At 44.4% G+C, this 56,856-nt stretch carries 62 protein-coding genes (2 of these 62 running past the window's edge); 21 read left to right on the plus strand and 41 right to left on the minus strand.

The features are described 5' to 3' along the window. Window positions 1–559, plus strand: the 3' portion of a protein-coding gene (locus tag R7M72_RS17185; RefSeq protein WP_005377266.1) for a sulfite exporter TauE/SafE family protein. It extends 212 nt beyond the left edge of the window; the window shows 559 of its 771 coding nt (coding positions 213–771); the start codon falls outside the window, past its left edge; the stop codon is at window positions 557–559. Window positions 560–852: 293 nt separating this feature from the next. On the opposite strand, the gene R7M72_RS17190 is transcribed toward R7M72_RS17185, so the two are convergent. The 13 genes from R7M72_RS17190 to sctW all read right to left on the minus strand — a co-directional run bounded on the left by R7M72_RS17190 (window position 853) and on the right by sctW (window position 11,692). Continuing rightward, entirely contained in the window at window positions 853–1,824 is a 972-nt protein-coding gene (locus R7M72_RS17190) for a TAXI family TRAP transporter solute-binding subunit (RefSeq protein ID WP_318056270.1), read from the minus strand. Between the two features lie 205 nt (window positions 1,825–2,029). Continuing rightward, the gene (gene vopD / locus R7M72_RS17195) at window positions 2,030–3,034 is read right to left on the minus strand and encodes a type III secretion system translocon subunit VopD (RefSeq protein WP_005377262.1); all 1,005 of its coding nucleotides are present in this window, start codon (window positions 3,032–3,034) and stop codon (window positions 2,030–2,032) included. 10 nt (window positions 3,035–3,044) lie between these two features. After that, window positions 3,045–4,244, minus strand: coding sequence for a type III secretion system translocon subunit VopB (gene vopB / locus R7M72_RS17200; RefSeq protein ID WP_005377260.1), 1,200 nt, complete (start codon window positions 4,242–4,244; stop codon window positions 3,045–3,047). Between the two features lie 7 nt (window positions 4,245–4,251). Next, window positions 4,252–4,737, minus strand: coding sequence for a SycD/LcrH family type III secretion system chaperone VcrH (vcrH, locus tag R7M72_RS17205; protein ID WP_005377258.1), 486 nt, complete (start codon window positions 4,735–4,737; stop codon window positions 4,252–4,254). 12 nt (window positions 4,738–4,749) lie between these two features. After that, window positions 4,750–6,573 (minus strand): virulence-associated V antigen, encoded by a 1,824-nt coding sequence (locus R7M72_RS17210; protein ID WP_318056271.1) that lies wholly within the window; start codon window positions 6,571–6,573, stop codon window positions 4,750–4,752. A 10-nt stretch (window positions 6,574–6,583) separates the two neighbouring features. Further along, the gene (locus tag R7M72_RS17215; protein ID WP_005395092.1) at window positions 6,584–6,868 is read right to left on the minus strand and encodes an LcrG family type III secretion system chaperone; all 285 of its coding nucleotides are present in this window, start codon (window positions 6,866–6,868) and stop codon (window positions 6,584–6,586) included. A 60-nt stretch (window positions 6,869–6,928) separates the two neighbouring features. Further along, window positions 6,929–7,342, minus strand: a complete 414-nt coding sequence (locus R7M72_RS17220; protein WP_053304394.1) for an LcrR family type III secretion system chaperone — start codon at window positions 7,340–7,342, stop codon at window positions 6,929–6,931. Further along, complete coding sequence (gene vcrD, locus R7M72_RS17225) at window positions 7,342–9,468, minus strand: SctV family type III secretion system export apparatus subunit VcrD (RefSeq protein ID WP_318056272.1); 2,127 nt, start codon at window positions 9,466–9,468, stop codon at window positions 7,342–7,344. Before vcrD ends, R7M72_RS17220 begins: the two co-directional genes overlap by 1 nt. Beyond that, window positions 9,452–9,793 (minus strand): type III secretion system chaperone VscY, encoded by a 342-nt coding sequence (gene vscY / locus R7M72_RS17230; protein ID WP_005377248.1) that lies wholly within the window; start codon window positions 9,791–9,793, stop codon window positions 9,452–9,454. Before vscY ends, vcrD begins: the two co-directional genes overlap by 17 nt. A 5-nt stretch (window positions 9,794–9,798) precedes the next feature. After that, window positions 9,799–10,176: a type III secretion system protein VscX gene (gene vscX / locus R7M72_RS17235; protein WP_171346039.1), complete on the minus strand. Its 378-nt coding sequence runs from the start codon at window positions 10,174–10,176 to the stop codon at window positions 9,799–9,801. Beyond that, on the minus strand, window positions 10,173–10,547 hold the full coding sequence (gene sycN, locus R7M72_RS17240; RefSeq protein WP_137282051.1) for a type III secretion chaperone SycN: 375 nt from the start codon (window positions 10,545–10,547) through the stop codon (window positions 10,173–10,175). The genes vscX and sycN overlap by 4 nt, the downstream gene beginning before the upstream one ends. Then, window positions 10,534–10,818, minus strand: a complete 285-nt coding sequence (locus tag R7M72_RS17245) for a TyeA family type III secretion system gatekeeper subunit (protein ID WP_017821330.1) — start codon at window positions 10,816–10,818, stop codon at window positions 10,534–10,536. The genes sycN and R7M72_RS17245 overlap by 14 nt, the downstream gene beginning before the upstream one ends. Then, window positions 10,799–11,692 carry a type III secretion system gatekeeper subunit SctW gene (gene sctW, locus R7M72_RS17250; protein WP_005388156.1) on the minus strand — a complete coding sequence of 298 codons (894 nt, stop codon included), beginning with the start codon at window positions 11,690–11,692 and terminating at the stop codon, window positions 10,799–10,801. Before sctW ends, R7M72_RS17245 begins: the two co-directional genes overlap by 20 nt. A gap of 185 nt (window positions 11,693–11,877) precedes the next feature. Here sctW and vscN point away from each other — a divergent pair, with 185 nt between their 5' ends. From vscN to R7M72_RS17300, 10 genes are all read left to right on the plus strand, one after another. Then, the gene (gene vscN, locus R7M72_RS17255; protein WP_054575030.1) at window positions 11,878–13,200 is read left to right on the plus strand and encodes a SctN family type III secretion system ATPase VscN; all 1,323 of its coding nucleotides are present in this window, start codon (window positions 11,878–11,880) and stop codon (window positions 13,198–13,200) included. After that, window positions 13,197–13,658: a type III secretion protein gene (locus R7M72_RS17260; RefSeq protein WP_042523778.1), complete on the plus strand. Its 462-nt coding sequence runs from the start codon at window positions 13,197–13,199 to the stop codon at window positions 13,656–13,658. Before vscN ends, R7M72_RS17260 begins: the two co-directional genes overlap by 4 nt. Window positions 13,659–13,667: 9 nt before the next feature. Then, window positions 13,668–14,873, plus strand: coding sequence for a type III secretion system needle length determinant (locus tag R7M72_RS17265; RefSeq protein WP_033906162.1), 1,206 nt, complete (start codon window positions 13,668–13,670; stop codon window positions 14,871–14,873). Further along, window positions 14,870–15,838, plus strand: a complete 969-nt coding sequence (gene vscQ, locus R7M72_RS17270) for a SctQ family type III secretion system cytoplasmic ring protein VscQ (protein ID WP_318056273.1) — start codon at window positions 14,870–14,872, stop codon at window positions 15,836–15,838. The genes R7M72_RS17265 and vscQ overlap by 4 nt, the downstream gene beginning before the upstream one ends. Continuing rightward, window positions 15,835–16,485 (plus strand): SctR family type III secretion system export apparatus subunit VscR, encoded by a 651-nt coding sequence (gene vscR, locus R7M72_RS17275; RefSeq protein WP_005377232.1) that lies wholly within the window; start codon window positions 15,835–15,837, stop codon window positions 16,483–16,485. Before vscQ ends, vscR begins: the two co-directional genes overlap by 4 nt. A gap of 13 nt (window positions 16,486–16,498) precedes the next feature. Continuing rightward, window positions 16,499–16,765, plus strand: coding sequence for a SctS family type III secretion system export apparatus subunit VscS (gene vscS / locus R7M72_RS17280; protein ID WP_005377227.1), 267 nt, complete (start codon window positions 16,499–16,501; stop codon window positions 16,763–16,765). Beyond that, a complete protein-coding gene (gene sctT, locus R7M72_RS17285) occupies window positions 16,762–17,547 on the plus strand; it encodes a type III secretion system export apparatus subunit SctT (RefSeq protein WP_033906165.1) in 786 nt (261 codons plus the stop codon). The genes vscS and sctT overlap by 4 nt, the downstream gene beginning before the upstream one ends. Window positions 17,548–17,562: 15 nt before the next feature. Continuing rightward, window positions 17,563–18,612, plus strand: a complete 1,050-nt coding sequence (vscU, locus tag R7M72_RS17290; protein WP_005387129.1) for a SctU family type III secretion system export apparatus subunit VscU — start codon at window positions 17,563–17,565, stop codon at window positions 18,610–18,612. Between the two features lie 102 nt (window positions 18,613–18,714). Beyond that, window positions 18,715–19,425: a helix-turn-helix domain-containing protein gene (locus R7M72_RS17295; RefSeq protein ID WP_213916115.1), complete on the plus strand. Its 711-nt coding sequence runs from the start codon at window positions 18,715–18,717 to the stop codon at window positions 19,423–19,425. Between the two features lie 106 nt (window positions 19,426–19,531). Further along, complete coding sequence (locus R7M72_RS17300; protein ID WP_411913720.1) at window positions 19,532–20,434, plus strand: DMT family transporter; 903 nt, start codon at window positions 19,532–19,534, stop codon at window positions 20,432–20,434. 89 nt (window positions 20,435–20,523) lie between these two features. On the opposite strand, the gene R7M72_RS17305 is transcribed toward R7M72_RS17300, so the two are convergent. The 20 genes from R7M72_RS17305 to R7M72_RS17400 form a co-directional block, all read right to left on the minus strand. Beyond that, complete coding sequence (locus R7M72_RS17305) at window positions 20,524–22,002, minus strand: CesT family type III secretion system chaperone (RefSeq protein WP_213894456.1); 1,479 nt, start codon at window positions 22,000–22,002, stop codon at window positions 20,524–20,526. Between the two features lie 9 nt (window positions 22,003–22,011). Then, the gene (locus tag R7M72_RS17310) at window positions 22,012–22,470 is read right to left on the minus strand and encodes a CesT family type III secretion system chaperone (protein WP_005387141.1); all 459 of its coding nucleotides are present in this window, start codon (window positions 22,468–22,470) and stop codon (window positions 22,012–22,014) included. A 230-nt stretch (window positions 22,471–22,700) separates the two neighbouring features. Next, complete coding sequence (gene vopR / locus R7M72_RS17315) at window positions 22,701–23,678, minus strand: type III secretion system effector VopR (protein WP_017821338.1); 978 nt, start codon at window positions 23,676–23,678, stop codon at window positions 22,701–22,703. 10 nt (window positions 23,679–23,688) lie between these two features. Next, entirely contained in the window at window positions 23,689–24,135 is a 447-nt protein-coding gene (locus R7M72_RS17320; protein ID WP_033906168.1) for a type III secretion system chaperone, read from the minus strand. 255 nt (window positions 24,136–24,390) lie between these two features. Further along, on the minus strand, window positions 24,391–25,554 hold the full coding sequence (locus R7M72_RS17325; protein WP_025768118.1) for a VopS family T3SS effector adenosine monophosphate-protein transferase: 1,164 nt from the start codon (window positions 25,552–25,554) through the stop codon (window positions 24,391–24,393). Window positions 25,555–25,557: 3 nt separating this feature from the next. Further along, window positions 25,558–25,989 (minus strand): type III secretion system chaperone, encoded by a 432-nt coding sequence (locus tag R7M72_RS17330; protein ID WP_315956369.1) that lies wholly within the window; start codon window positions 25,987–25,989, stop codon window positions 25,558–25,560. A 185-nt stretch (window positions 25,990–26,174) separates the two neighbouring features. After that, entirely contained in the window at window positions 26,175–26,813 is a 639-nt protein-coding gene (locus R7M72_RS17335; RefSeq protein WP_053307008.1) for an HrpE/YscL family type III secretion apparatus protein, read from the minus strand. Further along, the gene (vscK, locus tag R7M72_RS17340; RefSeq protein ID WP_258481098.1) at window positions 26,792–27,457 is read right to left on the minus strand and encodes a SctK family type III secretion system sorting platform protein VscK; all 666 of its coding nucleotides are present in this window, start codon (window positions 27,455–27,457) and stop codon (window positions 26,792–26,794) included. Before vscK ends, R7M72_RS17335 begins: the two co-directional genes overlap by 22 nt. After that, complete coding sequence (sctJ, locus tag R7M72_RS17345) at window positions 27,450–28,196, minus strand: type III secretion system inner membrane ring lipoprotein SctJ (protein WP_086012989.1); 747 nt, start codon at window positions 28,194–28,196, stop codon at window positions 27,450–27,452. Before sctJ ends, vscK begins: the two co-directional genes overlap by 8 nt. Beyond that, window positions 28,196–28,540: a type III secretion system inner rod subunit SctI gene (sctI, locus tag R7M72_RS17350; protein WP_005387149.1), complete on the minus strand. Its 345-nt coding sequence runs from the start codon at window positions 28,538–28,540 to the stop codon at window positions 28,196–28,198. Before sctI ends, sctJ begins: the two co-directional genes overlap by 1 nt. Window positions 28,541–28,548: 8 nt before the next feature. Next, complete coding sequence (locus R7M72_RS17355; RefSeq protein WP_258481100.1) at window positions 28,549–29,184, minus strand: YopR family T3SS polymerization control protein; 636 nt, start codon at window positions 29,182–29,184, stop codon at window positions 28,549–28,551. After that, on the minus strand, window positions 29,181–29,540 hold the full coding sequence (locus tag R7M72_RS17360) for a YscG family type III secretion system chaperone (RefSeq protein ID WP_005377200.1): 360 nt from the start codon (window positions 29,538–29,540) through the stop codon (window positions 29,181–29,183). The genes R7M72_RS17355 and R7M72_RS17360 overlap by 4 nt, the downstream gene beginning before the upstream one ends. A gap of 3 nt (window positions 29,541–29,543) precedes the next feature. Beyond that, the gene (sctF, locus tag R7M72_RS17365; protein ID WP_005377199.1) at window positions 29,544–29,792 is read right to left on the minus strand and encodes a type III secretion system needle filament subunit SctF; all 249 of its coding nucleotides are present in this window, start codon (window positions 29,790–29,792) and stop codon (window positions 29,544–29,546) included. Between the two features lie 18 nt (window positions 29,793–29,810). Then, on the minus strand, window positions 29,811–30,014 hold the full coding sequence (locus R7M72_RS17370; RefSeq protein WP_005377198.1) for an EscE/YscE/SsaE family type III secretion system needle protein co-chaperone: 204 nt from the start codon (window positions 30,012–30,014) through the stop codon (window positions 29,811–29,813). Next, on the minus strand, window positions 30,001–31,302 hold the full coding sequence (sctD, locus tag R7M72_RS17375; RefSeq protein ID WP_017821344.1) for a type III secretion system inner membrane ring subunit SctD: 1,302 nt from the start codon (window positions 31,300–31,302) through the stop codon (window positions 30,001–30,003). Before sctD ends, R7M72_RS17370 begins: the two co-directional genes overlap by 14 nt. A gap of 5 nt (window positions 31,303–31,307) precedes the next feature. Continuing rightward, entirely contained in the window at window positions 31,308–33,182 is a 1,875-nt protein-coding gene (sctC, locus tag R7M72_RS17380) for a type III secretion system outer membrane ring subunit SctC (protein ID WP_065274579.1), read from the minus strand. Beyond that, window positions 33,179–33,607 (minus strand): YscB family type III secretion system chaperone, encoded by a 429-nt coding sequence (locus R7M72_RS17385; RefSeq protein ID WP_017821346.1) that lies wholly within the window; start codon window positions 33,605–33,607, stop codon window positions 33,179–33,181. The genes sctC and R7M72_RS17385 overlap by 4 nt, the downstream gene beginning before the upstream one ends. 12 nt (window positions 33,608–33,619) lie before the next feature. After that, window positions 33,620–34,600: a T3SS regulon anti-activator ExsD domain-containing protein gene (locus tag R7M72_RS17390; RefSeq protein ID WP_025768113.1), complete on the minus strand. Its 981-nt coding sequence runs from the start codon at window positions 34,598–34,600 to the stop codon at window positions 33,620–33,622. A 148-nt stretch (window positions 34,601–34,748) separates the two neighbouring features. Continuing rightward, the gene (locus R7M72_RS17395; protein ID WP_005377191.1) at window positions 34,749–35,609 is read right to left on the minus strand and encodes an AraC family transcriptional regulator; all 861 of its coding nucleotides are present in this window, start codon (window positions 35,607–35,609) and stop codon (window positions 34,749–34,751) included. 609 nt (window positions 35,610–36,218) lie between these two features. Further along, a complete protein-coding gene (locus R7M72_RS17400) occupies window positions 36,219–36,632 on the minus strand; it encodes a YscW family type III secretion system pilotin (protein ID WP_054579559.1) in 414 nt (137 codons plus the stop codon). A gap of 388 nt (window positions 36,633–37,020) precedes the next feature. Here R7M72_RS17400 and exsC point away from each other — a divergent pair, with 388 nt between their 5' ends. Together exsC and exsE2 are read left to right on the plus strand one after the other, a co-directional pair. Further along, window positions 37,021–37,467, plus strand: a complete 447-nt coding sequence (exsC, locus tag R7M72_RS17405; protein ID WP_005377174.1) for a type III secretion system regulatory chaperone ExsC — start codon at window positions 37,021–37,023, stop codon at window positions 37,465–37,467. 8 nt (window positions 37,468–37,475) lie between these two features. Further along, window positions 37,476–37,781 carry a T3SS regulon translocated regulator ExsE2 gene (gene exsE2, locus R7M72_RS17410; RefSeq protein WP_213964374.1) on the plus strand — a complete coding sequence of 102 codons (306 nt, stop codon included), beginning with the start codon at window positions 37,476–37,478 and terminating at the stop codon, window positions 37,779–37,781. A 126-nt stretch (window positions 37,782–37,907) separates the two neighbouring features. Here the strand turns inward: exsE2 and R7M72_RS17415 are convergent, their stop codons facing one another. Further along, window positions 37,908–39,428, minus strand: a complete 1,521-nt coding sequence (locus R7M72_RS17415; protein WP_005377169.1) for an aldehyde dehydrogenase family protein — start codon at window positions 39,426–39,428, stop codon at window positions 37,908–37,910. Between the two features lie 239 nt (window positions 39,429–39,667). Here R7M72_RS17415 and R7M72_RS17420 point away from each other — a divergent pair, with 239 nt between their 5' ends. Further along, the gene (locus R7M72_RS17420; protein WP_193837339.1) at window positions 39,668–41,434 is read left to right on the plus strand and encodes a sigma-54-dependent Fis family transcriptional regulator; all 1,767 of its coding nucleotides are present in this window, start codon (window positions 39,668–39,670) and stop codon (window positions 41,432–41,434) included. Window positions 41,435–41,495: 61 nt separating this feature from the next. Here R7M72_RS17420 and R7M72_RS17425 read toward each other — a convergent pair whose 3' ends face one another. Further along, the gene (locus tag R7M72_RS17425; protein WP_193837338.1) at window positions 41,496–41,633 is read right to left on the minus strand and encodes a hypothetical protein; all 138 of its coding nucleotides are present in this window, start codon (window positions 41,631–41,633) and stop codon (window positions 41,496–41,498) included. A gap of 578 nt (window positions 41,634–42,211) precedes the next feature. Between R7M72_RS17425 and R7M72_RS17430 the strand changes: the two genes are divergently transcribed. Next, a complete protein-coding gene (locus tag R7M72_RS17430) occupies window positions 42,212–42,415 on the plus strand; it encodes a hypothetical protein (protein WP_064376720.1) in 204 nt (67 codons plus the stop codon). 10 nt (window positions 42,416–42,425) lie between these two features. On the opposite strand, the gene R7M72_RS17435 is transcribed toward R7M72_RS17430, so the two are convergent. The 4 genes from R7M72_RS17435 to zwf all read right to left on the minus strand — a co-directional run bounded on the left by R7M72_RS17435 (window position 42,426) and on the right by zwf (window position 46,882). After that, complete coding sequence (locus tag R7M72_RS17435) at window positions 42,426–42,953, minus strand: hypothetical protein (protein WP_033906174.1); 528 nt, start codon at window positions 42,951–42,953, stop codon at window positions 42,426–42,428. Between the two features lie 226 nt (window positions 42,954–43,179). Then, window positions 43,180–44,628, minus strand: a complete 1,449-nt coding sequence (gene gnd, locus R7M72_RS17440) for a decarboxylating NADP(+)-dependent phosphogluconate dehydrogenase (protein ID WP_005377160.1) — start codon at window positions 44,626–44,628, stop codon at window positions 43,180–43,182. A gap of 38 nt (window positions 44,629–44,666) precedes the next feature. Next, window positions 44,667–45,383, minus strand: a complete 717-nt coding sequence (pgl, locus tag R7M72_RS17445; protein ID WP_017634562.1) for a 6-phosphogluconolactonase — start codon at window positions 45,381–45,383, stop codon at window positions 44,667–44,669. Continuing rightward, the gene (gene zwf, locus R7M72_RS17450; RefSeq protein ID WP_017634563.1) at window positions 45,380–46,882 is read right to left on the minus strand and encodes a glucose-6-phosphate dehydrogenase; all 1,503 of its coding nucleotides are present in this window, start codon (window positions 46,880–46,882) and stop codon (window positions 45,380–45,382) included. Before zwf ends, pgl begins: the two co-directional genes overlap by 4 nt. Before the next feature lie 537 nt (window positions 46,883–47,419). Here zwf and R7M72_RS17455 point away from each other — a divergent pair. Together R7M72_RS17455 and R7M72_RS17460 are read left to right on the plus strand one after the other, a co-directional pair. After that, window positions 47,420–48,385 carry a helix-turn-helix domain-containing protein gene (locus R7M72_RS17455; protein WP_213891913.1) on the plus strand — a complete coding sequence of 322 codons (966 nt, stop codon included), beginning with the start codon at window positions 47,420–47,422 and terminating at the stop codon, window positions 48,383–48,385. 99 nt (window positions 48,386–48,484) lie between these two features. After that, window positions 48,485–50,620, plus strand: coding sequence for a TonB-dependent siderophore receptor (locus tag R7M72_RS17460; RefSeq protein WP_318056275.1), 2,136 nt, complete (start codon window positions 48,485–48,487; stop codon window positions 50,618–50,620). Between the two features lie 91 nt (window positions 50,621–50,711). Here the strand turns inward: R7M72_RS17460 and R7M72_RS17465 are convergent, their stop codons facing one another. After that, window positions 50,712–51,398 carry a response regulator gene (locus R7M72_RS17465; protein WP_017821355.1) on the minus strand — a complete coding sequence of 229 codons (687 nt, stop codon included), beginning with the start codon at window positions 51,396–51,398 and terminating at the stop codon, window positions 50,712–50,714. After that, window positions 51,395–53,014, minus strand: coding sequence for a sensor histidine kinase (locus R7M72_RS17470; RefSeq protein WP_318056276.1), 1,620 nt, complete (start codon window positions 53,012–53,014; stop codon window positions 51,395–51,397). Before R7M72_RS17470 ends, R7M72_RS17465 begins: the two co-directional genes overlap by 4 nt. Window positions 53,015–53,490: 476 nt before the next feature. On the opposite strand from R7M72_RS17470, the gene R7M72_RS17475 reads away from it, so the two are divergent. The 4 genes from R7M72_RS17475 to R7M72_RS17490 form a co-directional block, all read left to right on the plus strand. After that, the gene (locus R7M72_RS17475; RefSeq protein WP_005377125.1) at window positions 53,491–53,718 is read left to right on the plus strand and encodes a hypothetical protein; all 228 of its coding nucleotides are present in this window, start codon (window positions 53,491–53,493) and stop codon (window positions 53,716–53,718) included. Window positions 53,719–53,848: 130 nt separating this feature from the next. After that, complete coding sequence (locus tag R7M72_RS17480) at window positions 53,849–55,264, plus strand: TolC family protein (RefSeq protein WP_025768106.1); 1,416 nt, start codon at window positions 53,849–53,851, stop codon at window positions 55,262–55,264. Window positions 55,265–55,267: 3 nt separating this feature from the next. Next, complete coding sequence (locus R7M72_RS17485) at window positions 55,268–56,248, plus strand: HlyD family secretion protein (protein ID WP_005377122.1); 981 nt, start codon at window positions 55,268–55,270, stop codon at window positions 56,246–56,248. A gap of 22 nt (window positions 56,249–56,270) precedes the next feature. After that, window positions 56,271–56,856, plus strand: the 5' portion of a protein-coding gene (locus tag R7M72_RS17490; RefSeq protein WP_054579566.1) for an ABC transporter permease. 581 nt of this gene lie beyond the right edge of the window; 586 of the gene's 1,167 nt are visible here — the first part of the coding sequence; it begins with the start codon at window positions 56,271–56,273; its stop codon lies off the right edge, out of view.

Raw genomic sequence — 56,856 nt, forward strand, 5'->3', positions numbered from 1 at the left:
TGAACTGCTGTTCACAGTCTCATTCAGTTTAGTCGGCGGCGCTGTCGGAGCATATCTGTTGCTCAACACGCCAGAATCGCTATTTATGGAAGCTATCCCTTGGTTACTCTTATTTGCCACCGTGCTTTTTCTCACCGGTTCTCGTTTAACAATGCTAATCAAAACTGTCGCGAAAGAGCACAAACATGCTGGCATACTCGGAGCAATCGCGTTGGGTTCACTACTTGTTGGTGTCTCTGCTTACGGTGGTTTTTTCAACGCAGGTTTAGGGGTTATTGTTCTGAGCTATCTGGTAGTAGCTGGCCACCAAGACATTAATTTAATGAACGGTTTGAAATTGCTCGTATCTACGTGTGTTTCACTCATTGCTATCGTGATTTTTGTTGCCAATGGCTCCATTGACTGGCACACAGGTAGTGTTGTTTTGGTCGGTACGTTGGTAGGTGGGTATCTTGCAGCTCGTGTCTCTCGTCAACTGAATCCTAATCATGTTAAAGGGTTTGTTGCTCTTTCTTCTATTCTCATCACTATCTACTTTTTCATTGATGTTTATGTTTAAGCAAAACTTGTACAAGTGGATAACACTCCTACAAAAACGCCAGCGCGAAAGATTAATGCAGATGGCTTAACGATTTTTTGTGTCACTCCAGCGAGGTTAGGAATCTAATAGCACTACACTGAGCGGCTAATGAAACCATTTTGATCACAAAGTGCTCGGATGGAAGAGCCTGTATCACGCTCCTTCGTCGCTGTACAGGGTGACGAGAAATAGAAATATGCCACTCGCGGTTAAACGAGTGGCATTGATCGAGAAAGATGGCGTTTTACATCAATAATAAGAGAAAGTAACGCTTACTTAATCAGCCCTACTTCTTTGTAGTATTTGAGCGCACCTGGGTGAAGAGGCGCAGATAAACCGTCTTTTACCATTTCCTCTTTCTTCAAGTTTGCAAACGCTGGGTGGAGACGGCGGAAATCATCGAAGTTTTCAAATACCGCTTTAACCACGTTATAAACCACATCTTCTGGTACCGCAGTAGAAGAAACAAACGTCGCGCCCACACCAAAGGTTTGAACATCACTATCTGTGCCACGATACATACCACCTGGGACATTTGCGACACGATAGAAGCTGTTGTCTGCAACCAGTTTTTCTACATTAGGTCCAGCTACCGTTACGATATTACTATCACACGACGTAGTGGCTTCTTTAATCACTCCACTTGGGTGACCAACGGTATAAATCATCGCATCAATTTTGTTATCACAAAGTGCTTTTGATTGCTCTGCTGCTTTTAACTCAGAGACAAGCTTAAAGTCGTCGTTACTCCAACCATACTGGTTCATTAGCACTTCCATAGTACCTCGCTGACCAGAACCAGGATTACCAATGTTGACGCGCTTACCTTTCAAGTCATCAAAAGTTTTGATGTTCGCGTCTTTACGTGCAACGACAGTAAACGGTTCTGGATGAACGGAGAATACGGCGCGCAGCTCTTTAAAAGGCCCGCTTTCTTCAAACTTACTGGTTCCTTTGTAAGCATGATACTGCCAGTCTGATTGCGCGATACCGAGGTCCAATTCACCAGCACGAATAGTGTTGATGTTATAAATCGATCCCCCAGTACTTTCTACCGAACAACGGATACCGTGCTCTTCTCGCGATTTGTTAACCAAGCGACAAATAGCGCCACCAGTCGGATAATAAACCCCTGTTACGCCACCGGTACCAATCGTGACAAACGTTTCCTCCGCAGACGCAGAAAAGCCTGTTGTGAGTGCAGCCAAAGAAGCCGCAAGTGCGATTTGCTTAAACTTAAACATTGAACATCCCTTTTACCTGTGTTGATGACCGTTTAAGTATAGCAACCGTTAACAATTTGATAACGTTTGAGTTCTCATCCTTGGAGGTTGATTTATAGATATATATTTTTTTATCAACTTAACCTGCTGATAAATAGCGTTTATACTTTTATCCCATAAAAAAAGCGTTGTATAAACAACGCTTTGTAGTTAGTGAAACGGATGGTTACACCGTTGGGACTGACGCTCGCCACGCTTGGTTCTGGCTATCTGAGATAGATCGGAACAAGTCACGTAGCTCTTTCAATAAACCTTCTTGGAAACCAATGTTTTCATCGGCTTTCTGTTTGGCTGCTTGTGCGCGAGTCGCTTGTACTTCATCATCTTTGCTGCGCGCTTGCGCTTTGGTTTGCTCTACATTCGATGCTGAGTTTGCCATCTGGCCCAAAGCTTGAAGAATCGCGTTCTTCGCTTGGTTTGAGCTCATCAACTTATCGAACTTACGGCCACCACTTGTCAGCTGCGCTGTCGTGTCTGCGATATTGTCTTTCGCTAGTGAGTGCGCACGCTTAACCTGATCTTGCTGCGTTTTAGACAAGCTATTGTTATTTAATAACTCTTCTGCTTGATCGAAGCCAGCTTTTTGCGTTTTAAGTACATTATTGCTCGCCATTTCATTCTTGATTTCTTTCCCTGCTTTGAAAGAACCAAGGGCACCAATAATTGCGGTAGCACCCGCTAGTACACCCGAAACGACTGCCATCGCGATCATCGCGCTTGCCGAGTTGTTTAGTTCTGCCGCTTGGCTTTCTAAACTCGCGACGTTTGCTTCAACAGCAATTTCACGTTGTAGCACTTGTTGCTCACGGCTCAGCTTTGATACTTGATACAACAATGTTAATAGCGTCAACGATTGTGATACCGCATCTGATGGTGACTTGATCACCTCCTCACCGTTAAGCGCTTTCATCGTTGTGCTCATTAATGAGCTCACCGTCGGTGCAAGAGCGCTCATTAGGTTTGCAACAACTTGAGCTTGGTTACTCACTGTAGGAGCTTTAGGTGTCTCTAACTGGTAGCGTGCTGCACCAGAAACACCTGACTCACTTTGGCTTTTAACGGCGCCCGCTTCAAGCTTTGTTTCCGGTGCTTTTTCTGCTTTGTTGGTTTTAATGGTATCGCCTAAACCGTATAGTTCACCACGACCCGTTCCGCCTACTTTATCTAGCATAATAAACTCCTTATACCGTTGCAGGACGGCTTAACACCGTTTGCATAGTTTCACTTTTCGCTTGAATCATTTGCATGATGAGGCTCATCAGCTCTTGGAAGTCTTCCATCAACTTACCAATCTCTTCTTTGAGCTTATCAATGACAGCCTGGCTTAACGTCATTTTGGCTCGAAGGTCTGTGATATCAGCCTGAATCTCTGTCACGTGAGCATTGTTAGCAGCGTGGACACTGTCCGTTGCGCCTTTACCCACGTTGACGGCGAGATCAACGGTTTCTGCGCCATAACGAATCGCTTTCGCTGTTGTTGTCGCAGCTTTTGTGCCCATATCTGCCACTTTCGCCATGTTTGCAGCGGCTTTCGTAGCGATTTCCGTGACCTTTTGAGCTACCTTACCAGCACCTTTCGCTGCAAGTTTCGCGATACCGCCAGCTGCTGCACCACCAAACGTCACAACAGCTCCGATAACCGCGACGGCGATTTCTAATGCCATTACGACTTTGTTTAACACATCGACATTTACGCCCGCTTCTTTTAGCGCATCTTGAACGGCTGGCTCTTGCAACGCCATGCTCACTGCTCCCATGACGCCACCAGCGATCATAAGTGCACCGGCTGCTGCACCAACACCCGTTGCCACCATTACGGCACCAACAACAATAGAAACCACCGCACTGATCCAACCAAAGATCTTCGCTGCTAAGCCTGATTTTTGGGCTTCTTTTGCAGCGGCTTCCGATTCTTTGATTTTGTCTTGGTTTTCCACCATCTCTTTTTCGTGCTTAGCTTTTGCGACCTTCACTTCCTGAATTTTCAGCTCGTTTTGAGCACTTTTCAGTTTATCCGTGATAGCAGCAAGCTCTACTTCAAAATCATCAGCAGATCCTGCGATGATTTTGACGGCAATCGAACCTGTTTGGTCTGCAACTGCATGGAGAGATTTTGCAATGGTATCGACGATCTTTTGCAGCTGTGCCATGGCTTTTAGCGTCAAATCATTCACTTTGTCACTAACAGCTGCGTTAGGTGCATCTAACTGAACTTTTACTTTTCCGGTGTTCAGTACATCTGCATCTTTACTCTTCACGTTTTCTACCGTCACAGAAGGCGTCGCTGTAGACGCCGTTTTCTGCACGTTATCTAACGTGGCTTGGCCAGATTCAGGGCTATAAACCTGTGTCTGGATGCGGTCAAGTGCAATAGAACTCATAGTCTAATTACTCCTTTTTATTTCTCACCGCTTCTAACATGATGCCTGCACGCTCATGCAAATCTGCATATTGTGATTTTCCGGCAGACATCTCCTTCGCGCTGTAAAACCCACTCTCTGCTTCTGTCAGTTGTTCCAGTTTAAGGTGACATTCAGCAGAGTGAAAAGGTGGGCGTGGATCATTTACGTCCACTAGCGCTGCGTAGCTGTAGGCGTCTATTGCCTGCAGATACTCACCCAACTCCTGACGAGCCGCGCCAAGGCCAATGAAAAATCGCGCCTGATAATGATCAAGCATGCTGAGTAATTGAAATACTTTCGCTGCTTGCTCAATCTTTCCCGATTGGAAAAAGTTGTAACCTACGGCATAAATATGTTCGATGGTGTCCTGAGACACATCGTGCAACATTTTTAGCGTGCCTCCCTCTTCCAGAAAAGACAGCAGCTCTTCTGCTTGCATTTGGGATGGATCGGTCGCGTTTGTTTTAGTCATGGTTGGTTATCCTTAAATGGCTCGTAGGATTTCTTGTAAAATACTGTGGTACTTCTGAACAAACTTGTTCATCGCTTCAACGGTCGAGTTGTATTGAGAACTGGTGTCGTTCAGCTCAGTGGTTTTGATTTGCACTTCATCGTTAAGCAACTTGGATTTAGCACTGACAGAACTAGAAAAATTAGACAGTTTTTTCGACTTCTCTTCGTCTTGGTACGACGCACCATCACCGATAGTAATACCTTGTGTTTGAAGGAAGTCTCGATGGTTTGTTATCTTATTATCCGTCAAATACTTGTACTCAGGTGAAGCTTCAAAATCCGTTTGATTACTGTAGTTAAAGTCACTCGCTTTGAAGTTACTTTCTGGATATCCCGGTTTATAAACCCCATCAACACTTTGCGTAGAGTGAATTTTTGATTGCACAACACCAAAAACTTTAAGCTGTATTGTGAGATCCTCTAATGCCTCTTTCTGGTCATTACGTTTCTCTAAACGGTTAACACGACGCTCATTTAGTGCAAGCAGCACTTGCTCATCAAAACGGTCTCCAATGCTGGACTCAACAACGGCCAACAAATCACGAGCCGTTAGAGAGTGCTCTGCTCTCACCTCGCGATCCGCTTTCTCTTTATCGGTGATATTGAGTAGACGCTCTTTCAATGCCCCTAAGTTCTTGCGCAATGCCTCGTATCGCTCAGTAAATGAAGCCCCGGTAGATTCACCTTTTACTATTTTTTCAAACTGTAATCGGATATCTCGTTCGGTGTTTTCTTTGATCAAATTAACTTGAGCTGCCGTTATTTGTGTCTTTTGGACATCGGCTATCGCTCTGTCCTGGTAAAAGTCGTCGATTTCTATATTTGTTAAACTCACCGCGAAGTTGGCGAACAGACTAGAAAGGGTCAAAGGCTCAGTTCCACCAATGACAGTATTAAGTGCTGCTTTTAGATTGTTCGTTCCACTCGCCTCACCATAAGCTGCGCTATATTGGCCTTTCACTTGAGCGGCCATTTCATCTAACGCTTCTTTAAGCTGCTGTTTAGAAATACCAGGAGTCCAGGTAATTCTGTTAGCTAGCGCACTTGCGTCATCGGTGCTTAAAGTAATACCGATGCCTTGAAAACTACTTTTTAATTGAGCTGAGACTTGAAGAGCGAAACTCTCATTAGTCAACAGAAAATCCGAGCTCTTCAGTTGCGCGAGATTAACGGAACCTAAGCTACTAAAGGCATTGCGAAGAAAAGAAATAGAAGCATCTCTCACTTCACGGGAGCCCATTTGATTAGCAAGCTCTGCAACAAAAAGAGAAATTTCTTTGGTGGCATTAGCCAGACCTGTCTCGGAGAGGTTGGCGATCTGCTCCGCTTGGTTACTCTGAGTCCCCAAATTGAATTGACTAACAAACTCAGTAGATAACGAGCTATCTACGTTTTCCGTCAGTAACTTACTAAACCAAGCCTGAAACTGATTTGATAGCGTTTGGTTTGTTTGAGCATTAAACTCGGCTGCGGTTAATTCGCCATCTGAGTTAGCACTTTGTAGCGACTTTATCCAAACAGATGCGGTGTCGGTCAATGATATACCAGCAAACGCGTTATTTTTCGCTTTTAGGTTTTCAAGCGTATCAACATAAAGCGCGATGCTTTGTGATTCCGTTTGTCCCGAGATAGTTGGCAATGAAGAGATTAGAGAGGCAAGTTGCTGAGTCTCTGCTTCACCCAGTACAGGGGTAAATGCCTCTATCAAGTTTTGTTGGAAAGTGGGTAATGGTGCACTACTCGCAGCTGTGTCTGTTGCTCCTGTCGTAGAGCCAGTCGTTTTCATATTCGTCATTTCCAAACCTCTAAATCATCATGCCGCGCATCACTGTGGGACGCTTTCTGCGTTTACCTGACGTACCTTGTAGCTGATTTTGTTGTTGCCGGCGGCGCTGGACTTCGTCTATTAGCTCTTGCTCTGCACGTTTCATGGTATCTACTGGTGCTTTTATGCCGCCAAGTAAAACATCACCCGCAACAGGACCAACACCTAAGCCTTCCAATAGCTCGTTAAAAATATCGGTTCTGTCTTCAGCTTTTCTAATGGCAAGCTCAGCGTTCTCAATCGCATCGGTAAACGGTTGCTTCATCTTGATTCCTATCTTAAAGCGGGTCATCTCATCGGTGCTGTCAGTAACAGTCGTGAGTTTTTACTTTTTCAACTTTTTCAAAGGTCTATAATCTGCTAGGCGTAAACAGTACCAGTCGTCTAGCTCATCATGGCTTGCACCGCATGCTTTTAGATAGAATTGTGCCAATCGCTGGCTGCTCATGTTGCTACCACGTAACACATCGACGTTGCCGCGAATGACCCAATCGGAGGGATAAAGTTGAATGGCATGTTCAGCCAAGAGAAATAAGCCGGCAAAGGGGTTACTCAACCCCAATTTTGGACGAACGCGTTTCAGAAGAACGATGATGATTTCACCGTCCTCCACCCGAAAAACGAGCTCTAAGCCTTCAACTTCAATTCGATAACCAAGTTGAATTTCACTTTGTTGCCAAAAGTATGGCGTCACTTCGATCCCCGCTTGCGCCAGCGAGAGTATTAGTTTTGTTTTCATTACATCCCCACCCTTCCAAGTGGCTGAATATTGATTTGCTGGGTTAGTTCTTGAAATGACAAAACGGGCAGATCGTAGTATTCCGATTCAATAAGCTTTCGCACATATCGGCGTACATCCATAGACACAACTAGCACAGGTTTATTCGGCATGCGGCTTAAGTCACCAATGGTCTGTTTCACATCACTGACAAATTGTTGCGTTACTGACGGGTCTAACGCCAAGTAACTCCCTGCTGAGGTTTGACGAATACCGCTGCGTATTGTGTCTTCGAGACTTTGATCCAATAAGTAAGCGGGCAACATGTTTTGTCCGCTCGCGTATTTGTAGCAAATGTAACGTTTTAAGCTGGAACGAATGTACTCCGTCAGCTGTACAACATCTTTCTCTTTTTGGCCCCACTCAACCATCGCTTCCAAGATCACGCGAAGGTTTCGGATAGAAATGTCTTCAGAAACCAAGCGTTGCAAGATTTCCGTCATTTTTTGCAACGGAACAATACGCTGGGCCTCTTTGACTAGCTCCGAATAACTGCCTTCCATCTGCTCCAACAGATAACGCGTCTCCTGAATACCAATAAAGTCTTGTGCGTACTCCTTGAGAACATGAGACAAGTGGTACGTTAAAATCCTGTCGGGTGTGAGAAAACCGACATGACTGGCTACGAGTTTTTGCTCATAACTCTGTGCCACCCAAATGCTAGAAATACCGGGTAGAAAATCTTCATCTTGCTCATAAGGCACGCCTAATAAGTCGATCTGCTCATTCCCTTCTGTCACCAAGAGTTGGTCTTTTACAATTCGTCCTCGTGCAACCGGAACTTCTTGTAACTGAATTAAATATTCGCCATTTTGCATCCCCTCGTTAAAACGCAGGTGGATACCCGGGAAAGGCACGCCGAGGTCGAGATATAGTGCGCGCCTCACCCTTGCTAGCTCTTCATTTAATGCGACCGCTTCCAAGCTTTCCTGAAGGCTCGCGTCAAGATCAATCAACAGCGGGACCGTCATGGCGAACTCTTCTTGCTCACCTAACTTACCTTTACTGTTTCTAGAAGGCGTAGGTTTGCTTGGCTTCGCTGCTGGCGAACCGGCCCCTTGCGAAACAAAGCTTGATAAGTCGGTGCTATCTGATTCCGCTTGTTTTTTCTGTTGATAGAAAAGGAAGAAACCACCACCACCAACCACGGCGGCCAAGACCAGAAAAGTGATTTTTGGAAACCCAGGGATGAGTGCGAACAGCACCAAAAGCACACCACCAATAAGAAGTGCTCGTGGCTGAGCAATCACCTGCCCACCAATATCCGATCCAAGATCAGAAGAGTCTTCATGAGAAACACGCGTCACGATAATACCGGCGGTAATCGCGATAAAGAGTGCCGGGATCTGCGATACCAAACCATCACCAACGGTCAAAATCGCAAACAATTCAAGTGCTTCAGAAGCACTCATGCCTTTTTGCGTTACCCCGATCGTGACGCCACCTAAGATGTTGACCACAATGATGACCAGACCCGCAATGGAGTCGCCTTTAACGAACTTCATCGCGCCATCCATCGAGCCATACATTTGGCTTTCTTTTTCAATCAGTGATCGTCGGTGCCTAGCTTCGTGTACGTCAATTACTCCGGCACGCATGTCACCGTCAATACTCATCTGCTTACCAGGCATCGCATCGAGTGAGAAGCGCGCACTAACTTCTGCTACCCTTTCTGAGCCTTTGGTGATCACCATAAACTGAACAATGGTAATGATCAGAAACACAACGATACCGACCACTAAGTTACCGCCCACAACGAAGTTACCGAATGTATAAACGATTTGACCAGCATCGCCTTGTAGCAAGATCAAGCGGGTTGTCGTGATAGATAAAGACAGACGAAACAATGTCGTGATCAATAGCACCGCAGGAAATGCAGAGAACTCAAGTGGCGTGGTGATGTAAATAGCTAACATAAGCAGCACCACCGCAATGCTCATGTTGGTGCCAATCAGTACATCCACCATTGCGGTAGGAAGTGGCAATATCATCATAAAGACGATCGCGAGTAACATCACCGCAAGCATGATGTCTTTGCGTTGCCCTACTTTGTTTAGAATATCGATCAACTTATTCATGTGATTCACTATTTAAAGATTGCAGATAGCGTCGGTGCGCTTGGCGTGCCCCATCGACGTCATTTTGTTTCCAACGCGCTTGGCTTAAACAAAACCAGAGTCCTGCCGAGTCAGGATGAAGGTCGGATTTTAATAAGTGCTCACACACCTCAATCGCCCGGGTATATCGACCACTTTGTAAACACGCCACAGCAAGTGTTTGCATCGCCTCTTTGTGCTGCGGTTCTATTTCTAGAACCGCATCGAGAATAGAAATGGCATGCTCTGGCTTTTGGTATTGAACTTGTAGCGCAGCGTGAACAAGTAAGAGTTCAATGTCTTTGGATCTCAACATGTTGGTTAGACCTGGATAAGGAGATTGAGCGCCATAGTGAGGTAACGCTGATCAAGTTGTGTACTTTGTAGCGTTTCAGATGCTTTGATAAAAGAAGCGGAGCCTGGATCCTGTGCAAGAACTTGCAGCTGAGCTAACGTTTCATCAAATTGTTGACGGTATTTTTCTGGACGCAACAACTCTGAGTGCAGCAGCTTGGGCTTAGTTAACGCGATGAGATATTGGTCTGAAGGCCGGAGGTCATAGAGCTTCTCTAAATGTGTAGCGACCGCCTGACCATCAGGAAGCAATTGAAATCGCTCTGGGAAATCGGCCTTAACTTCACTATGAGTAACATGCGTAAAGGCTTCGATGCCTACGTTTAAAGTGCTGACTCGAGTCATGAGCCTGCCACATCGTTATGTAGACGAGCCAAAAGCGTAAACGCTTGCTCTAAGGTCGGAAGTGTTACTTCTTCTCCATTTAGCCTTGCTGAAAAAACCAGAGTTTGTTCATCTAACAAGCCGGTTTTAATTTCGAAAGGCCAGCCTTGATCGGCATGACACAAACACAGTGCACTTTGAATCATGTCACTGGTTTGATGCCAAGATAACGCTCGAGACAACATCAAGAATAACTGCTCACCCTGTCGCTCAATATGCAGCGTACCACTTTGCTCAAAATCCAGCTGCACCCGTCCAGCTGATGAGAAATCGACGGCATCGAGCCCCATTCCTCGGCAAAATTCATCGACGGATGCATCAATCCAACTCATCTTCCCACGCTTCCTCTTCTTCTATATCAATGGCTTCGTCTAGCGCCTTTTGTACCGCTTGGATTAAATTCTGTCGTTGTTCTTCATCGGCGAATACGTCAATTGGGATTGCGCGAACTAACTTATGGAACTCTCGAAAAAAATCGATTGTTTGTTCTACAGCCTTCAATTCCATTGCGTTGGCGACTTTCCATATCTCATCACTGCTTACCCATCGCTGCTCTACCAACGCAATCACATCAGCCATCAAATTAGAAACTTGATAAGCCATAATTCGTCCTTTCCGGTTTAAACATTTGGAACAGCTGATTCACACGATCTTGCAACGTATTTAGAGTTTTGAGTTTTTGCATATCGGACATCAACCACTGCAACTTAACCGAATCGATACTGCTACCTTGAACACTAAGATCTGCACTCATGCCTTGCAGCATAAAGTCAACAGCAGTCGATACCTCCTGCTCACCAAAGCGCGCCACTACATCTTGATAAGCCGCGCCGAGCCCTTGATAACTATGAACGGTATCGCGGTAGAAGCCGCGCAGCTGATGCAAAGAGCTAAACTCTTGCTCTTGGCTGTATTCATCAGCAAAATTTGAGACACGGATTTCCGTATCAATTTGAGACCATGTATCTGGGTTTTGCTCGATTCTTAGAAGTGCTTGGTCAATCAGCGCTAGTAGGTGTTTACTTTCTGGACTCGCACTCAAAAACTTTTTAACGGCTTTTAGCGCGAGGTATTGATGGCTTTTCTCCTCGGAAAACCCATTCAAGTAGGCTTGTAATTGCGCGATGGTCGAGATATTTCCTCCCGCCATTTTTGTAGCCAAATCTTTGATCTTTTGATTCTTTTCAAGATCAGGGACTTTTCTTAAATAGTCCGAAACGAGTTCATGTGCTTCATTAACTCGAACACCACTGTCTTTCACTTTGCGCTTGGTCAGATCTTTCTCTGCTTTTTCGGAACCGAGTGAAGTGAGTTCTTCCATCGCATCAAAAAGTGATTGTGTGGCATTGTGAACACGGACGGTTTCACCGCGATAATTGCCTTTTTGTGAAACGTCGGGGCGAGACGATTCCAGCCCGTTTTGGATAGACGCATCAAACTTTGGATTTGTTGCGATATGATTGTTGATAATACTCATTCACTTGCACTCCTTCCGCACAATACAGGCGAATTATAGGAAGTGCGCTTTGTTGAAGCTGTCAAAATCAGACGTGTTTTTTTAGTGCGCTTTCAGTTTTCTAAAAACTCCCGACTGATATTCACTATAAATTGATTCTTATACTTTCTATTCTCTCAGCATCAATCATTGCGCATATTTTTACCTTGAACGATTTCTCATACATCACTGATATCCAACAATCTGCGATTAAACACACGCGTTTGATCCAAATTCGCGGGCGCGTTACACAAGTCACCGGCACCATTATCAAAGCTGTCGTCCCTGGCGTTCGTGTAGGTGAACTGTGTGAGTTGCGTAATCCCGATCAAACTCTGTCTTTATTAGCGGAAGTGGTTGGCTTCCAGCAGCATCACGCTTTGCTCACTCCGTTAGGAAATATGTTTGGGATTTCCTCAAATACAGAAGTAAGCCCAATGGGTAAAATGCACGAAGTGGGTGTTGGCGACCACCTGTTAGGTACAACGCTTGACGGGCTTGGACGTCCTTTCGATGGTACGCAAAGTCAGGAACCAAGCGCTTGGTATCCTGTTTATCGCGATGCGCCACCACCAATGCAACGTAAACTGATTGAAAAGCCAATCTCTCTTGGCGTTCGATCCATTGATGGGCTACTGACCTGTGGTGAAGGTCAGCGCATGGGTATTTTTGCAGCGGCTGGTGGGGGTAAAAGTACCCTACTGGCAAAACTGATTCGCTCCGCAGAAGTTGACGTGACCGTTCTCGCTTTGATTGGTGAACGCGGACGCGAAGTACGCGAGTTTATTGAGCATGACCTAGGCGAAGAAGGAATGGCCAAATCGGTTTTAGTGGTCGCTACCTCTGATCGCCCAGCAATGGAGCGCGCCAAAGCCGCTTTTGTTGCCACTTCTATCGCAGAATATTTTCGTGACCAAGGTAAACGCGTGCTACTGCTGATGGATTCTGTAACGCGTTTCGCCCGCGCACAGAGGGAGATTGGACTAGCCGCAGGCGAGCCACCAACACGACGTGGCTATCCGCCTTCCGTTTTTGCCGCTTTGCCAAAGCTGATGGAACGAGCTGGACAATCAGACAAAGGATCAATTACAGCACTGTACACCGTGTTGGTGGAAGGTGACGACATGACGGAGCCTGTCGCGGATGAAACTCGCTCAATTCTAGACGGGCACATCATTCTCTCGCGTAAACTTGCGGCAATGAACCATTATCCCGCCATTGATGTACTTCGGTCAGCAAGCCGAGTGATGAATCAAATCGTTGAATCCGATCATCAGGCGTCTGCTGCTCATATTCGCGAAATGTTAGCTAAGTATGAAGAAGTTGAACTGCTAATCAAAATTGGTGAATACCAACATGGCGCAGATAGCCGAGCGGATATGGCCATTGCACAAAGTGATGATATACGCGCCTTTTTACGCCAAGGCACTCATGAACCAAGCGATCTTGATGGCGCTATCGCTCAACTTAAAGGGATGGCGAAACAATGATAGAACGCTTATTAGAAATCAAAAAAATTCGCGCTGAACGTGCGGATAAAGCCGTCAAGCGTCAAGAATACCGAGTGTCAAACGCCGCAGCACAGGTTCAAAAGGCCGAACGTTCTGTCGCGGACTATCACGTTTGGCGCCAGGAAGAAGAAGAGCGACGTTTTGCTAAAGCAAAACAACAAACACTCGTTCTCAAAGAGCTAGAAACATTAAGACAAGAAATCGCGTTGTTAAGAGAGAGAGAAGCCGAACTTAAACAACGTGTGGCCGAGTCAAAAAAAGCGCTTGAAATCGAACGCTCGGCACTTAAAGAAAAGCAAAAAGAGGCGCGACAAGCCCATAAAACCAAAGAAAAATTCGTTCAGTTGCAGCAACAAGAAGTCGCGGAAAAATCGCGAGAAAGGCAATACCAAGAAGAACTCGAACAGGAAGAGTTTCGCACTGTCGACATTATCTAAAGGTTCACTATGCGCATTACCCCAACAACTGAAACATCGAATACGCTGCACAAATCAACGCCGGAACAAGCGCCTCTCGAGAAGGAGGCCGAGCTTCAATCACAATTCGAGCATGCAATGACGAAGAAGCCTAGCAAGGGAAAGGAGTCTATCGTTGGGAATCCCCAAAAAAATCATACTGGCGAAGAAGACATACCGCTAAGGCATAAGACATCTCAAGGTCTAGATAAGAAACTTAACCTATCGAACCAAGAAGCCAACGCTGACAAAAACATCTCCACTTTAAAAGGTCAAAGTGACGTCGTCAGTAAGAGAGATATAGAGAAATCGCAAGACGACGCAGCAAATAGCGAAGAAATAATTAGCAAAAACAATAAATTGCTTAAACATGATGGAAAAAGCGATGGCGACACAGTTCTAAGCTCCCCTTCTACCGAGCGTGTTGATCCTCACTTTCAAGCTCATTTGAAAGATGATAAACCGACGCCGATGGATAAACATACCTCGCCGGAGTATCTCTCTACGCTTGAATCTGGCTTGCTCCCCCAAAATGCGACAGCGACAGAGCTCGCTCAAGATGGGATTAACATTGTTGGCTTAACGAAAAGGCAAACTGAAAAAACGCACAATAAGCGTGCAACTCCGCCGCTACAGAATACAGGCAAACGATCAGACCAAACTGGTGGCCTGCCTGAAACCAAGCCTCTTGAAAAAATCGTGACGAAAAGCGCACTAGTCGCCGTTAAAACGGATGAAGAAAAAGTGCCTTCTCAACCCCTTGCAAGTGCGGTAACACAAGGCGATGTCATCCTAAAAAGTGTTGCTTCGCAGGCTCAACCAAGCCCAACGCGAGACGTAAACCAATTACTCCAGCAATTGGTGGATAAAATCTATGTTGCTCTGCCAACCGCATCGGACAACAAAGAGGTTCGGCTGTTTCTAAGTGAAGGACAATTAAAAGGTGGCGAAATCCACATCAAGTTGGACGCTCAAGGGTATAGCGTGACGATTCGACAAGAGCATGCCCTTTCCATTATTAGCCAGCAAGCTAGACAAGATCTTGCTGAACGGCTAAACCGATTCGGTGGTGAGCAGCCACTTCGCTTAGCGATCAGCGAACAAACTCAACAGCTCGATCAACAACAACATGAACAACAACACTCACGCCAACAACGCAGCGTGTATGAAGAATGGCAAGCGGAGAATGACCTATGACACCGTTAATAATACCCAAAGTGGATGCAGAAAGTATCGCGCTCAGCAATCAACTTTGTGCAAAACAGTGCCACTTCCAAGGGACTGATGGTCAGAGCGTATCGATTACTGTTGCTCAAATCCCTTCATTTGAAGGGTTCCGTTTAACCACGTTGATTGGAGGGCAAACCCTACAAGTAGACTTTTCTCGTGCGCAGCTCCAACATTGGCTGAAATCGACCTTAAATGCTACTGCGTTTGAGTCCCTGCCTAACTCCCTCCAGTTAGCACTTTTGAGCTCACAGATAGAACCGCATAGTGAGGCAATCAAAGCGCTATTTGGTCAGTTACCCATTCTTAGTCAACTACAGCCGTTAGAGGCGAGCCAGGCCCAAGAGCATACTTTAACGTTAACCCTCAATAAGCCTAACGGCTCTCTTTGTTTGTGGGTTAGCGAAGGATCAGACGTGTTGTTGGATGCGCTACCAAACAGCGCGGCTCTACAAGCTCGACACCTCGCTTTACCTGTGTGGTTAAGTCTTGGAAGGACCCATTTGACGTTAAGCGAATTTAATTCGCTCGAGCTGGGAGATGTCATCTTTTTTGACGATGGTTACATCGCCAAGCAACAAGCCATTTTTCAAGTATCTAACCAGAATCTCTGGCGCTGCCAGCTAGATGACCAAACTCTTCACATTATTGAAAAAGAAACCAATATGAATGACGTAAACACTTCAGAAATGTTAACCGACCACCAGCAACTGCCTGTGGAACTCACGTTTGATATCGGCCATCAAACCATCACGCTAGAGCAGCTTAACCAGCTTCAGCCAGGGTACGTATTCGAGCTAAACCAGCCTGTATCTAAGCCGGTAACATTGCGTGCCAACGGCAAAATCATTGGTGAGTGTGAACTTGTTAATGTTAACGAACATTTAGGTGTGCGCGTACTGGAGCTGTTCGGTGGCACGCAGGAGCCAGCATGATCCAGTTACCCGACGAGCTCAATCTCATTGTCAGCTTAGCACTGCTGGCACTGATCCCATTTATCGCCATGATGGCGACGTCGTTTGTGAAACTCGCCGTTGTATTCTCACTGCTGCGTAACGCTCTCGGTGTACAGCAAATTCCGCCGAATATGGCGCTTTACGGATTGGCTATCATTCTGTCAATTTTCATCATGGCTCCCGTCGGGTTTGAAACCTACGACTACGTAAAGCAGCATGATATCTCCCTTGAAGATTCTGCAAGTGTAGAAGGCCTCATTGAAAGCGGTTTACAGCCTTATCGAGAATTTTTGAAAAAGCATATTCGGGAAACCGAAGCCATATTCTTCACTGATGCTGCACGCACATTGTGGCCACAGAAGTACGTAGACCGTTTAGAGTCGGACAGCTTATTGCTCTTACTGCCCGCATTTACCGTCAGCGAGCTTACTCGCGCTTTTGAAATTGGCTTTCTGTTGTACTTACCGTTCATCGCTATTGACCTAATTGTGTCGAATATCCTACTCGCGATGGGGATGATGATGGTATCGCCAATGACGATTTCCCTCCCCTTCAAATTGTTGCTTTTTGTCTTGCTTGACGGCTGGACAAAGCTCACCCACGGCTTAGTGTTGAGTTACGGTTAATCACGGAGAAAGTATGCATTCTGCTGAAATCATTCATTTCACGACTCAAGCATTAACCCTAGTGTTGTACTTGTCATTACCGCCGATTTTAGTCGCAGCATTGGTTGGTACATTGGTGTCGCTTATTCAGGCGTTAACTCAGGTCCAAGAACAAACGTTAGGCTTTGTGGTCAAGCTTATCGCGGTCATTATTACGCTGTTCGTCACAACGCAATGGCTAGGGGCAGAGCTCCACGCCTTCGCCTCGCTTGCTATGGATAAAATTCCTCAAATACGATGAGTTATCACGACTTACACCAGGCTTTATTTTTGTACAGCCTGACGTTACCTAGGTTAATGGCATGCTTCATCTTTTTGCCTATTTTGAGCAAGCAAATGTTAGGCGGCACCATGGTGAGAAATGGTGTGCTTTGCTCACTCGCACTGTTTATATTTCCGATGATTAATCAGCAAAGCTTGCCCGCAGAAACCGACGGCATTTGGCTGATAATGATTTTGGGTAAGGAGGTATTAATTGGGCTATTGATAGGGTTTGTTGCTGCTATCCCCTTTTGGGCGATAGAAGCGGCCGGTTTTCTGGTCGACAACCAACGTGGGGCTGCCATGGCAAGTATGTTTAACCCAACGCTAGGCTCACAATCCACACCAACAGCGGTATTACTGACCCAAACGTTGATTACCCTGTTCTTCTCTGGCGGGGGCTTTGTCACTTTTATCTATGCGTTATTCAAAAGCTATACATCTTGGCCGATCGTGGACTTTTTCCCAACCGTTAACGACGCATGGGTGAGTTTCTTCTACGCGCAATTTGAACAGCTTATGTGGCTTGGTGTGTTGATGTCCGCTCCACTAGTGTTGGCAATGTTTCTTGCTGAGTTTGGTCTGGCGCTTATCAGTCGTTTTGCACCGCAATTGAATGTTTTTTTCCTTGCCATGCCAATAAAAAGTGCCATCGCGAGTGTTTTACTGATCGTGTATCTCGGAATAATGATGGATCACTTTGAAGTACAGTTTTACGGCATTACCCGATTCGCAGAACAACTCAATACCATTTGGCAATAACGCTTAGGATTCTTTATGAGTGCAGAAAAAACAGAGCAACCCACCGCAAAAAAGTTACGCGATGCTCGACAGAAAGGTCAGGTTGCCAAAAGCCAAGAAATCGTATCGTCTGCATTAATTTTGGCGCTCATAATTGTACTGTTTGCGTTCGCCGATTATTACATGTCGCACATCTCAGCGCTTATTCTCCTACCAAGTAAGCTTGCTTATCAGGGTTTCCAAGATGCGCTAGTCGATGTCGCTATCGCCATCGCAAAAGAAATTGCCTATCTACTCGCTCCGATTATTCTGGTTGCTGCACTCGTCGCCATCTTTTCCAATATGGGGCAGTTCGGATTCCTATTTAGTGGTGAATCCGTTAAACCCGACATCAAAAAGATCAATCCCGTCGAAGGGGCCAAACGCATTTTTTCCCTTAAGAGTGTGATTGAGTTTATCAAGTCGATCCTTAAAGTCTCTCTTCTTTCCTGCATTATCTGGGTGACATTACGCGGTAACATCAACGCTTTAATGCAAATTCCAACTTGTGGGCTAGAATGTGTCCCGACCATTACTGGCGTCATGATTAAACAATTAATGATTATCTCTTCGGTAGGCTTCATCGTCATCGCTGCAGCAGATTTTGCGTACCAGAAGTTTGATCACACGAAAAAGCTCAAAATGAGCAAGGACGAAGTGAAGCGCGAATACAAAGAGATGGAAGGCAGTCCAGAAATAAAAAGCAAACGTCGTCAGTTGCACCAAGAGCTACAAGCCTCCAATCAACGCGAAAACGTTAAACGTTCTAATGTATTAGTTACAAACCCAACACATATCGCGGTTGGCCTTTATTACAAGAAAGGCGAAACGCCCCTGCCCGTCATCACTTTGATGGAAACCGATGCGGTAGCCAAACGTATGGTCGCAATCGCTAAAGAGGAAGGCGTGCCTGTGATGCAAAAAGTCCCTCTTGCTCGTGCACTATACGCCGACGGTAACGTCGACCAGTACATCCCAAGCGATCTTATTGAGGCAACTGCGGAAGTGCTTCGTTGGTTGGCTTCGTTAGAGTCCGAGGCGGACTAACAAACCACATCCCATTCAAGATCTGGGCTTACAACTGCCCAGCTTTCAACCTCGATACTTTCAACGCTATAATGCGGTATCCTTTAACTGTATGTTGTTTTTATGAAATCTAGCTTAAGCATTCGCTCCTACACGAAACGTATGAGCCGACATACTCATAGTGATTATCATCAACTGGTGCTTCCTCTCCAGGGCAACATACATATTGATATGGATAGTTATGTCGGAAAGGTGGCGGTTGGCGACTGCATAGTCATCCCCAAAAGTTGTGCTCACGGGTTTAATGCCGAAGAGTCATCACGCTTTATTGTTGCGGATATGACCACTTTGCCCACTCATTTGATGGATAATAGTGTGGCTGTGTTTTCGATTAGCCCGCCTCTACTGAGCTTTATCCAGTTTGTCGAAAAGCAACTTGAGTATCAGGTTAATGATGAAATTGAAAACTCAATGGTTGAAACCTTCTATCTGTTGCTGGAGCAGCAAAAGCGGTCTCGCTCCGTAGATTCGCGTATTCGAGATGTACAGGTTGTGATCGCCGAGCAGCTTGATCAGCCACTCACCATTGCCTCATTAGCGAATGCCGCTTGCTTGAGTCCGACGCAGTTTAAAAAGCTTTTTAAAGAGCAGCTAAAAGTGAGCGTTCATAAATACATTACATTACAACGTATGGAAAAAGCCAAAGCACTACTGACTCATACAGACCTTCCAGTTCAGTTGATAGCTGAACGAGTTGGCTATAGTGACCTTTCCGCGTTTAGTCGACGGTTTTCAATGCATTTTGGCATGTCTCCTAGAGAGTTTTCCCGGTAGTCACTAAAATAGTCCTCTGGAACAAGTATTCCGTCTTTTCAGCACAAAAATCTCTATCGCTTTCTTTTATTCTTTCTACCCTAAAACAGCCATTCACTAGGTAGATATTACAGTGTTAAAAAAACATTTCACCGACTATCAATTAGGAACTTTATCCATACTTTTTGCTTCAACCCTGTGGGGAACGACGGGCACCGCTGCCAGCTTGGCACCGGATGTCAGTGCTCTCGCCATTGGCGCATTTTCTATGGGTATTGGTGGGTTTATGCAAGCATGTATGTCTGCGAAGTCACTGAAGAGAGATTTTCGAAAAGTCGTACATAAGAAGAAAACGTTACTGGTTAGTATTATCGCCTTAGCCACCTACCCACTGGCTTTTTATTCATCAATGCGATTCGCCGGTGTGGCTATTGGTACGGTTATTTCTATCTCCACTGCACCTTTCTTTTCTGCTTTGTTAGAGTGTCTCTTTAGCCGAAATCAGACCATAACCAAGCACTGGATGATGAGTTTCGCAATCGGGGTCACTGGTATTACCTTGTTGTTGGCTTCTGAGTCATCCGCAAATAGCTTATTTGATCATGATATGAAGCATTGGGGTGTATTACTTGGCCTATTGGCAGGTTTGACGTACGCCATTTACTCATGGGGAGTAAAGGCTATGATTGACCACGGCATTGAATCGCAAACGGCCATGGGAAGTGTTTTTGGTATTGGTGGAGTTTTGCTTCTACCAACACTTTTTATCACGGGTGATAATCTATTTGCATCGTCAACTAATACGACGGTCATGCTCTACATGGCCTTGATTCCAATGGGGTTAGGTTACGTCGCTTTTGGGTTTGGGTTACGATTTGTTACAGCCAGTGGAGCTAGCATACTCACGCTATTTGAACCTGTTATCGCAGCAGCACTAGCAGTTGCGATTGTTGGGGAAGAAATTTCTTTCATTGGTTGGGTTGGTATAACGTTGACACTTGTGTGTTTGTTTCTTCAGTCGAAAAGTTAAATTCAACCGATATTAGCCAGCCCCAAAAAGGAACGCTGACGGTAGATAAAGTAAGGAGCAGCACCTACTCCCTACTTTACCATTTGAAATTACACCCAGCCTTCTGCCAAGTACATCAATCGCAATTGACTTGGTGAGCCTAATTTTTCTAGCGCATCTAACTGGACGTCACTCAGGTTTGGGCATTTATCAAGATAAACTCGTCCGTTTGCTGCATCTAGGGGGAGCTTGTAGGTGAGCTTTTCGTTGATTTTACTTGCTTCCCCTTTATCAATCGCTCGAACAGCTGGCATGAGCCAATCCCAATCTTCTCCTAACAGTTTTTTAAACGCCCCGTTAGCAATAGACTCGGTTTTACTTGGTGCATCCTCTGGGCTTAGCTTCAAGATAGAATCTACGTCAGGAACCAAGTGCTCACTTGGCTCTGAACCCAACATCTTTTTCAGTGTTAATCGAGCGGCTTCCATCTCTTGTGCTTCTTTAGGCGCTTGAGGAGAAGTCATTGCAGTATCCTCCTTAGGGCCAAGGTACGCCATTAATGCGCGGACAGAAGCCGGATCTTGCATACTGAAGGTAAAGTCTCCTTTTGCATTGGAAACTTCAAGTCTAGGTAAAACACCAGACATTTCGCCTTGCATAAGTTGCTCTTTTACTTCCGTATTTAACCCGTATGCCCCAGCTTGGTTCGCCACAAAGCCACCGCCGCTCATGATAGCAGTCGTTGCCGCAGAACCGATGGCCTCTTTTGCTATCGGTGTGACGCCCACCGTTGCTACAGAGCTAACACCGAACGTGCCCAGGCTCCCCGTCGCCATACCTAACGTAGCTCCAATGCCACCTTCAGCCGACAGTATCGCATGACCTTGAGCCAAGGTTTGCTGCATCGGCATAGAAAGACGTTGATCTCGCCCTGGCAGCTGTGAAATTTGTTCTAACTGATGATGGTAAGCCTCAGCATCACCATTTACGGCCGCTTTGTGCAACTCTCGACCTGTAGAAATCAATAAGCCAACGCCAGGTAATGCCAAGTTAATAACGGCGTTCACACCAGAACCTTTTAGCTTTTCTTTGCCCATCTGTAACAGTTCAGCAGCGAAGCCATCCATTTTTCCTGGATACTGGGCTTCTAAACTCACCTGCATACGCGGATCTTTGCTGATCGAATCAAACGTATTTTTAAGCTGCTGGTACGTATCGCTGCTCACTTTTATTTCATCCAATAGGCTGACAACTTCTAAGATTTTACGCTCAGTAAGTGGCTCACCGCGATAGCCTGAAGGACTCACTAGGGAGTAAGCCAACAGCGCAACCTCAGGTTTTTCTTGCTTAAGTAGCGCCTGCTTTAAATCAAGGTGAGTTTTGATGTTTTCTTGGAAAAACTTAGTGTATTTGCTTCTCAATACGCCTTCGTGAATAGAAGCAAACTTATGACCTTTGTGGAATGTGGAAGGTTCTTTTACTTCACCTCTTTTACTGATCACTCGATCATCTTTTTGCGCAGCAACTGCACGAAACTGTTCTAGATCAGGTACTGGGCTTTGGCTGATTTTTTGTGTTGTATTAACCATTTTTCTCTCCTACACACGAAGTGATTGAACATGAGCTTGTTCATGATTAGAGGTGGTTGGAATCGCTTGATCCAACATTGCGAAACGCGCTTGCCACAGCTCGGCCTGTTCAATAACTTCGTGAAACCAAGCGGTAAGGTTCGTCGTATTTAGATGCTCAACGGGTTTACGTCCTGCTAAGACAAGCTGTCGACCGTTTGGAGCCAAAGCAAGTGCGAGGCTGCCACTACCTATTCCTTGATAGTTAGCATGAGCAAGAAGCTCTAAACCTTTTAGTCGTTGTTCACCGGATTTTTCTAACCCTCCGAACGTTACAGACAACATCAAATCATCCGTATCTGTCGCGATGAAATACAACATGTAGCGATCATCGACCAGTAGCTGACAACGTTCATTTTCTTCAAAATTCAGTTCGGGCAACTCATTGAGTTGGCAAAACTCCAAGAGCAGTTGTTGAATCGTGTTCATAACTTTTTCCTTTTGTTTCAATAACTCTATTGAACAACGATTGCAGATTGAACGATGTCGGTAATGGCTTTATTTTTGTCACTTTTTCGCCTGCATTGTGAGGTTTTCCGCAGAAATCTCGCTCTAAAAACGAGTTTCCAGAGTAATAAAAAAGAGCAGCTCAGGGCTGCTCTTTCAATAAAGGTTAGATGCTTAGCATGGTGTATTTGCTCACTTCTTTTGCAGATTGACTAACCCAGTTTATGGCTATCAAAAATGACTTCTGTTGGCGGGAACATATTCGAAACAGGTGGTCGTTGTGCATCTCCAAACATTGGTGCACCGAATGCAGATGTCGCCCACGGGTCAACAATTTTCACATCCTTACTCCACGTTGATGGATCTTTTATGTCGCTCCCCTCTTGTCGACCAACCAGTACATAAAGGTGTGTACCTGAATGACCCTTTTTAAACGCAACCACTTCTACTTTGGGTTCACTTTCAGGTGTTCCTGACATGCCTTGAATCATCTCAGCGGCGGCAGCAAAGGCAAATGTAGTACAGCAGCCGGCTTTCGCGGTTTGTACTGCCTTAGCAATGTTCTGTAGAGTGCTTAATTGCGGTGCGGTTCCTCTTTGTGCTGCAGCTTGAACTCCGTTTGCGGACATCGTCGCTCTGTGATCTTGCATGATTCGCGCTTGATCCGCGTGAAGCTCTTTTAGTCGTGGCTTTCCTTTTGTTTCATAAAACTGTGACCCCTTAACACCGAACGTATTTAAGTCCGTACAGGCAAAATCACCAAGCTTTTGAAGGTTGGCTTTATGTTCGTTGATAAGCGCGACACTCGATGAGGCTTTATTGGTTTTGGAAGAAGAGGCTGCCGTTTGTGCAGTGGGCCAATTTGAGCTAGGACCAGACGACAATCTCTCAAGATTTTTCAGGCTCCCAAGCGTTAACTTGTTTTCACCGTTCAACACATTTTTCAGCATGAGCTTCGCAACATCTTTAGGAATACCCTGCTTAGTAAGCAGGTTCACTACAATATCTTTCGCTTTATTCTGGTGGCTAATACGCGCGCTGATACTTTTATTTTTTGGTGCGCCCTCTTTAACAAAAATATCTTTACCGTTGTGTGCTCGAACCTCTTTGTCGTCAGCTTGATTTTGTGTCGCCAAATGTGACGTTAACTGACTCAACGAGTGCATTTGCGATGTATTAATATTGACCATGTGTGATGCCTTAAACTTGAATAAATGCGTGTACGTCTGTTTGGCTAAAATCTACAACCGTGTTGTTTTGAAATAACTGTCCCCAAGTATCAACTAATTCGTTCAACTGAATGATTAAGTTAGCAATGTTGGTGAGTTCACTTCCAGCCGCGATAGCAACTTGAAGAACAACGTCTTTGCGTGTTGGATTCACACAAAACTGCACACCACCTGTTTCTCGATACAAAAAGTTGTATTCAAGTAAAACTTGAAGTTTATCTAGCGTAATATCATCTTGTTCTATAAGCAGGTTTTTGGAAATCAATAACTCGCCTTTTTCCTCTACGAGCAGAACATCGACACTGTTGTTTTCAGCAAAATGCAGTGACCACATTTGATCGTCATACGCTGTCACGCGCTCAAGGTTCAGCACTTCTCCTAGCTCAGAGAGAAGCATATTAATCTTTCCTGTATCCATGTTGTGTCCTGTCTAATTTATTATAACTAAGTGACATCGATATATTTGTTTCAGCGAAGCCACTTGGGTATAACGGCTCATTTAAATAAGCGAATAAGGATAAAAGAGATTTTATGGCGAGATAGAAACCGACACTTTATTTCAACGTCTCATTTTTATTGCTATTAGCCGTTTTATTGAGAAGAAAAATTAAGGTTAAGCTGGAAAATAAAAGAGCGGCAATCGCCGCTCCAAAAATTAAATAGAAGTAGAAAATCACTTAATACCGTGAAGGCTATTTTCTGCATCCATAGCTAAAGGATTGAACGAGTCGTTACGAAGTTCTGCTATCGCGTATAGCATGCGCCCCATGCGACCATTTCCATCGGTAAAGCCATGGTACCCGATAACTCCGGCGAACAAATGTTTACCTAAGTCTTTATCTTCTACAGGGTTCTCTTTCAAAAAGCCTTCAATGTGCTGCTTTAACATGCCCTCACCGCCAATACTTGACGGCAAAGTGCCACCCGAAATATTTGGCCCTCGGTAATCACGCTCAACATTAGGCACCAATCGAGCGTGTAGCTCTTTTAGGTTTTCCATATTCAATAAATCTTTACCATTAGACGCGTATTCTTTCAGTAAAGACGTAATATTTTCGGCATCGTTTCCTTTAGAGTTAGAAGCATTAATGATCCACGCCGCAGCTCTTTCAACATTATTGGTTACGCCACTTTTGTTAAACGCATCCTCCGCCAGTCCTTCAGCGTATACACCTTGGCTTAGATCAGTGCTTGCTAGACCTTCGATATGACGTTGCGCCGATTTAAGATGCATCACCTCCATATCAAACACCGCTTGCATTTGATTAATGCTACCTGCCGGGTTTTTCTGCGCTGCAGATACACCACCGCCGTAGTCTTTTACTACACGTCCAGCAAGCGACTTCGCTGCACTTTCGCCAATCAGTGATGTGAGGTTTTTACCAGAATCGGTTTCTAACATTGCCTCTGTCATCGCTCGCTCTGCTAACTGGTTTAGCTCAGCAGAGTTCGACTGAACTGATTTACTGTCTAACTTCGCAAAGGCATTTAAGACATCTGATGCGGTTTTTATGCTTCCATCTTTGAAGAACATTTGTCCATGCTCAACAGAAGAAGCAGCTTGTAAACGCTGAGCTTGTCCTTGCTCATTATCAAATACGGCTTTTGTAAGGGCTTTCGCTACCGATTGTGGGCTACCTTCGCGAAACAGTTTTCCTGTCGCTTCAAAAAATCGCGCTACTGCACCATTCGTAGGATTGGCGCGAGTAAATTCTTGGGTCGCTGCGTTGATTTGGTATTCTTTGCCACCAATACTCAGCTTACCTTCGTTAAGTATCTCGTTACGAGCTTGCGGCATGGCGGCCTGCAACGCGCTAACACTTCCAAAACTGATCATGTTTTAAACCCTTAATGTGGAAAAATGAGTGGTATTCCTTTCCGGTACTTCGGTTGTTTTATTGGTTACTTCTTGTGTATTCGCACTTTTTAACCACTCGATGAAATTCGCAAATGACTCATCGAAAAAAGATGCAGTTAGCAGTTGCTGAGGCAGGTGTATGAAACCGATATATCCGGTCTCTTCCTCCCAGCATACCGCGGGAGAGCCTTGCGTTAAGGCATCTTTCATATGTTGATGCAAAATATCAGCACTCGGTTTATTACCTGAAATCAGCCCGATAAGCGTCACACGATCTTCTTGTGCACGAATTGTGATTGCTGTGTTTTGCTCAACGAGTAGATGGCAACAATCATCCTCATCAAAAACCAACGGCTCCAATTGGCAGCGGCTGGCAAAATCTGTCAGTAAAGAAGTTATAAATCCATTAGCCATTCGACTAAATAATCCTATTTTTGTTGTTTTAGAGGCGCTGCTTGGTTGCAACACTTATCAACTAAGCAGCTTTCTTAGGTGTATTCTTAAGGATTTATGGCAGTGAATATTTTAGAAATGGTCGGATTTTTTTTGTTTAAAGGCATTAAAATGAAAAAACTCAGCAAGTGCTGAGTTTTTGAGGTTTATTCATGAATCGTAATTTTACGCTCGCTGAGCTGCTTCACCATGGCTTGCTTTAATGCATGCAGCTGTCCATCAATACTGGCGTCGATGATCCCAACTTCTGTTTCCAAAATGCAGCCTCCATTTTTCAAGCGCGCATCTGCTACCACGTCAACGTAACCGACTTCAGGGAAATCACTTAATACTCCAGCCACCTTTTCTCTCACCTCAACAACCTGCTCTGGGTGGACATGTAAAATGACCTGCTTTTGGTTGCTCACCAGTTGCAACGCTTCTCGAACTACACTCACCGTGGTATCGACATCATCGAAGGTATCGATGATCTTGCGTACTGCTTCTAACACCACATCTGTCATTTTTTCTTCGACTTGCTGATAGTAGTCATTACAACGTGCTAAGGTTTCAACCATCGTTTGCGCATTTTCAATCTTGGCTTGTGCAAGGCCATCTTGATAACCACGTTGTTTTTCGGTTTCGTAGGCTTGCTGGGCATTAGCAATGATGCTCTCAGCTTTGGAGTTCGCGGCTTCAACTAAGTGTTGCGAATCCAGATAACTGGCATAATCTTTCGCTTTCAGCACCTTTAAGCCAGGTGCCAGCTGCAAATTGTCTGTTTTTATTTCAACAAATGAAACCATTGAGGAATAACCTGTTTTGCGATTTTTTTTGTGAGTCGATACGCCAGATCTCGTTGATCCGCTTCCAACCAGTTAGCTGTTTCCGCGTTTTCGCTAAGTTGCTTTTCCAATTTGAATTGCCAACGAAGAACAACATCTTCTGGTGAGTTAATCAAAATAAACCTCATCCAAAAATATCCTAGCGCCCTCATGCTTGCTTCAACAGACCTTTCATCCAGTAGTTCTGGTAACGCACGCTGCCAGCCTTGCGGCCAACTGGATAACAGCATCGGCCCGTTTTGAATTAAGAACCGAGCGCCTTCCAAACCAAAAACGTTGTTCAAAACCTGTTTCGGATGTTTTAAAACAACGCTTCGCATCGCAACGCAATGCAAAGCTCCACCCACCATCAATACGAGTCGATTCAACGCGTCTGTCGGGAGCAATGCCAAACTATGACAAGGTCTGTTAAAAGCCGTCTCTGGAACGGGAGATAGCGCCCACTCATTGATACACCACTGGTTGAACATGGGGTTATCTCTCCAGCCTTCGATATTTAGTAACCAAGGCTGCTTTTGCTCTATCCAACTTCTATGGATGTACTGGCAAGGCGCATAGTTAAACTGGTGTTGTACCTGCGCGAGTGGTGTTTCTGGTTTAACCACGCTTCGTGTTCCTACGACACCATGTAAAAGTAGCGATATTCGAGCCGATGAGTGCCGCTACCAAGAACACCAAAATGGCGATAAGATTATTCGCCGTCTCTTTGGTGACCTGAACCGACAAAATGCTTTTAAATTGATTGTTTTGAGTAGCAACTCGAACCTCTGATGAGGGTACCATCACTACGCTGATTCGATCGTAGTTCAACCCCTCAATACTGTTGTTCACTAATAATTTGATCTGCGGAACATATGAATCAAGCGCAATATCTGCCGCGTGTTTAATAAATACGGAGGCAGAAGCTGGAGTTGGGCGCTCTCCTGGACGCAGATCTTGATCTTCCAAAACAACATGAACACGTGCCACCAGCACGCCATCAATCTGAGATAAGGTTGACGAGAGCTCTTGAGATTTCGCGTACACCAAACGTGCTCGTTCTGCTAATGGTGACGAGATCAAATCGTCTTTGGGAAACACCTCTTTCAGTGTAGAAAACTGCTCTCTTGGATAACCTTTTCGCTTTAGCGCATCTACCGCGAAGGCGATTTGAGAACTGTCTACCATTAACTTGACGGTGTTGTCTTTGTCAGGTTCTTTTGTTGCAACGACACCTTCGGATAGTAAGATCGACAACATCTCATTACCCTCTTTCTGAGTAACGTTGGTGTATAGCTCGGTCTGACAACCTACCAGAAACAACGTGAGCATGATGAAAACTGCTCTCATTTTATTCATCATCACTATTGTGCCTTCAATAAGGTTTCTACGTTTTGTGTGGTTTTACCCACGGTTTTCGCGATCAGCTCTTCTTGAAAAGTAATGCGTGTCAGCGCCCACTGCATTTGCAGTAATTGCGCCGGATCATCACCCACCATCTTCATGTTGTCTTGCAGGTTACTTTTCGCGTTATCGATAGTGTTTTTCAACTCGCTGATGTTTTCTAGCAAACCTCCCTCCAGGCCATTACTTGCCTCGGGAACCGACATGGCTTGCTCAAAACGTTCGCTTAAACCGTCTTCGACTTGCGCATCCTGTAACTTATCAATGTTGGTTTGCATCACCTCGGTGTACTGCGTGTTTATCATATGTACTCCTAAGATAAATCTAACTTGTGACTGTGAGTCATGATGTTTTTCACCATCGCATTTTTTTGGATCATGAAGCTAAGTTCATCACGAACCATGTCCAGTGTTGATGCCATATCAGGTAACGACTTCAACTCTGCCCAGCAATGCCATAAGGCTTGTTCTTTCTGGGCACCCAGTGGAAAATGCTGCGCTAGCATTGCTTTTAGTGCTGTTTTATCAGCAGGTGGTTCGGCAATAAGCTGTCCCGAAAAATTCCCTAGTAACTCCTGCTTCAACACCTTTAACAAATCAGATTGTGGCTGCTCGTTGCCTTTTGCACTCTTCGCCTCATGAAAGGCGTACCACATTGCCTCTCGTTTAACTTGAGGGTCGGAGAACGCTTCACTTAACGATGATAAGACACTTTGTTTACTGACAACCTCTGCGTCTTTTAATGATTCGTACCACGCTTTAATCTCCGCCAGTTTGGCTTCTGTTTTCTCTAGCGTCTCTTTTGGAGAAACATGTGAAACTTGCTCTTGCTTGTCACTTCGCTCCATGAGTGCTTTCATCTTGTCTTCATCGCTCCGCTCATAATGGCGCGACTCCGACTGACGCAAAGATTGGTGTTGAAGACTTAGGTTACTTGAATCAATTATCATCCAAGATTCCTAATGTCCTGAGAAAAGCTCGCAGCAAATGCTTGGCTTTCTTCGCTTCCTTGTGACGCAAGTTCTACCCAGCTTTCCGCTTTGCTCAGTAAACCGGCTTTGGCAGAAGCAAGAGCCGCTAAGCTGATCAGATCTGGATAGGCATTACAAAGTGGTTCGAGTAATTGATGAGCCTCTTCATACAAGCCTTTATTCATGAGGCTCATTGCACGAATCATCGCAACGGTCTCTTCAGAACCTGAGCTTGCTTCAAGGCCATCTGCAATCGTGTTGGCTTCTTGATGACGATGCATACCTGTTGCCATCAGCGCGATTTCAGCCAGCAGTTGGCGCGTTTCTCGTTCCATGCTTTACACCTTCTGGAGAATCGACTGCATCACATCTTTAATCGCACGAGTCGTGGTCGCATTGATATTGTAAACAACAGACCATTTGTTGATCGCGTGCTGAAGCTCGGCAAGCTTTGATGGATCATCGGCATTGGTTTCTAGATTCTTGATGGCTGCCGTCACTTCTGTGTTGGCATCTTTCGCTTGTTGTTCTAACTTAGCTTTAACATCATCAAGGTTTACACTGTTACTAGCATCGTAAAATGACATAAGACTTCCTCGTATTTTTTAGTTAGCTTCGTATGATTCAACGACCGCATGGGCGGCAGTGTAAGCTTCATACTGTTTGAGTAGTAATTGGTACTGCTGTGGTGAGCACCCTAAATCCAACTGACGTTTCACCACCGCTTGTGCTTCTAAGAGCTTGCTCTTAATCTTGTGCACTTCCGCACCGTTTGTGTCGTTATTTAAAATTTGTTCAAGATTTGTCATTGTTCGTCTCGCCTTCATATCCGAGTTCTATTGTTATCACCCGCCCGCCTTTAACCAACTCAATACCAGCAGGTGTAACACTGGATATTCGGTAGCCCTGAGGCGTTCTTGCACCGACCATATAGCGAACGTTATCGGTCAGAATCACATATGGAACCTGGCCAAAGTTAACGCTACGAAACGGGAAATCGATGTTAGTGCCTTTACTCACCTTAGGTATGGATTTCAAAACTAAGTACGGTTTCTCACCATATTGTTCCCGGAAGTCTCGGGTCACACCGTAAAATCGAGTCGTTTCGATATCATCAAGCTCACCACGAACTTCGATGCGATCACCGCTGGTGACCAACTGGACTTTCTTCAGTAGCTCCGCATCCGTTAATAACGCTTTTAGCGTATCCATGTAGGCACCCGCTCGCTGCAGTTCAACCTTCCACGCAACAAGACCAGGCACGTCTCGCTCCAAGATTTGTTCAACTTGGTTCCAGCGGCTTGCATCATCGATATAGCCCGTCAGCAGCAGTGTGCCGGTCTCATCGCCATTTTCGACTTTCACTTGGTGATAGCCGAGGTTGCGCAAAATAAATCGAACCCCGCGACGGATTTCTTCCATCGTTCTTAAGTCACTTTTGTAATTGATGCCCAATACATCAATTCGACCAAGCAGATCGAGTTTCTGTGTTCGGTCTTCAACATAGCCCTCTAAGACTGCTTGGCGTGCGGCGGCATTCCATTCCACGCGAACGTCGCTAAGTTTGAGCTCGCCTAAGATGTTACGTACCAAAACAATGGGTTCTGCTTCTGTAACAATTTCATTGTTGTTTCCGTTAGCTTGGCTGTACCACATACCGGCAAAAATGACACTCGGGACAAAACTACAAAGCAAAGCGATGAGCGTTGTTTTTTTCCAGCTAGAGCGTTGCACAGCAACCACAGGTGTATTCTGTTGGCTAGATTCGTCGCTGACGTTACTCACAATTAACGCATCTTCCGCGTATCCCAGAGCGAACTTCACAACGCCGACCGAGACAACAGCATGGCGTGACAACTCGATACCATCACCTGCAACAGCGATGTCTTCACTGTTAATATTTGCCTCTTCGCAGCCTCGTAAAATGACCGAGTCTTGCTGGCAAACGAGGGTGAAATGGTTCGCTTCGACCCCAGCATCAGACAATACAAGATCAGCAATAAAGTCGTCACTGCCAAGCACGAGAGCACCTTCAGGTAAGGTGACTTCTACTCCGGTATGCACGCCTGATAAAATACGAATTTTCCATTGCTGCATCGCGGTTAAGACTCCTCTGAAGGGCGCACACACTCACTTTGTGAGTCATCACATTCCAATACTTTCACCCGCCAACCCTTTTGCCCTGTTGGTAATCGGCACTGCGTTAATTGAGACGACTTTTGCTGTGACAATAAGTCTTGTTGATAGCGCTCGGCTTGAACCCTCGATGTGCAGCTATATACTTCCACTACCGATTTAAATTCAGCGCTATTGTTGGAGATGTTGTTAAGCTTGCCGATACTTGGTCGCAAGTCATATTCGTTGCCAATCAACACACTATCGCCAATACCATCCACAACAATTCGAGGTTCTAAAATAAACATTCGTACTGTGCGACGCTTAGTATTGGTATTACTTCTAAACAGCGCGCCTAAATATGGGATGTCTCCTAGCAATGGCACTTTACGTAACTGATGGCTCACTTCATCTCGGTACACACCACCGATAAGTAAGCTTTGCCCTTGTTTAACCGTCGCTAAGGTGCTGATTTCAGTTTTACGAACGGAAGGAAGATCATCGACGCCACCATCAGCGATCTTTGCACCGTCTTCGAGATGAAGGCTCAGGTTAATTTCAGGTCGTGCAGCAAATCTATCACCAACGATACGTGGGACAATTCTCAGTAACGTGCCATACGTGACCTCTTCCAGCGCTGCGGTTTCTTTACCAACCAGCTTGACGTAAAACGTGCTGCTGTTGTTCAGTACCGCTTCGACATTTTCCTGAGTTAACAATGTTGGTCTTGAAACCACTTGAGCACTACCTTTGGATTCCAATAAACGAATTTGAGCCAGCAAGTAATTTAGGTTGGTTGAATCAAGCAAGGACTTAAAGTTCTGTCCACTGCCGAGCGTCACATCCCCCGAATTCACATCACCTGTTGTTTTGATATCGACAATGCGGTTGTTTCCGACAGACACTCCTGCTCGCCAATCCACGCCTAACTGACTTAAATCGTTGGCACTGATATCGACAATCGATAGCGCGACTTCAATTCTTGATTGCGGCTGGTCTAATTGCGCGACCAGTTTACGATAGAGCGGTAATCGTGCTTGAGTATCACGAACGATAATCGCATTAAGGCCCGGCTCTGCTTCAACTGTTGCGCCACCATGAACTGAGGCGGTTTTATTACTTTTTACAGGCTTATCTGAACTGGTAACTTCTTTGCTAGACGCACTCGTCACTTGAGTTTGAACACCAGACACGACCCGTTTTAACACCGATGCGATGCCAGGGACCGTAATTGTCTGATCTCGATATGCAATTTCTCTATCCGTTGCAGAAGCGTACTTCAAAGGAATTATCTCAACGAATAATTCGTCGGTTGAATTCGATTTCTGCAGCAAGCGCGTTTCCAATGCCTCCGCCGTTTGTACCACTAAGTCGACATAACGTGGAGGACCCGCAAGATAGACTAACCCTTTGCTCTCAGCAGCTCTCCAACCATAACGAGAATCCCAAACGCCGGTGGAAATTAACGTACTGCGTAGCTCTCTAGCCGTAAGTAATTCCAATTGAAGTAAACGTGAGCGAGTTTCTGTCGCCTTATAGACATGTAAGACGGCACCATCGAAATACCACATCAAGTTGTACACTTGCGATAAGTAATCGAGGAATTCCGCCGGATCTTCAGGGGTAAAACGCCCATTCACTCGATCGTTGACTTTGTCACTAACAGAAACCGAGACACGATAATTTGCACCGAAGTTATTCAACAACTCTTTTAATGAGTCGTTATCTGCATAGTAGCGGAACGGTTGTTCGGGCCAGTGTAAGTCTGTTGCTTGCGCGTATCCCAAAGGAACAACACTCACTGCGCATAACAATGCCTTTGTTGCAGCACGCCTAATGTTGGGAAAGATTTTTAGCATCATGGTAACCACACTGTATGGTTGATTGTGTGGTTCACGCGTGCTTGTTCCAGTAATGCAATGTAACGTTCGCATAGATTGACGTGCTTAGAAAGCAAAGCAGAGAACCGTTCCACCGAACAGTCCTCAACCCTTACTTTACTTTGCAAAATCAATTGCTGATCATCATTGGTTGTCAGTACGCCGCCATCCTCACGAATGGTTTTTAATGAGAGCTGCATGCAACGTTGTAACGCTTGTTCTTGTTGATAATCTAGATGCTCTTTAAACTGGAAGGGTAACGTCGCTTCCCATAAAATCCATGACGCATGTTGCTTGATGGTCAGTGATAACTGGTCAACCTCGATGTTGTAAGAACCATTTTCTGAGGCAATAAAATCCCCTACCTTTAGCGCTTCCGCTAAAGATTTCATCATCTTATCTAACATTTAACGCCCTATTTAGATCTGGCTGAGGTGATTGCAAGCCTGGCCGCACTGACCACTTTGAGTATCAAAATAGTAGTGATCGATATCACCAACAGTTTGCATGTTCTTGAACCATTGCCATACTTTCGCAACCGCATTTTGGTCGTTGTAAACCACATCGCATGCATCCCAAACTTCGTTCAGCTCGGGGGCCTCAAGTCGCACTTCCGAACACCAATTTTTCCACTCAGAAATAAATTGTTCGGTTGTAGAGGTGTACTCCGCGAACCCTTTCAGCTCGTCTAAAGACGGTTGCCACTTCTCAATTAACGAACGATGACATTCAATCACTTGCAACTGTTGTTCGCTTAACGTCCCAAGTTGCTTTTTAAGTTGATGCTGCTGGCTCTTAATGAGATCGAGTTGCTGTTGAACAAAGACGGCACTGGTGTCTTCCCCTGATAGCTTCGACCAATATTCCTTCTGAATATCGAGTTGATTGATAAGTTGTTCAACTTTAATCGAAGCATGAAGAGCACTTTGATCGACTTGTCGGTTAATCCACTCGTTGAGTGATAAATGGAAACAAAGCATCAACGTTTTTGGGACAGCCAAATTAAAGCGAAAGCCCAGACGAGAGTTGATGTAGTCCAGCCTTTGTTCGAACGTTGTGATTGTGCTGCTATCACTGAGCTGCGATCCAATTTCCAAAAATAAACGCATGGCAAACCGGTCTATCGAAGCACCAAGTTTTTGATACGTTTTTACTAACTGGCTAGCGCACAGGCTATCGACGACATTTCTATCCAACAAGCGTTGAAGTAAAGATAACTGCTCATAATTTATGACGCCTTCACTCAACAATTGTCGGTGATTGACGTGCACAACATTGAGATCCTGCGTAGGTTTCGAGGCGCTTTCATAACGAGCTCCTCTTTGTAAAACAGTCACTTTCCGCTGTGTCACTATGCTGTCTGGAAAAAGCGAACGGCGTCGCCAATGCTGCTTTTTCATTTATGTTCGTCTCCGCACCCCTTTCGAACAATCCAGAAAGAAAGAGATGTAATAATTTTTAATCGTTCGTTGTTACACGATACATAATAGAATTTACACTGGTGAGTGACTTTCAAAATTAGTCAGAAAATTTTAGTCCCAAGTCATTTCATTTCGCGATAGCCACTTGATCGTCTCCCGAACGTACGCGGCTTGGGGTCGTTCCAAAACGACGACGGTAACTCTGCGTAAAGTAAGACTGGCTGGAAAACCCTGCCTCCATCGCCACATCTACAATGCTCATCTTGCTCGTCAACAGCAGTTTATGAGCATGCAGTAGTCGACGCTCACTGATCCAAGCTCTTGGAGAAATGCCATAGTGCTCATTAAAAAGCTCTTTAAAAGTGGTTAAGCTGGCACCAAACTCCTGCGCGTAGTCTGTCAACTTCCATTCTTTTAAGTAATGCTGTTCCATAAATCGACGTAACCGTTCCGACGTACGGTTTGTTTGTTGTGACAGCAACGCATACAGTGATTCTCCTCCTTTGCTGTGTAGCAAGAGAATGAGTAGTTCTTCGTATTTTAGGCACATAATGGCATCAGGGTACGCTTGTTGCTCAAGCGTCTGCATGCTGGAAAGCACTTGTTCAACGAGTATGTTCAAACCAAAAGTAAACAAACCAGAACAAACTTTGTCTACCTTAGGCAGCATCATCAAGAGATCACTGTGTTTTTGCAGCAACTGACTAACGAGTTCATTGTCGTAGGCAATAATCGACGCTTTGTATGCCCCATCTAGCGGAGAGTACTCTAACAAGTAATCTCCTTGGGATAGAAATACCCCATTTTCTGCAGCAACATCGATTGTGCAATCACCTGTTTGAACTCGAAGCTGACCATTGTGAACGACAACAATGTGAGACTGGTCTGAGTGAAATACTTCGTCAGATTTTTCATAGCAGGAAAAACTACGAATTTTTCGTGAACTCGAGTCGACCCTTTCTGAGTTTAGTTGGCCTGACACATCCATTTTCTACCCTTCATTATTTTGAGTTTCTCAGTGCAAATGTTGAGAAACTTTCAAAGCACTACTTTGATTGTTGTTATTTCTAAGTACTGCTGTATGAATTAAAGAAGCAAAGAAAAGAGCATAGAAGTTCTATCACTTACCATACCCCCCGAATAATTAGCGAATAACCCAAGCATTACCTTTACCTAAAGGTAAAAGTTTGACTTAGTAAATTTCTGCTGTCCGTCTTTATTATTTTTATCAGATAGCGTTTATCATTAGCCAAAACTTAAATATCATTTGGTTATTTAAGTTTGGTTGTTTTGTTATACATTAGAATACAATTAAATAGATTTCGGCATCGTTTCGAGAACAAAATTAAATTTCCAAAATCATAAAAATGTATGTTTTATAGCCTAAAACGCCAAGCCAACGTGTTCAAGGAGCGAGATATAATCATAGAAAATACTGTTTTTGCAACAAGTATGAGTCTAAAAAACAACTGACCCGATGACTTCAAAGTCATGTAATTAATGTTTATAAAAGACAACAAATCTTTCACAAAAGGAAAGATATAGTCTTTATTTTTATAAATTAGAAAATTCTAATAAAAATGTAGTACTTAAAATTTTATCTGTTTATTTTTGGAACAAGAATCAAGTTTTCTTGTTTATTTCCCTCTAAAAATAAATAGTTCTTTTCTTTTTCCGCAACGAGCTCACCGTTTGAATAAAGCTTTCCAATAATCTTCATTTTTCCTTCACCAGCTTGAATTGGTGCAATTAAAAACGAATACTGCACAGGCAACTGAACACCTTGGTAGCTCTGAGATGCTGATTTAAGACATTGATTATCAATAACTTTACATATTTCCACCTCAAGAGAAGTAATCGAAGGTGGAAAGTAGCCGTCGACAGAAACCCAACCATAGACTGATGCCTGACTCTGTGTATCAAAGCCATCCACCCCATTGACGGACACAGTCTGACTGCACCCACTCAGTATGAATAACCCAATAAAACCAGCCCATATAGAATTGTTCATTATGACCCCATAAACTTATTTTATATAATCTAGCTCATTTGAAATTCACACAATTCTTTATGTAAAAATATAAAAGATCAACTTATATTTATACTACAAGCGGACAATAAATCGCATTTTTCAACAACACGTAGTTAACATGGACTGTAATTTCAAAAGCAGTTTCTGCTCACTTTCATTCCTTCCTTAATTGAAGTTTATTAGAGAAAAATGATATTCATATATCTCATTGCCATTGAGATATGCATCTGAACACATTTACTTTTGCCTTTCTATTTCTCTCAACACATTTAAAAGCCAAAATATAATAACAACCGACTAATATTGATAAACATGAAGAGATACATCTAATATTTTCCTTGATAAAATTTCAAAAGGGACTATTCCTATGTCAGCACGCCAAACTATCGATGAGATTTTGCTAAAGTTTGCTCATCAAATAGGCTTGCCTGCACTGCATCTAACGGAAAATGAAGTAAGCTTAGCCTTTGATGATAATCTAAGGGTGCATATCATCTTTCATCCTGAATCGACAACTCTGCAGCTCGAAGCTGAGATTGTTGGCCTTCAAATTGTAAATTCCGATCTTTATCGTTCTTTTTTGGCCTTTAATTATCACTGGCCTGAGCACCAGTTATTTTTTAGTTTAGATAACCACCGACACGTCCTATGTTTAAACCGACTCATTAACATTAGGCGACTGGATTACGAATATTTTGAAACAGCTTTAGCAGAATTGCTGACGCACAGCGAGTCGTGGGAAGCGTTATTGTCTTCTCATGTAACTATTGATGAGGCACCACCGATGCCACAAACTTTAGACTTGAGAGTTTAGGTGTCTTTATGTCCAATGACATCCAATCCACATACACCAATTCATCGGTTCATGACGTTCAACAAGCGCAGCAAAGTGATGCAGTGCCGCAAGGAACGTTTCATGGCCGTAAAGTCACCCTACTCTCCTCATCAGAAAGCAGCATGACGCGAACAAGCTCTAAAAGAGAGCTTGGTGAATGTTTAAATCAATTTGCCAGTCTCGAATCTTGCAATCGCGTTTTGGACTTTGAACCGCAACTCAATATTGACAAGCAAAACGCGGCCGTAGAAAAGCTTATGGAACGAAAAGTGGCGATAATTCAACGTTCCTGATATCACAATATAAGCAGGTTAAACATCTAAGTTAACCTTCAGCCGACAAGCTCACGCTAATAAAAAACCCCGAAGATTCGGGGTTTTGATTCATACTGCTTTTTCTTTATTAATTACTTAGTTTCACTAGAAGAAGCCTAACGGGTCGATGCTGTAGCTAATCAGCAAGTTCTTAGTATTCTGGTAGTGATCCAGCATCATCTTGTGCGTTTCGCGCCCGATACCCGATTTTTTGTAACCACCGAACGCTGCGTGTGCAGGGTAAGCGTGGTAACAGTTAATCCAGATCCGGCCAGCTTCAATATTACGGCCCATACGATATGCAACGTTCGCATCACGTGTCCAAACACCTGCGCCTAAGCCATATTCAGTGTCGTTTGCGATTTCCAACGCTTCAGCCTCATCTTTGAATTTGGTGATAGCAATCACTGGGCCAAAGATTTCTTCTTGGAAGATTCGCATCTTGTTGTGGCCTTCCAACATGGTTGGCTGAATGTAGTACCCCTGGTTGATAGACTCTGGCTGTTCTGACACTCCACCACCAAAGACCACTTTTGCGCCTTCTTCACGGCCGATTTCCAGGTAACTTAAAATCTTATCAAACTGTTCTTGAGAAGCCTGAGCACCGACTTGAGTATCGGTATCGAGCGGATTACCTTGTTTAATCAGCTGTGCACGTTCCGTCAGTTTCTCTACAAACTTGTCATAAATCGCTTCATGAACCAGTACGCGAGATGGACAAGTACAAACTTCACCTTGGTTGAAGAAACCAAGTAACGTACCTTCGATACACTTATCAAGATACTCATCTTCGTAATCGAAGATATCTGAGAAGTAGATGTTTGGAGATTTACCACCTAACTCAACTGTCGATGGGATCAAGTTGTCTGCTGCACATTTCAGAATGTGGTTGCCAACTTGCGTAGACCCGGTAAAAGCGAGTTTCGCAATGCGGTTGCTGGTTGCTAATGCTTGACCCGCTTCAGAACCATATCCGTTTACAACGTTGATGACACCAGGAGGAAGAAGGTCACCGATTTTTTCCATCAGAACCAGAATGGATGTTGGGGTTTGCTCTGCTGGCTTCAATACCACACAGCAACCCGCCGCTAGTGCCGGTGCTAGTTTCCAAGCCGCCATCAACATTGGGAAGTTCCACGGAATAATTTGACCAACCACACCAATCGGTTCTGGGAAGTGGTAGCTTGCGGTGTGCTCATCCAGTTCTGCCGCACTGCCTTCTTGTGCGCGAATACAGCCAGCGAAGTAACGGAAGTGATCCACTACTAAAGGTAAATCTGCCGCCAAGGTTTCGCGAACTGGTTTGCCGTTTTCCCAAGTTTCTGCAACTGCAAGCTCTTCTAGATGCTGCTCAATACGGTCAGCAATTTTCAGCAAGATGTTCGAACGTTCTGTCACGCTGGTTTTGGCCCATTTTGCTCTGATGTTGTGCGCGGCATCCAGTGCTAAATTAATATCTTCCTCGCCAGAGCGAGCAACTTTACAATACGCTTGTCCGTTGATTGGTGAGATATTGTCAAAGTACTCACCACCCGTTGGTTTTACCCATTCCCCACCGATAAAGTTATCGTAATGCGATTTAAAGTTAACAATGGCATTTTCACTACCTGGCTGTGCATAGATCATAACTCTTCCTTTTGTTTCTCGTTCAATGTGTTATTGCAGTGTCGTATCGCACTGTTCACAAAGAGCATTACGCAAGTCACACGCCAACTACGCCACACTTGTTGTTAATTAAATGTAAAACTATGATTACCAAGCGATAACAAACCAAGTGAGCGATGTTTGAGCGGATGTATGGTGTGAACACCAATGTTCAAGTGTTCCAAAATGGCACACCCTCACTGTGACAAAATGGTACAGTCATGGAACTTCAACATATTAGCGATAACAATTGGCTTTCAACTTCATGGGTGAGAAGTGAACAAGCGGGTTTAAAACAGCGTCGACGCCCTGAAGATATTCGAGTAACGCCAGCGACGCTCCAAGATAGGCGTCACCAACTCAATTTTTTGCTAGAGGCAGTCACTCAATTTGCGCTCCCTTTGTTTAATCAGCTATTTGCTCATAGCGACAGTCGCTTAATTTTGACGGATTCAGATGGTGTCATCATCGGCAGTTGGGGACAGCCTAGATTTCGTGAGAAGTTGACGGAAATCTCGCTAAGCTCTGGAGCATGCTGGCAAGAAAAGGTCAAAGGCACCAACGCGATTGGTACAGCTTTGGTTGAAGCAAAGCCCGTTTCTGTTATTGGTGATCAGCACTTTATCCAACACCATCGTTTTATTAGCTGTTCGGCTAATCCTATTTTCGATCATCTTGGTAACCTCATTGGCGTATTAGATATTACAAGCGAGCAAAAGAGACATGACTTCTCAACGCAAGTACTAGTACAAAACATGGTCCAGCAAGTGGAGAATCAACTACTTAACTTGATTCCACAAGGGCATATTCGTGTGGATTTAGCGTGCGAAAAAGGTTTACTGAATAGTGGTTGGCAAGGAATTATCATTGCAAATGAAGACGGACAAGTTTTGGCTCACAATCAAGTAGCCTCTCAACTTTTTGCGCAAAAAAGTATCATTGGGCAATCCTTAGACGACATTCTATCCACTCGGGGAAATGAGCACCCTTTCGTTTTCAAAACAAAACCGCTTACCGATAAAGATAGCAAGGTCAAGTCTCGTGCTGTAGCGGCGTCCAATGATCTTCATTATGGCGACTCCGCTGTTGAGCACTGTTGGCAGCAAGCCAATCGCGTCATCGATAAAGACATCAGTTTGTTGATTCTCGGAGAGACTGGTGTTGGCAAAAACGAGTTTGTGAAAGCACTCCATAAAAACAGCCAGAGAAAAACGGGACCGTTAGTTTCCGTCAACTGCGGAGCGCTACCAAAAGATCTGGTTGAATCTGAATTATTTGGCTACGTAGCCGGTGCCTTTACTGGCGCAAACAGCAAAGGCTATCAGGGAAAAATTCGCCAAGCACACAAAGGGATTTTGTTTCTAGATGAAATCGCAGATTTACCCTTGGAAGCTCAAAGCCGATTGCTCCATGTATTGCAAGATAAAACCGTGCTTCCCGTGGGTTCCAACCAAAGCATTCAAGTCGATACGCAAATCATTGCAGCCACGCATAAAGATCTGGAACATTTGGTCAGCGAAGGATTGTTCCGCCAAGATTTGTATTATCGCCTTAATGGCTTGATCATTGAGCTACCTCGCTTTGAGGAACGTGATGACAAACGACAACTGATTGAGAACATTCATCGGCGTCACGCCGAATCTGAACAACAGCTTTGCCCTCACCTACTTTCTCTGATGCTGTCTTACTCATGGCCAGGAAATTTGCGTGAACTCGATAGTTTAATCAAAGTATCCGCCTTAATGGCGCAAGGTGAAGAAATATTGGAACTCATACACGTCCCAGCCCACCTAAGTATGAAACTCAGCCAAGCTCAAGAAGGAGCAGCATCCGCTGAACCAACTTCAGAACTGCGTGCAACCGTCGAAGATAAGTTGCTCAAAACATATCAAGCCAATCAGGGGAACATTAGCAAAACGTCTCGTATGCTTGGTGTGAGCCGAAATACCATTTACAGAAAGTTGAAAAGCCTTGGCATATTAAGTTAATTCTACGACCTCAGATACAAAAAGAGCACCGTTGCGGTGCTCTTTCTCTTTGAAACCTAGCTTACAGGCCGCCTTGTTGTTGTGCCTGTTTTACTAATGCCTGACGTTGAGTTTCCTTCTCAGAGATCACTTGATTGTCCTTGCGCATTTCCTGTTCCAATTCTGCTGGAATGAAAACAAAGTACTTGTTAAGAGTCATCTTAGAACCTCAATTTGCTGTGTTAATTACCTTCTTGGTCAACGTAAACAAAACCAGAAAAACATGTTTTACTGGATCCTTGTTGCTAGTTTCAAAAAATAAAGGATGTTCATATAGTAAACATCCTCCATGTGGGCGCTAATTATAGGCGTAGTTTAAAGGCTTACCTAGCACTCTTTTTCACCTTTTATGCAATCTGAGTTTCGATCGAAAAACAGATTTAATTGCCCGTAGTTACTAAGGTATTGTTAAACAGAGAAAAAAACTTTTACTGTAACTGACGACAGGGATGAGCTTACGAGTGTAGGTTCACTTGCAATTGTGTATCGTAGAGTTCGAATACGATAATAATAACGCTACATGCCCTTAATCTGCGTAGTTAAAAACTTTGAAGTGATAGACAACCGAAGTCATATCTGTGCAACTCAGTTTAACGATTTGTCTACCAGTTCAATATTTCACCTTTTTTGAGAAATCTTTAGCCACTTTTTTGTGTGAAACGCCCCAAAAGAGCAGACAATTAAAAGTGTGGCATATGACCACAATTGTCTATCCCCACTTAGCATCGGGAGGCGTTTATGAAAAGTAACAAACTTGGCCATGTGATGTCTTTCAGCAGGATGTTTTCCTTCATTGCATTCTTGACGGCCACATTCGCATGGATTCTCAGCATGTACGCCCTATTTACTGTTTCTTTAGTGGCTCTTTTGGTCAGTGCAATTCTCTACCTAAAAGACAGGTTTTATCAAAACAAGAAAACGACCACTGAAAAGAGCGCCTAGGCGCTCTTTTCTATTGGATGTCATTTCCGTGTGACTTGATATAGTTATCAATCCGTTCGAGTTCGTGAAAATAACCATACATACCAATACGATTAATTTCTGGTTCTATACAGTATTTTTCTTCTTTTACCATAGCTTCTACAAACATTCCGCTTGATGCAATTGTGAAAGGTGGACACGCTGAGTAACCATTACTTTCTGCAATATATTTCAATCGCCCAAATTCAAAAATTTGACCTGGAATAGCAACGATAAGGGACAAGACAATTGTTATAGTTATCACTTTAATCGGCACTTTGACTAACTGAGTCATTCGATCAAATAAAATATAGACCAATAATGTAGGGCATAAGAGTAAGCTTGCGATACTTAAAACATATGACGCATCAATGTAGAGCACTTGAAAACCACTACTGAGCTGAAGCGGTAGAGATTCGAAAACGAAATGATGATAAAGGCGATAGATAGAGTAAGTAATCAGTAATATGAACATAAGCAACACGAAAGCTGTGTGAAATGGATGCTTCTGTTGTGTCATTTCTATTACCTTATAGTTGAGGAGACGACAGAGAGCTGCTTAGCTTCACTCTTCGAAGAGAAATATTAAACTGCTAGCAAATGCATGCTCTCCCATTTCTGAGAAGTGCGTGACGAATCAACGTTTAATGTAACTTTTAAATCTACCAATATCTTACAGACACAAAAAAGGATGCCACTTGGGCATCCCTTTATATCTTTATATTTAGTCGGTTTACTTAAAACGATTACACGTCGTAAGTTGTAGACGCTGTGTCGCCGCCTGTACCAGTCCAGTTAGTGTGGAAGAATTCACCACGTGGACGGTCAATACGCTCATAAGTGTGAGCACCGAAGTAGTCACGTTGAGCTTGAAGCAGGTTCGCTGGTAGACGAGCTGTTGTGTAACCGTCTAGGAAAGATAGCGCAGAAATCGTACATGGCATTGGGATACCAGACTCTAGAGATTTCGCTGCTACTTTACGCCATGCTGCTAGGCTGCCTTGTAGGATGTTTTTGAAGTACTCATCAGAACCAAGGAAAGCGATGTCTGGGTTCGCTTCGTACGCATCACGGATGTTGCCTAGGAACGCAGAGCGGATGATACAACCACCACGCCACATTAGTGCTACGTTACCGTAGTTTAGGTCCCAACCGTTCTCGTTAGACGCCTCGCGCATTAGCATGAAGCCTTGAGCGTAAGAGATGATCTTAGAAGCTAGTAGCGCTTGACGTAGTGCATCAACCCACTCTTGCTTGTCGCCTTCAACTGGAGTGATTGTCTTACCGAATAGAGACTCGGCTTCAACACGTTGGTCTTTCAGTGCAGATAGACAACGAGAGAATACAGACTCAGAGATAAGCGTTAGTGGAATACCTAGGTCTAGTGCGTTGATACCAGTCCATTTACCAGTACCTTTTTGGCCTGCTGTGTCTAGGATCTTTTCAACGAGAGGCTCACCGTCTTCATCTTTGTAGCCAAGAATGTCAGCCGTGATTTCAACAAGGTAGCTGTCTAGCTCAGTCTTGTTCCAATCAGCGAATACTGCTTGCATCTCGTCTGCAGACATACCAAGACCGTCTTTCATGAACTGGTAAGCTTCTGTGATAAGCTGCATGTCACCGTATTCGATACCGTTGTGTACCATCTTAACGAAGTGACCAGCACCGTCGTTACCAACCCAGTCACAACATGGCTCACCAGCGTCAGTTTTCGCAGCGATACCTTGGAAGATAGGCTTAACCGCTTCCCATGCTTCAGCAGCACCGCCAGGCATGATAGATGGACCGAAGCGCGCACCTTCTTCACCACCAGATACACCAGTACCGATGAAGTGGATACCTTTTTCACGTAGTGCAGCAACACGACGGTTTGTATCTGGGTAGTTAGTGTTACCACCGTCAATAATGATGTCGCCTTTGTCTAGCAGAGGTACTAGCGCTTCGATGAACTTGTCTACAACGTCACCAGCGCGAACCATCAACATTACTTTACGCGGCGTTTCTAGCTTCTCTACTAGTTCTTCTAGAGAGTATGCACCGATGATGTTCGTGCCTTTTGCTGGACCTTCCAGGAACTCGTCTACTTTAGCAGCAGTACGGTTGTGAGCAACCACTTTAAAGCCGTGATCGTTCATGTTTAGGATAAGGTTTTGACCCATTACTGCTAGGCCAATTACACCGATATCACCTTTCATTGTTTCTCTCCAATTTTATTTCATCGACGAGCAGCGTCTTAAGCAATTTTTGCTGCCGCGTCTAAATCTAAATACCATTCCGTTAGGCCCGATTTCGCTTGAATCTTAGCCGCTGGGTATGGCAGTGCGTGTGCTGGTGAACTGTTAATTTCTTCAACAATGTCCGCTTTTCCTGCACCAAGCACTAAGTAACTAATGCGTTTCGCTGCTTCTAATACGCGTGCGGTTTTCGACACACGAAGTTGGCCCGATTCAGGATGCGACGCCACAAGAGATAGGTTCGCATCATCATAATTCGTTTGGCCAGGGAACAGAGAAGCTGTATGACCATCTGCACCAACGCCTAATAAGATCCAGTCAAACACAGGTGTGCCGTTTTCACTCGGGATCACCTCTGCCATCTCTTTTGCAAAGCGCTCGGCTTCTGCTTTAGGCTCATCTTCGCCACGGATGCGGTGAATGTTTTCCGCAGGAATATTTACTTGGCTAAACAACAACGTGTTCGCTTCACCGTAGTTGCTTTCTGCATCGTCAGGGGCAACACAACGTTCGTCACCCCACCAAAAGTGGAGGTTTTCCCATTGAATGGAGGTTGCGTAAGCCTCTGAAGCCAGTAGTTTAAACAGCATTTTAGGAGTGCTGCCGCCAGAAAGAGAGATGTGAACAGGTCTGCCCATTTCGCTAAACGCTTTCATATCGTTAGCTAGGCTTTCAACTACCTGTTCTGCTGTTTGGTAGATCTTATGGTTGATCATAGTTCACAGTAATCCGTATCTGTTAAGTTTTTACATGGGAAACGCCAAGCGCGGCCATCACGCTGTAACAAGTCATCTGACTCTTTAGGTCCCCAAGTGCCGCATGCGTACCCGAAGAGGGATTGTGGATCTTGCTTAAAATCTAAGATTGGCTGTACGTATTGCCAGCACGCTTCCACCGCATCACTACGTGCAAATAGCGTAGCATCACCATTCAAAGCATCAAGTAGAAGACGCTCGTATGCCGTTAGCATTTGCGTTTCTTGCAGGTCAGCGTAATGGAAGTTCATTTTCACTTCCTTCGCTTCAAAGCCTGCGCCTGGCTCTTTCAAGCCAAAGCTCATTTGAATGCCTTCGTCTGGTTGAATACGAATGATCAGCTTGTTTTCTGGTGCGTTTTGACCAAACACAGGATGCGGTGTTTGTTTAAAGTGGATAACCACCTCAGTAACGCGTGTTGGAAGACGCTTACCAGTACGCACGTAAAATGGCACGCCATTCCAACGCCAGTTGTTGATGTACGCTTTCAAACCGATGTAAGTCTCTGTACGAGAATCGTCTGCAACTCCCGGCTCTTCACGGTAGCCGCGTAGGCTTTGCCCACGGACTTCAGACGCCGTGTATTGGCCTAATACTAGGTCATTGCGCAGAGCGTTTTCGTCTAATGGCTTTAGGCATTGAAGCACTTTTACCACTTCATCACGCATCGAGTCTGCATTGATTTGCGCTGGTGGTTCCATACCTACCATTGCTAATACTTGTAGCAAGTGGTTTTGGAACATGTCGCGCACAGCGCCAGAGTTGTCGTAGTAACCACCACGTTCCTCTACGCCAAGGAATTCTGCGCCTGTGATTTCAACGTAATCAATGAAGTTACGGTTCCAAAGCGGCTCAAACATCGCATTAGAGAAACGAAGCACAAGTAGGTTTTGTACCGTTTCTTTACCTAAGTAATGGTCAATTCGGTAGATTTGATGCTCTTGGAAGTGCTCGTGAATTTCTTTGTCCAGAATACGCGCCGATTCAAGATCATAGCCGAATGGTTTCTCAATGATCAGGCGTTTCCAGCCATCCTCTTCACTGTTAAGACCATGTGCTGCAAGACTTGCAGGGATCACACTGTATAAACTTGGTGGGGTTGCTAAGTAAAAAAGCGTATTGCGTTGCTCGAATTGATATTCGTCCGCAAGTTGGTCTAAGCGAGAAGATAGCTTACCGTAATCTTGTGTGTCAGAAGTATTAATTGCTTGGTAGTGCAGATGGTTAATAAATGCATCAAGCGTTTCTGGCTCAGTCTTTTCCATTTCCTGAAGCGATTTTTTCAGCTTCGCGCGGTAAGACTCATCACTGTATTCAGTGCGACTTACACCCAGAATGGCAAAATTCTCTGGAAGCTGCTTGTTCGCGTAGAGGTGGTATAAAGCAGGAATGAGCTTACGGTACGTAAGGTCACCTGAAGCACCAAAAATAACGATGCTGCTGTTTTCTGGTATTACCATCATCTTTCCCTTAAAAACGAGGTACTTATTGTGTGCCCGGATACGGCTAGAGAATGAGCCAACCCTATCAATGGCACCTCAAAATAGAAAATTGGTCTTACCTATTACGTTGATAGGTAAAGTCTATGGGCCCAAAGAACCTTAAGAAGTTGCATTTCCGATTCTTGGAAACACGACGTATTGAGGTCATTTAAGTCACTTATGTCTCAAAAGTACACACTGTACTCGCTGGAGGAGAGTCCGACACGGGGCAATATTGTCTACGACTATTTGATTTACATCAACACTTGCCAGTGCAAACGTTTAAATAAGTTGCACAAAACGTCATAAGCGATTGTATTTTATTGATAAAAAAAGTTTCATCTGAACGCTCCAGAATTTAAGCAAAAACTCTAATATGGGCAATAATTACTCATACTTGCAATCCATTACAGTTTTATCGTGATCTGTGTTACTTACTTTTTATTTCATCATCCTATTGATAATGATACTCAATTAAAGATAATGAAATCACTATTAATGTGAAAGTAGAACGCCATGAAATCAAGCGCCATTAACCCACACCCCATAAACCGAATACAATCGGTGCTTGACTACATTCACACCAACTTAGACAGCACTCTGAGCGTAGATGAAATATCGAAAGCAAGTTGTTGGTCTCGCTGGCAACTGCAACGCGTATTTCAACAACACACTGGCATATCCGTCGCTCACTATATCAGAGAGCTTAAACTTAGCCTTGCGGCTGAGCGCTTAATCCATACTTCTGACCGCTCGTTAGATATAGCGATAGAAATGGGATTTACATCTGAACACGCATTTAGCCGAGCGTTCAGGAATATGTTTTCAAAAAGCCCCCGTGAATATCGAAAAACGCAACAGCTCTCCGGGTTGAGACAACCTTTGACGCTGCGTAAGACACCAAAAGAAGAGAAAAAACATCAGCGCTTTATTGAAGTTCGAATAGAAACAAAACCGGCTTTTGAACTTGCTGGTTATCATGAACCTATTCACGGATTGTTTTCCGCTACGCCCGATTTCCAATCCAAAGTACCGTCACTTTGGTCACGTCTTTATTCATCTGAAAACCTTAACAATTCGGAAAGTAGTTACTTTGGCGTGATTGATGTGACTCAAGCGTATTCAAACAACCAACAACTTGAGTATTGGGCAGGTTATGAGTGCAGTCCAACAGCAAGCGCACCAAGATCAACGAACTCTTCCAACTCGGGGTTAGACCTCTTGGCTGTTCCTGAGCAAACCTACGCCGTCATTACACACATAGGCAAAGCATCAGAGCTCGCCTCAACGCTGGAATGGTTTATTTTACATTGGCTACCCTACTCTAATTATCATGCTATCGATGGTTATGAGTTAGAGCTTTATCCAGAAGGTTATGATGTTGATAGCGAACAAGCACAAATGCAGTATTGGATTCCTGTCGAGCCAAACGACTCGCTATCTTTAAAACCTAAGAACAGAAGAATAAGTTCCAAAGATTAGTGTTTTGCACCAAATTGTTAACTTTTCCTATTTCTTTGAATATAGAATACAAATAACAATCATTATCAATAAATAGAAAAAGTAGTGGAATTTATAAATATGGAAAGTCCGATTCGATTTCATCGTTCAGCGGTTGCTATCGTCGTATCCGCATTGCTCGCTGGCCACGCCAATGCGACTGAGAGCGTATCCCAACACGAAACGATTACGGTGCTAGGAGAAACATACCGAAACACCGCAACTAAAACCGTTTTAGAACCGGAAGAAACACCGCAAGCGATCACGGTAATCACTAAAGATGACATGGACCTACGCGGCGTAAACTCGGTGAGCGAAGCATTGCGTTACGCGCCTGGCGTAAATACAGAATTGCGTGGCGGTGCCGTTTCCCGACTTGACCTATTCAATATTCGTGGTTTTATTAACTACACCAACTTTTATGATGGTCTTCCTTTGCTGTACAACGGTTGGAACCTTCAACCGCAGGTCGATTCCGTTGCTCTTGAGCAAATCGAGGTTTTTAAAGGGCCAACGTCTGTTCTTTACGGCAATATTCCACCAGGAGGTATGGTCAATATTATCGCCAAGGCGCCTCAGTCAACACCCTCACACTCTGTCTCGATTAGTACTGGGACTAACAGCCTAAAAGAACTGACGTTCGACACCACAGGACAAATTGGTGATTCTAATGTTGATTACCGTATCGTCGGCCTGGCAAAACAGCGAGATGGTCAAGCCGATACGTCTGAAGACGAACGTTATGTACTCGCCCCATCTTTCAATTGGCAAGCGACAGAAAGCACATTAGTGAACGTGAATGTTTACTATCAAAATGATCCATCAGCAGGTATCTACACGACTGTGCCTGCATCTGGCTCAGTGATTAAAAACCCACTTGGCTCGATGTCACCAAGCACCTATTTGGGGGATGAGGACTGGAACACTTACGAACGCGAAGTTCTGATGATGGGTTACAAAGTCCAACACGACTTTAACAACAATTGGCAATTTCTACAGAATGCCCGCTACATGACCGCCGATGCCTATCAGGAAAACACATATAACGGTGCACTTGAAGCGGATAACCGTACCGTTGGTCGAAATGCCTATTTAACCGATGAAAAGTCCAAATCCTTTGTGATTGACAACCAACTATCGGGCTACATTAAAACAGGAAATTTTGAACATAACTTATTGTTCGGGCTTGATTATCAGTATCTAGACTCAGATGTAAAATACAAAGACACGCTTGGGTATTCGCTAACTCAGGACATTTTTAATCCTGACCACAACAGCATTGATCGTAATGCACTGAATTTCCAATACAAACAAAACTTGGATATCAAAACGAAGCAGATTGGCGTTTATTTCCAAGATCAAGTTCGTTACGACCAACTTGTAATGATTGCAGGTCTTCGTTGGGATAAATACGATTCAAATACAGACGCCGTTAGCGATTATCTAGGAACAGTATCCAAGAGCAAGGAAGAGTTAGACGATACCAACGTATCTTTCCGAGTCGGTGGTTTGTATGAGCTAGACTTTGGTCTCTCGCCATACCTTACTTACTCGGAAAGTTTCGAGCCAATTGCGGGTGCCGACTCTTCTGGTAAAGCATTTGAGCCATCAACCGGTCATCAATGGGAGTTAGGCTTTAAATACGCCCCATTATCTGGTGATATCTCAGGTAACTTAGCACTCTTCCATATTACGAAGAAAAACGCGATCTTGACCGATCCGAATAATCCTTATGCACCGAACTATCAAGCGGGCGAAGTGGTATCACAAGGTATTGAACTTGAGGCAAAATGGCAAGCCACAGCACAAGCTGATTTCACTCTAGGCTATACATATACCGATATGGAGATTACCGAGGACAGTTATTACAACCAAGAAGGTAAAACGCCGGTTTGGGTACCTGAGCAAACGGCCTCTCTATGGGCCAATTACTTCTTTGAAGGAAATCTTTCAGGCCTTCGTACCAGTGCTGGCGTTCGCTATGTCGGAGAAGCACAAATTGATGCACAGAATAGTCAAAACGTACCGGACTACACCTTGTTTGATTTAGCAGCAAGTTACGATTTCTCAACGGTATCTGAATCAATGAAAGGGGCTAGCGTCACGCTTTCTGCAAGCAATCTATTCGATAAAGAATACTATTCTTGTTACGACAAAAATAACTGTTGGTTTGGCGCTGAGCGCTCTATCGAAGCGAAGTTAGAATACAACTTCTAACCTCTTAGAGCGGAACAGCAGTAATTTGTAAAGCGATGGTTTCTAAAACAAGCCATCGCTTTTTATTTTGCATAGAGCATCAATGTAAACGCTACCGTGTCACTTTTTTATAGCACCTTTCTGGCCTACCTACCGACCCATAGTTTAAATCAGCCTCTAGTTCACCAGTACTAATAAGAAACTCAAGATAACGTCTAGCGGTTGTTCGACTCACTCCGATTTTTTCACCTGCCTCATCAGCGGTCAGCGCACTTCCATTTGGGAACAACTCTCTGATCTTGTCTAGGGTTACACCATCAATCCCTTTTGGTAATCGGTTCGGCAAGTTGTCTTGATTGGCGTGAGACTGCAGCATTTTATCAACGAGGTTCTGATCCAAACTCTCTACGATGTCTAGTTGTTGGCGTTGGGACACATACTTTTTCAGTGCGGCATCTAAACGTGGAAACATCACTGGTTTTAACAGGTAATCGACAACGCCACCCCTCATCGCCTGTTGTAACGTATCGACATCCCTTGCGGCTGTAATCAAAATGACATCACACGTTTGGTTACTTGCACGCAGTGTATTTAGTATCTCAAGCCCTGTGCCATCGGGAAGATAGACATCCATCAATAGTAAATCTGGCTTAAGAATGTCGAGTTGCATTTCTGCTTCCATTCTCGTGGTCGCAATTCCAACCACTTCCAAACCTGTCAGTTGGCTTAAGTATTTGTGGTGCAGCTCAGCAATAGCCAGATCATCTTCAATGATCATTACGCGAGTCGCCATACTCATAATTGTTCTTCCTTGGGTAAGTACACCGTTATTCTTGTCCCATAATTTGTATTGGGTATCATCTCAACATGGCCGTGATATCGAGTAGCAAGCTGATTGACAAGGTGTAACCCAACACCTCGATTTTGACGAGATTTCGTCGAAACGCCTTTTGTAAATAATGTTTGTGGATCCATTGTTTTTGGGAGGCCACAGCCATGATCTATCACCTCAAGTATCACTTCATTTCCGTAATCGCTAACGGACACATCAATATTTCTGCGTTCTGACGCAACATTTGATTCATCGCGAATTGAAGTTAACGTGGCATCGAAAGCGTTATCAATCAAATTACCCAAAATTGTGACTAGGTCTTCCGAATTTAGCCACTCAGGCAGGGGCTCCAGACGACTGCCTTCCTCAACCACCAGTTGTAAGCCTAACTCGCGAGCACGTTCAGTTTTTCCAAGCAACATACCTGCAATTAGCGGGTCTTTAACGGTATCTCTTAAAAACTCAATCATTGCCTGATAGTGTGCGGTTTCTTGTCCAATTAACTTTTGCACCGCATCAAGTTCACCCATTTGTACTAGCCCACTAATGGTGTTGAGCTTATTTCGATGCTCATGGGTTTGCGAACGTAACAAATCTGCATACTCCTTGGTTTGTGATAGCTGCTCGGTTAGATCATTGATTTCATCCCTTAAACGGAAACTCGATACCGCCCCCACGATTTTTCCATCAACATAAATTGGAGAGCGATTTGCAATCAGGCGCTTATGATTAAGGAATATTCCAATATCATGATCTTCCTGCCCGCTTTCTAACACTGTATATAGATCGCTATCACGCAGCGTATCAGTCAAAGGTTTATTGAGCGCTGATTCTCTATCAATACCGAGAATCTGGCAGGCACTACGATTTATCGAGCGAAGTATCCCTTGGGCATCAATGCTTAACACGCCCTCTTTGATGGTGCTCATCGTCACTTCTAATTCGCCGTACAACCGCCCTATTTCTTCAGGCTCAAAGCCTAAAATGGCGCGCTGAAACTTTCTCGACGCATAATTGGATACAATGGCATTAGCGACGACAACTACGATGACCATTAAAATCAAAAAGGCCAAAAATGGTTCGATGCGGTCTTGCAGTCGGTCGAGCAAATAGCCAACCGAAACCACACCAATGATGTTCCCTTGCTCGTCAAAAATCGCAGCTTTACCACGAACTGAATAACCTAACGAGCCCTGTGCCGTCGAAACATAAGACAACCCCTGTTCTAGCGCTCGACGATTGTCGCCACCTCTCATTGGTTTGCCCAACCGTTCATCAACAGGGTGGATTAAGCGTACTCCCTTATGGTCGCCAATAACGATGAATGCAGCACCTATGGCTTCGGTTAATTCTCTAAAGCGAAGTTGGTATAGCTGGGGGTTTTGGGTTTCGATCATTTCACGAACAACCGCTGAGTCCGCTAAAAAACGGGCAACACCCAGTGCTTTTTCTCCCATTTCTTGCTCTTGATTGATTTTGAGATAAGTGAACCCCGCGGCGACAAGCAATAACAGCTCTATCAACCCCGATAGCGTCATGATAATGAGCATCCGCTTACGAAAGCTGATGGTTTTCCAACTCATTGATACATCCTTGTGATTCACTCTTGAGCGTAACGTTAACACTCAGTTAACAGCATGACGTTGTCGCGGTGATAAATCTGTGAGGAAGGCAAACAAACCGCAGAGTTTACGGTTAATTAATCGACGAGCTGAAACATAAAATTACAACCATTCACCAAATTTAGCATTCCTCTCTGATACTCAATTCCATACATAAATTGCCCTTAAAATCATGATCGCGATCACATCGATTTTAGCGGTTTTTGAGGCGTTTTTAGACTTTACAACGTATAATTTTTAATCAACGAAACCAATGAGAGTTTCGGTTTGAAAGCAGTGAAGCTGGAAGTCTATTAAAAGCTCAACATTGATGTCAGTGGTTTGGACAAAAATAAAACAAAACACAAATACTGACTATATGACAAACACTTAGACACCATCTGAAAACTGGAAAACTATAAACAGAGGTGCATTTATAGTTAGAAGGAACACCAAACATGGAACGCGATACCTTTGGAATATGCCTGAATAAGGCGATGCTGTCAGAGAATATGTATTCAACATTTACACACGTCAGGGCTTATGAAAAAAACGGAGGCGGTACTTCTGATCTCAAAGTCCTGTTATCGTTCCCTCAAATGAGTGGAAAAGATCTATTGAATACGATGCGAGGTTCTCGTCAGCTCGAGTGGAGAGCGGAGTTTCACTGTCCATATACGAAATAAATGTGTAACATCTCCCGCGCCCAGCACAAATATAACTGGGCGCATACTACTGCCCAATTTTCCCTCCTACTTAACACGCAGTTACGAATCCTTTATATTAGAGCTAATACTCTACGACAAAGCAGCCATTATGAAAAAAACAGGAAAGGTTTGGATACTGGGCTTACTTAGCAGCTCGATTTCCCTTGCCTGTCATGCGGCACCGATCACTTTTGATACCGCATGGCAGCTATTGCTAGAAAACAACTATTCTCTTAAAGCTCAACGCTCAAACGTCGAGAACTACCAATACCAAGAGAGTGCCACCAGCAATCTCAACTTACCTCAGGTTACTATTGGCGCGAATTACACGCGTTTAGATACCGATATCACGCTGTCGGGAAAACAGATCCTAGACAGCACAGGAGCACACATTAACGTACCTCCTGCTTTTCAGCCTATTTTTGGTGCCTTAGCTAATACCACTTCGACCATAACCGAGCGCGATATTTTCTCTTCGTCTATTCGTGCCATTTGGCCAATTTTTACTGGTGGTCGAATTTCTGCGGCTCAATCAGCAGCAGAAGGCAAAACGGATGAGGCGAAAAGTCAGCTTCTAATGGAACAACAAGCGCGTTTTGAAGATTTATCGAAGTACTACTTTTCTGTCGTACTGGCAAAGGAAGTACTCGCAACGCGGCAAGCGGTTGAAGCTGGGCTAAAAAAGCATCGAGATTTTGCCATTAAGCTTGAAGAGCAAGGACAAATCGCGCACGTTGAGCGCCTGCAAGCCGAGGCTTCTTTAGATAAAGCATCCGTAGAAACACGTAAAGCTGCCAGCGATTTGAGTATCGCTCAGGCTGCATTAGGTAAATTACTCGCGCAAGATGATGCCGTAGAGCCCGCTGAATCTTTGTTTATCAACGACAGTCTTCCCCCTCTTAGCGCTTTTGTCGATCAAACGTTGCTTACCTATCCGGGGTTAGAGCTTCTGAGCGCTAAACACAAACAAGCCTCTAGCTTAATCAAAGCAGAAAAAGGGAAATACTACCCTGAAGTTTATCTTTACGGCGACTACAGCTTGTATGAAGACGATTCTCTCGCAAGCCAAATGAAGCCAGACTGGTTAGTTGGTGTTGGTGTCAGCATTCCACTGATTGAATCATCAGGGCGAAGCGAAAAAGTCAAAGCCGCTCAAAGCGTCGTCTCGCAGGTCGACTCATTAAAGTCCCAAGCCAAACAAGACTTATCGCTGTTAGTCCAAAAGACATACTTGGAGGCTCAGCAAGCTATTGATGAAGTACAAGGGCTCGCATCTAGCATTGAACTCGCTAACGAAAACCTGCGCTTGCGTGAAAAAGCATTTACTCAGGGTCTGTCGTCTTCTCTGGATGTTGTGGATGCACAACTTTATGTCGCGAGTATAGAAACACAACGTTCAGCGGCGCGTTTCCGCTATTTAATATCTTTAACCAAGCTACTCGCATTGAGCAGTGAAATGAACAGCTTCGAACAATATCAAAATACCGCTTATATCCCTGCTTCAACATCCAAAGAGGTGAAATAAATCATGGCAGCTAAATCACTAAAACCCGTTTTACTCTCACTTTGTGCTTTGGGTGTTGCCTCTTGGGTTGGGTATCAATTTTACCAAGCCTATCAACCGGAACCGATCCGCTTACAGGGATTAATTGAAGCCCAGCAATACAGCATTTCCTCAAAAGTCCCAGGGCGTATTGATGAGGTAATGGTACGTAAAGGCGACGATGTAGAGAAAGGTCAGCTTATTTTTACCCTTCATAGTCCTGAAATTGAAGCGAAGTTAGAACAAGCAAAAGCAGGTGAAAAAGCGGCGGACGCCTTAGCTCAAGAAGCTGAGAAAGGCGCACGTGAGCAACAAATCCAAGCAGCAAAAGATCAGTGGATGAAAGCCAAAGCCGCTGCGAATTTAATGGAAAAAACCTACAATCGTGTGAATAACCTTTATAACGATGGCGTGGTTGCAGAACAAAAGCGCGATGAAGCTTTAACGCAGTGGCAAGCAGCGAAATACACAGAAAGTGCCGCGTTTCAAATGTACGAAATGGCAAAAGAAGGCGCTAGAAGTGAAACCAAAGTGGCTGCGGCGGAAAAAGCGCGCATGGCATCAGGTGCCGTAGCCGAAGTAGAAGCGTACGCGAAAGATACTCAGATCTACAGCTGGTTTGACGGCGAAGTCTCTCAAGTTCTGCTTCAAAGTGGTGAATTAGCACCTCAGGGCTTCCCAGTAGTTACTGTGATAGATACAGAGGATGCCTGGGCGACACTGAATGTGCGTGAAGATTACCTTCAACACTTTAAAAAAGGAGCAACCTTTGATGCCTATTTGCCTGCCTTAAACAAAAATGTTGAGTTCAAAGTAACGCATGTTGCCGTTATGGGTGACTTTGCAACGTGGAGAGCAACCGATGCTTCTCAAGGTTTTGATCTTCGTACCTTTGAAGTAGAAGCTCGTCCAGCTCAACCCGAACCTGAACTGCGTATGGGAATGAGTGTTGTCGTTGAACTTTAATCACAACCACTAGGTTAATGCTATGACGATTAAGATTTCACAGCGGCATATCTTACGACGAGACAAGTGGTTGCTTTCGTGCCTTACTTGGATACCGATTTTGCTCGCGATGATGATTTGGGGAGTGTTCTCTGCGGGCATTGCCCGGGATCTGCCAATCGGTGTGGTTGATCTACAACATTCCCAACTTTCTCGAAAGCTCATTCAATCTTTGGATGCGTCGTCGAGTCTGGCTGTTAACTATCATTACGCCAGTGCAAGCGAAGCAAAAAATGCGATGATTGAAGGCGATATCTACGCTTACGCGGTCATCCCATCTAAGTTCGACCAAGATATTCTCCAGCACCGCCAACCTCAACTTTCTGTCTTTTACAACAGTCAGTACATTTTGGTAGCGAAACTGATCAACTCTGCCGTTGCGCAAGCACAAGGCTATTTCGACGCTCAGGTTGAAGTAATGGGCAACTTGGCTAAGGGTAACACCACAACGTTAGCAGCGGCTGGACAGGCTGTACCCGTGTCGACACAAATAACCGCATTATTTAACCGTAACAATAACTACGCACAATTTTTGGTAACGGCTATCGTGCCAGCCATTTGGCAAATAT

The organism is Vibrio sp. YT-18 (genome assembly GCF_033337345.1).
GTDB lineage: Bacteria > Pseudomonadota > Gammaproteobacteria > Enterobacterales > Vibrionaceae > Vibrio > Vibrio alginolyticus.

Excerpts from the sequence above, each read along its gene's own strand:
- R7M72_RS17325 (WP_025768118.1), bottom strand. The coding sequence starts at position 25,554 with ATGATCAGTTTTGGAAGTGTTAGCGCGTTGCAGGCCGCCATGCCGCAA.
- zwf (WP_017634563.1), bottom strand. The coding sequence starts at position 46,882 with ATGGTAATACCAGAAAACAGCAGCATCGTTATTTTTGGTGCTTCAGGT.
- R7M72_RS17395 (WP_005377191.1), bottom strand. The coding sequence starts at position 35,609 with ATGGATGTGTCAGGCCAACTAAACTCAGAAAGGGTCGACTCGAGTTCA.
- R7M72_RS17370 (WP_005377198.1), bottom strand. The coding sequence starts at position 30,014 with ATGACAAATCTTGAACAAATTTTAAATAACGACACAAACGGTGCGGAA.
- R7M72_RS17305 (WP_213894456.1), bottom strand. The coding sequence starts at position 22,002 with ATGGTTAATACAACACAAAAAATCAGCCAAAGCCCAGTACCTGATCTA.
- vcrH (WP_005377258.1), bottom strand. The coding sequence starts at position 4,737 with ATGACTAAAACAAACGCGACCGATCCATCCCAAATGCAAGCAGAAGAG.
- R7M72_RS17220 (WP_053304394.1), bottom strand. The coding sequence starts at position 7,342 with ATGAAAACAAAACTAATACTCTCGCTGGCGCAAGCGGGGATCGAAGTG.
- R7M72_RS17330 (WP_315956369.1), bottom strand. The coding sequence starts at position 25,989 with ATGGCTAATGGATTTATAACTTCTTTACTGACAGATTTTGCCAGCCGC.
- sctT (WP_033906165.1), top strand. The coding sequence starts at position 16,762 with ATGAGTTATCACGACTTACACCAGGCTTTATTTTTGTACAGCCTGACG.
- vscU (WP_005387129.1), top strand. The coding sequence starts at position 17,563 with ATGAGTGCAGAAAAAACAGAGCAACCCACCGCAAAAAAGTTACGCGAT.
- R7M72_RS17360 (WP_005377200.1), bottom strand. The coding sequence starts at position 29,540 with ATGGAACGAGAAACGCGCCAACTGCTGGCTGAAATCGCGCTGATGGCA.
- R7M72_RS17295 (WP_213916115.1), top strand. The coding sequence starts at position 18,715 with ATGAAATCTAGCTTAAGCATTCGCTCCTACACGAAACGTATGAGCCGA.
- vscY (WP_005377248.1), bottom strand. The coding sequence starts at position 9,793 with ATGTTGAGATCCAAAGACATTGAACTCTTACTTGTTCACGCTGCGCTA.
- R7M72_RS17420 (WP_193837339.1), top strand. The coding sequence starts at position 39,668 with ATGGAACTTCAACATATTAGCGATAACAATTGGCTTTCAACTTCATGG.
- R7M72_RS17335 (WP_053307008.1), bottom strand. The coding sequence starts at position 26,813 with ATGGTTTCATTTGTTGAAATAAAAACAGACAATTTGCAGCTGGCACCT.
- sctC (WP_065274579.1), bottom strand. The coding sequence starts at position 33,182 with ATGATGCTAAAAATCTTTCCCAACATTAGGCGTGCTGCAACAAAGGCA.
- R7M72_RS17430 (WP_064376720.1), top strand. The coding sequence starts at position 42,212 with ATGAAAAGTAACAAACTTGGCCATGTGATGTCTTTCAGCAGGATGTTT.
- R7M72_RS17415 (WP_005377169.1), bottom strand. The coding sequence starts at position 39,428 with ATGATCTATGCACAGCCAGGTAGTGAAAATGCCATTGTTAACTTTAAA.
- R7M72_RS17465 (WP_017821355.1), bottom strand. The coding sequence starts at position 51,398 with ATGAGTATGGCGACTCGCGTAATGATCATTGAAGATGATCTGGCTATT.
- vscX (WP_171346039.1), bottom strand. The coding sequence starts at position 10,176 with ATGACTCGAGTCAGCACTTTAAACGTAGGCATCGAAGCCTTTACGCAT.
- R7M72_RS17485 (WP_005377122.1), top strand. The coding sequence starts at position 55,268 with ATGGCAGCTAAATCACTAAAACCCGTTTTACTCTCACTTTGTGCTTTG.
- R7M72_RS17210 (WP_318056271.1), bottom strand. The coding sequence starts at position 6,573 with ATGACGAATATGAAAACGACTGGCTCTACGACAGGAGCAACAGACACA.
- R7M72_RS17355 (WP_258481100.1), bottom strand. The coding sequence starts at position 29,184 with ATGATAATTGATTCAAGTAACCTAAGTCTTCAACACCAATCTTTGCGT.
- R7M72_RS17460 (WP_318056275.1), top strand. The coding sequence starts at position 48,485 with ATGGAAAGTCCGATTCGATTTCATCGTTCAGCGGTTGCTATCGTCGTA.
- exsC (WP_005377174.1), top strand. The coding sequence starts at position 37,021 with ATGTCAGCACGCCAAACTATCGATGAGATTTTGCTAAAGTTTGCTCAT.
- vopB (WP_005377260.1), bottom strand. The coding sequence starts at position 4,244 with ATGAGTTCTATTGCACTTGACCGCATCCAGACACAGGTTTATAGCCCT.
- R7M72_RS17480 (WP_025768106.1), top strand. The coding sequence starts at position 53,849 with ATGAAAAAAACAGGAAAGGTTTGGATACTGGGCTTACTTAGCAGCTCG.
- vscQ (WP_318056273.1), top strand. The coding sequence starts at position 14,870 with ATGACACCGTTAATAATACCCAAAGTGGATGCAGAAAGTATCGCGCTC.
- vscS (WP_005377227.1), top strand. The coding sequence starts at position 16,499 with ATGCATTCTGCTGAAATCATTCATTTCACGACTCAAGCATTAACCCTA.
- R7M72_RS17245 (WP_017821330.1), bottom strand. The coding sequence starts at position 10,818 with ATGGCTTATCAAGTTTCTAATTTGATGGCTGATGTGATTGCGTTGGTA.
- gnd (WP_005377160.1), bottom strand. The coding sequence starts at position 44,628 with ATGAAAGGTGATATCGGTGTAATTGGCCTAGCAGTAATGGGTCAAAAC.
- R7M72_RS17190 (WP_318056270.1), bottom strand. The coding sequence starts at position 1,824 with ATGTTTAAGTTTAAGCAAATCGCACTTGCGGCTTCTTTGGCTGCACTC.
- R7M72_RS17215 (WP_005395092.1), bottom strand. The coding sequence starts at position 6,868 with ATGAAGCAACCGTTTACCGATGCGATTGAGAACGCTGAGCTTGCCATT.
- sctW (WP_005388156.1), bottom strand. The coding sequence starts at position 11,692 with ATGAGTATTATCAACAATCATATCGCAACAAATCCAAAGTTTGATGCG.
- pgl (WP_017634562.1), bottom strand. The coding sequence starts at position 45,383 with ATGATCAACCATAAGATCTACCAAACAGCAGAACAGGTAGTTGAAAGC.
- R7M72_RS17310 (WP_005387141.1), bottom strand. The coding sequence starts at position 22,470 with ATGAACACGATTCAACAACTGCTCTTGGAGTTTTGCCAACTCAATGAG.
- vopR (WP_017821338.1), bottom strand. The coding sequence starts at position 23,678 with ATGGTCAATATTAATACATCGCAAATGCACTCGTTGAGTCAGTTAACG.
- R7M72_RS17390 (WP_025768113.1), bottom strand. The coding sequence starts at position 34,600 with ATGAAAAAGCAGCATTGGCGACGCCGTTCGCTTTTTCCAGACAGCATA.
- R7M72_RS17425 (WP_193837338.1), bottom strand. The coding sequence starts at position 41,633 with ATGACTCTTAACAAGTACTTTGTTTTCATTCCAGCAGAATTGGAACAG.
- R7M72_RS17400 (WP_054579559.1), bottom strand. The coding sequence starts at position 36,632 with ATGAACAATTCTATATGGGCTGGTTTTATTGGGTTATTCATACTGAGT.
- R7M72_RS17385 (WP_017821346.1), bottom strand. The coding sequence starts at position 33,607 with ATGTTAGATAAGATGATGAAATCTTTAGCGGAAGCGCTAAAGGTAGGG.
- R7M72_RS17470 (WP_318056276.1), bottom strand. The coding sequence starts at position 53,014 with ATGAGTTGGAAAACCATCAGCTTTCGTAAGCGGATGCTCATTATCATG.
- R7M72_RS17435 (WP_033906174.1), bottom strand. The coding sequence starts at position 42,953 with ATGACACAACAGAAGCATCCATTTCACACAGCTTTCGTGTTGCTTATG.
- R7M72_RS17475 (WP_005377125.1), top strand. The coding sequence starts at position 53,491 with ATGGAACGCGATACCTTTGGAATATGCCTGAATAAGGCGATGCTGTCA.
- exsE2 (WP_213964374.1), top strand. The coding sequence starts at position 37,476 with ATGTCCAATGACATCCAATCCACATACACCAATTCATCGGTTCATGAC.
- vopD (WP_005377262.1), bottom strand. The coding sequence starts at position 3,034 with ATGCTAGATAAAGTAGGCGGAACGGGTCGTGGTGAACTATACGGTTTA.
- R7M72_RS17260 (WP_042523778.1), top strand. The coding sequence starts at position 13,197 with ATGATAGAACGCTTATTAGAAATCAAAAAAATTCGCGCTGAACGTGCG.
- R7M72_RS17455 (WP_213891913.1), top strand. The coding sequence starts at position 47,420 with ATGAAATCAAGCGCCATTAACCCACACCCCATAAACCGAATACAATCG.
- sctF (WP_005377199.1), bottom strand. The coding sequence starts at position 29,792 with ATGTCATTTTACGATGCTAGTAACAGTGTAAACCTTGATGATGTTAAA.
- sycN (WP_137282051.1), bottom strand. The coding sequence starts at position 10,547 with ATGAGTTGGATTGATGCATCCGTCGATGAATTTTGCCGAGGAATGGGG.
- R7M72_RS17265 (WP_033906162.1), top strand. The coding sequence starts at position 13,668 with ATGCGCATTACCCCAACAACTGAAACATCGAATACGCTGCACAAATCA.
- sctD (WP_017821344.1), bottom strand. The coding sequence starts at position 31,302 with ATGCAGCAATGGAAAATTCGTATTTTATCAGGCGTGCATACCGGAGTA.
- R7M72_RS17320 (WP_033906168.1), bottom strand. The coding sequence starts at position 24,135 with ATGGATACAGGAAAGATTAATATGCTTCTCTCTGAGCTAGGAGAAGTG.
- vscR (WP_005377232.1), top strand. The coding sequence starts at position 15,835 with ATGATCCAGTTACCCGACGAGCTCAATCTCATTGTCAGCTTAGCACTG.
- sctI (WP_005387149.1), bottom strand. The coding sequence starts at position 28,540 with ATGATAAACACGCAGTACACCGAGGTGATGCAAACCAACATTGATAAG.